Source organism: Methylocystis sp., assembly GCF_051061225.1.
Classification (GTDB): domain Bacteria; phylum Pseudomonadota; class Alphaproteobacteria; order Rhizobiales; family Beijerinckiaceae; genus Methylocystis.
This window is the reverse complement of record NZ_JBPFEB010000022.1, coordinates 1-56401: the sequence shown is the minus strand read 5'-3', so window position 1 is coordinate 56401 and position 56401 is coordinate 1. Positions and strand designations below refer to the sequence as shown.

Sequence of the window (56401 nt, the reverse complement as noted above, 5' to 3'; positions counted from 1 at the left end):
TCATGCATGCAGGGACGAAGGGCGGCGAGGGACTGCTGGCGCTTCTGGGAGCCTTCGGCCGCGGCATGTGGAGAGCCGAAACCGCCGCCCCCTCCGCGGGCGTCTCCGCCGAAGTGGTGGACGAGATGGCAAATGCGCTGCTCACAATGACTGACGCCAACGTCGTCGTGGGGATGACCTGCAAGGTCGCCGGCGACGTTCTTGGCGGAAAGGGCAAGCTGAACTACGTGCTCACCATGGGCTCGGTCGGACAGGCGTGGACGGTGGATGTAACTGTCGAACCGAATTTCAGTTCGTCCAAGGATACGGACATCGGCGCGACAGGACCGCTCAAGGACGTAAAGGCCTATGAAGGCTCCATCGCCATCCATTCCACTTTTCACTCCAGTCCGAGCGGTTCCAAGGGCGCCCATGCGCGCGTCCTTGGACATGCCCGGCTTTGGACCGTTCGAGCTGACGATAATGAAATATCCGCTTATCTGATCACCGATCTCTGGGACAAGAGCGAGCAGGTCCCAGAGACCTCAAAGCGAGCGGCGGCGCTCGCCTTCCGCAAACAGGGCGACGGCTTCATCCCCCAGTCCCTGACGCTGCTTCAGAGGAACGACGACCGTGCGGCCAAACTGTTGTTCAGCGAAATTTTCAACAAGGGCCTGGATCAGCCGAATGGCGCGGCGGACCCGTTCGACCGCTCGGTCGCAGGAACGGAATTCGATAACCTGCTGTCATCCCTCGGCAAGCTCGATCCTCCTCTTTCCAAGGCGGTGCGGGACGGCTTCCGCGTCACGACGCCCGGCGGGAGCGTGCTCACGCCCATGCGCGACTGGGTGATGTTTCGCCGGTCGCGGGCGGTGATAGAGGAGGCGCAGGACGCCGCGCCGGTCCCGCGTCGCGAAGGGTGACCAGCCATGGCCGCTCCCGCTCCGCCTGTTCCCGCAGCCCCGGCTCCCAAGCCGCCGGAGACCAAGGCGCCAGAGAAGAAGGCGATCCAGACGAGCCCTGCGCCAGCGGCGAAATCCGAGGCGAAAGACATCCGGCGCGCCCCGGCGGGCGCAGCCGCTCCCGCAGCGCCAACCCAGAAGCCGGTGATGCGCAAGGCCGCCGGAGACGCCCCCGGTGGAGTGCCGGTGTCCAGCCCCGCCGACCCCGCCGAGCGCGAGGCGACGGCCATGGCGAGCAAGGTGATGCGTTCCGCTGTCCCGGGCGCCGCCGATGGCGGCGAGCTCGCGCCCATGCGGCCGAAGGAATCCCTGAAGCCGCCCGTTTCCCGCGCCGAAGCGGACGCAGGCGGCGGCGTGGTCGCCGATCCGGCGGTCGTCCATGATCTCGGACCCGGCGCGATGCTCGACGCGCCTGCGCGGTCGTTCTTCGAACCCCGTTTCGGCGCCGATCTCTCTCACGTGCGCATCCATACGGGAGACAAGGCGGACAGGGCCGCGAAGGCGGTGCGCGCCCGCGCGTTCACGGTGGGGCGCGACATCGCATTCGCGAGCGGCGAGTACGATCCCGAGTCCCCCGGCGGGCGAGAACTCCTCGCCCATGAACTGGTTCATGTTCTCCAAAACGGCGACGACGTCGCGCGCATGGTGATGCGGGATGGGCCCGCGCTGACAGGTTCGGGAGAGAGCGATTCCATCCGCCTCGACGTCCCGCTGGGCATACCGCGCAACAAGGGGCGCCACGCTCACCTCTACCACGCTCTGGCCGCCTCCCATCACCTGAACCGCCCCAGGAACTACGACCGCGAAGAGATCGGGCCGGATCAGGTGCGAAACTGGAACAATGGCGTCGCCTTCGACGAGGCCGCAGTGCGCCAGGCGGGGAATTTGGGCGGCGCAGGCGATCCGGGCTCCATTGTGCTCCACGTGGCTGGACCCTCGGGCGAAACGTCCCGCCTGTCCGAACTGACCGACGGCAAGCCTCTGATGGACGCGCTGAAGATTCCGCAATGGAACAAGGCTGGGCGGCGGCTGGTGGAAACGGACCGCTATGACGTCGACCACATCGTCGAACTGCAAGTTGGCGGGCAGGACAGTTTCGATAATTACGAACTCTTTCGCGGCGCAAACAACCGCAGCGTCGGGGGCGCCATCCGGGCCTCGGTGGAGCGGACCGTTCTACAGTTCCTGGTCAACAAGGCGGCGGACTCATCCGTTTCGCCCGACTTCAAGACACGCTACCCGCCGACCAGGGCCGGCGCCGACCGGCTCAAGGCGGATAAGGAGGTGCAGTTTCCCGACGTGGAGGACTCCGGGAGGGACAGCCGCAGCGCCAACCGGCAGGAAGCATCCGGCGCCTTCTGGACTCGCGACGAAATTCGCGCGCTGGCGCATGTGCGCAGCCTGCTCATACCGCCGGATTTGACCTCCGACGGCACGGCCACCCAGCTTGCGCTCTATTCGCCCAGCGGACAGCTCAAGATGGGCTCATTGCCGCACGGCGGCGCGCAGAACGGCGCCGCCACCATCCCCATTCATGGAACCAACCAGAAGCTGATCAGCGGCCTCGTCATCGAGAACGCCACGGCCACTTATGGGGACGCCTCGCGGGGACCCGGCGGCTCGATCGAGGCGAAGTGGGATCTCGACTCCAAAGTGTTCAAACCCGGCACGGTTCCGGAAGCGCCCTTCTCCATTCCGCTCACCCCCGTCGCGGGCAAGCAGCACGCCGCCGCCTTCGCATGGCCGCCGACAAAGTTGAACACGGAGGTCAACGCCGCGAGCCCGATCGCGCTCGACGGCGTTTGCGTCGTCAACGGTCGACTCGACGGGCGCGGCCTCATCACGCCGAGCCTGCCGTTTCTCGAAGGAATCCAGCTTCCAGCGCGGCTCGACGGGCGCGGACTGCGCATGTCCTACATGATCGACGCGACCGCGCTCGTTCAAAAGCTGCGACTGCCTCGGGTCAGCGTCAATGACGCCAACCTGACGCTCTTCATCGACGAGGCGGGCGCGGGCGCCGAAGGCTTCGCGAATTTCAGCGTCGAACAGTTGGGCGAAGGAACGCTTTTCGCCAGCATGTCATCCAGCGGCTCGTTCGAACTGTCGGGCGCCTTCGTGTTCGATACGACTTTGTTCGACGAGGCCACGGTCGCCCTGCGCTTCGCCGAGACCGGCTTCACCGCCAACGGCCGCATCGGCGTCTCGCGGCCCAACAAGATCAGAGGCCTGCGCTCCGCCTCCGCCAGTGTCGTCTATGACCAGAGCAAGGGGTTTTCCGTGGAGGGCGTCGCTCAGCCGAATATTCCCGGCGTCCGCTCCGCGACATTGCGCTACGCGAGCGGCCCTGAGGGGCAGACGATCGAAGGCGACGCCGCGCTCGACCCGCTTCCCGGCCTGCAAGGCGGACAGATCGGCATCAAGCTGCGCAAGCAGGACGGCGACTGGAAGCTCGCGGCCTCGGGGCAGGTCACGCCCAACATCCCGGGCGTCACGACGAGTCTGGAGGCGAGCTACGACGACGGCGCCTTCACCATCGGAGGGCGCGTCGGCTTCGAACGGGGGATCCTCAAGGGCGAGATCGACGTCGGCGCCACGAACAAGCCCGTCGATCCCGACGGGCGGGTGCTCGACGGCGCGCCGACGGACGACATCAAGGCTTTCGGCTCCGGCGCGCTCACCGCCCGCATCACCGATCATCTGCAAGGCACGGTCGGCCTCAAGCGCCGCCCGAGCGGACAGATCCTGATCACGGGGCGCATCGGCGTCCCCAGCTCCGTGGAGCTCTTCGGCCGCTACCCCGACCCGCCATGGGAAAAGACGCTTCTAAACCTGCCAACCGTCAACATCCCGATCTTCGGCGGCGGCGTCGGCTCCTTCACCATCGGCATTTCCGCGACGATCGGCGGCGCGTTGACCGCCACGGCCTATGTCGGCCCCGGCACGCTGGAGAACGCCAATATCGGCATCGAGGATTACGACCCGACGAATGAAACCTCCCTGCGCGTCACGGGCCACGCCCTTTTCGCCGTTCCGGCCTATGCTGGCCTGCGGCTGGGCATCGACGCCGGCATTACCGGAGGCGCGGGCGTCATCAGCGTGACCGGCGGCATGAACATCGGCGCGGAGATGGGCGTTCAAGCCCGCGCCGCCGCCGAGGCCGACCTGCTCTGGACCCCCGCCGCCGGCCTCTCGCTTCAGGCGACGCTCATGGCGAGCGCCGAGCCGAAGCTCAGATTCACAGTCGGCGCCTTTGCAAAGGCCGATGTCTCGCTTCTGGTCACGAGCTTCACCATCTACCGAAAGGACTGGCAGCTCGCGAGCTTTGAATATGGCCCGGCGCTCCGCGTGGGGCTTTCGGCGCCGATCGCCTACCGCTCCGGTTCCGGCGTGGACTTCGACTTCAGCGCGATCCAGTTCCAGTTGCCAAGCATCTCGCCGCGCGAATTGATCGGCGGGTTGCTCGACAGCCAGGGGCGGCAGGAAACCCACGAGTCAGGGTGACAAGGAGGCCTTCCCTCGCGAAATCGACGCGCTGACGCAGGCGCTGGCGGAGACACATCCGCCCGCGCGCCTATTTCCTCATCAGGCAGCGTCCGATACGTTCCGCGAACAACGAGCGAGGCGACCCAATGGCTCCCATTCCGCGTTATCGCGCCCAGGCCGGCACAGCCCCCTGGACAAGCTTCCTGTCCGCGGGCTTCCGTCCGTTCTTCCTGTTCGGCGCGCTATGGGCCGCCGTCGCGCTGCCGCTCTCGATCGCCTATTTCGAGATGATGGCCGAGGTGCCGACACGCTTTCCACCGCATATCTGGCACCCGCATGAAATGGTCTTCGGCTTCGGCGGTGCCGTCGTCGCGGGCTTCATGCTGACGGCCATTCCCAACTGGACCGGCCGAATGCCGCTGCAAGGCGCGCCGCTCGCCGGCCTCGTCGCCTTGTGGCTTCTGGGCCGCGTCGCCGTGACGGTGTCGAGCAGCGAGCCGGCGCCGCTCGCGGCGGCCCTCGACCTCGCCTTTCCAGCGGTGTTTTTCTTCGTCGTGCTGCGGGAGATCGTGACCGGGCGGAACTGGCGAAATCTGCCGTTGACGGCCGCTCTCGCCCTTCTCTTTGTCGGCAATCTGATGACTCATCTTGAAGCGATGGATATTGCCGATACGGGCGCGGCCGGCGTGCGAACGGGCGTCGCGACGCTCGTCATGCTCGTGACGCTCATCGGCGGACGCATCACGCCGAGCTTCACACGCAACTGGCTGGTGAAGACTTCGTCCGCCGAGGAGGCGCCCGCGCCTTTCGGCCTGTTCGACCGCTTCGCCCTCGCGGCGACGTTTGTCGCGCTCATCGCCTGGGTTTCGTTTCCGGACTCGAGCGCGACCGCCGTTCTCCAGATCATCGCGGGCGCCGCGCTCCTGCTGCGGCTGATGCGCTGGCGCGGCGCCCGCACACGGGGGGAGCCGATGCTCTTCGTGCTGCATATGGGCTACGGCTGGGTCGCGCTCGGCCTGCTGTTCATGGGCGCGAACAGACTCTTCCCCGTGACCGATTCCACGAGCGCCCTGCATGCGCTGACGGCAGGCGCCATCGGAACCATGACCCTCGCGGTCATGACCCGCGCGACGCGGGGCCATACGGGTCGTCTGCTTAGCGCCGACGGGGGCACGAAGGCGATTTACGTCGCCATAACGCTGGCGGCCATCCTTCGCATCGGCGCCCCCTGGACGGGGGAGTATTACTTCGTCTCCCTCGCGGCAGCCGCCGCGCTCTGGAGCACGGCCTACGGGCTTTTTGTGCTGCTCTATTTCGGGATGCTCACAGGCCCACGGATCAAGGAGTCCTAGGCGAGCCGGCCTTGCGCCGCCGGGAGACGACCCCGGCCGCGCCGAGACCCTTGCAAAAAGAGAATATATCCATCATTCTCGATGAATGGATGATATCGAAGCCATTGCCGCTCTCGCGGCGCTCGCCCAATCCACGCGCCTCGATGTGTTTCGCCTTCTGGTTCAGAGCGAACCGGGCGGAGTCCCTGCGGGGGAGCTGGCGCGGGAACTGGCGGCGCCGCAGAACACCATGTCGACCCATCTGAGCATCTTGTCCCGTTCGGGGCTCGTGAGCGCAGAGAGGCGGGGCCGTTCGATTCTCTACCGGGCGAATCTCGCCCGCCTGCGGGAATTGATGCAGTTTCTCGTCAAGGACTGCTGCGGCGGGCGCCCGGAGGTCTGCGCGCCTTTCTCAGAGGACCCCGCTCCTTCAAACAGCGCGATGGTGGAGTCCACTCCCTGTTGCGGCGCAAGCCCTGAGCCGGTCGTCGAGACCGCTTGTTCTTCTCGAACGGACCCCAACAAATGACCGAACGCGTATACAATGTCCTCTTTCTCTGCACCGGCAACACCGCGCGCTCGATTCTCGCGGAAGGCATTCTCCGCAAGGACGGCGCGGGCCGCTTCAACGCCTTCTCGGCCGGGAGCCAACCCAAGGGCGTTGTGAATCCTTACGCCCTTAAGACGCTTGAGGCCTGCGACTACCCGGCCGAGGGCTTTCGCTCGAAGAGCTGGGACGAATTTGCCGGCCCCGACGCGCCCGTCATGGATTTCGTGTTCACCGTCTGCGACAACGCCGCCGGCGAAGCCTGCCCGGTCTGGCCGGGCCAGCCGATGACCGCCCACTGGGGCATCGAAGACCCCGCCGCTGTCGAAGGCTCGGACATAGAGAAGCAGACGGCTTTCAATCTCGCCTTTCGCTACATGAAGACGCGAATCTCCCTGCTTCTGGCGACGCCGCTCCATCGCCTCGACAAGATGGCGCTGAGCAACCGCCTGCGTGAAATCGGCGACGCCGAAGGCGCCAGCCATGGCCACAAGGCGGAGGCGTGAGAGCGTCCGTCACTCCCAATCGTCGTGACGCCGAAGGGCGTGCCGCAATCTGTTTGAAGGAAGACGTCGCATGAGTGAAGCCACCACCCTCGCGCGCGCATCTCAAAGCCGCCCGGCGCCCGCCATGGGCGTCTTCGAGCGTTATCTCACCCTCTGGGTCGCGCTCTGCATCGTCGCTGGCGTCGTCCTCGGCCAGACGATCCCCGCCGTCTTCCACGCCATTGGCGGCGCGACAGTGGCGGAAGTCAATCTGCCGGTCGCCGTGCTGGTCTGGCTCATGATCATCCCCATGCTGCTCAAGATCGACCTCGCCGCCCTGGCGCAGGTCAAGGAGCATTGGCGGGGGATTGCGGTGACGGTCGGGATCAACTGGCTGGTGAAGCCCTTCTCGATGGCGCTGCTGGGTTGGCTGTTCATTTCTCATCTCTTCCGGCCATATCTTCCCGCCGACCAGATCGACAGCTATATCGCCGGACTCATCCTGCTGGCGGCGGCGCCCTGCACGGCGATGGTCTTCGTCTGGTCGAACCTCGTCGACGGCGAGCCGCATTTCACCCTGTCGCAGGTCGCCCTGAACGACAGCATCATGGTGATCGCCTTCGCGCCCATCGTCGCCTTGCTGCTGGGCCTTTCATCCATCACCGTGCCCTGGAGCACGCTGCTGCTGTCGGTCGTGCTCTACATCGTCGTGCCGGTGACCATCGCGCAACTGTGGCGGCGCGCGCTGCTGGCGCAAGGCGGACAGGACGCCCTGAAAAGGACGCTCGCGCGGCTCGGACCATTGTCGCTTTCCGCCCTGCTGCTGACGCTCGTCATTCTCTTCGGCCTGCAAGGCGCGCAGATCATCGCCCAGCCGCTCGTGATCGCCCTGCTGGCCGTACCGATCCTGATCCAGGTCTATTTCAATGCGGGATTCGCCTATCTGCTCAACCGCGCCCTTGGCGTCGAGTGGTGCGTCGCCGGTCCGTCGGCGCTGATCGGCGCAAGCAACTTCTTCGAGCTGGCCGTGGCGACGGCAATCGCGCTCTTTGGCTTCCAGTCCGGGGCAGCGCTGGCGACGGTTGTCGGCGTCCTCGTCGAAGTGCCGGTCATGCTCTCCGTCGTCCATATCGTCCGGCGCTCGCGCGGCTGGTATGAGGGACACGCCGCCTGATGTTGAACGCCGCGAGGACCCATGGGTGACCTGGAAGAGGCGAAAGCCAAGGCCGCCGCCGCTTACAACGCCGCGGCGGATCATTTCGATCATCCGGTCAGCTCTTTCTGGCATCGCTTCGGGCGACGGACCGTCGAGCGCCTCGGCCTGCGCGAGGGCGAGACCGTTCTCGATGTGTGCTGCGGAAGCGGCGGATCGGCCCTGCCCGCCGCCGAGGCCGTCGGGCCGAACGGAAAAGTCGTTGCGGTCGATCTCGCCGAGCGCCTCATCGCGCTTGGCGAAGCGAAAGCCCGCGCCAAAGGGCTGGGGAACATCGAGTTCAGGGCGGGCGACATGCTGTCGCTTGGTTACCCGGACGCCAGCTTCGACGTGGTCATCTGCGTTTTCGGAATTTTCTTCGTTCCCGACATGGCGGCGGCCACGAAGGAGCTGTGGCGCATGGTGCGCCCCGGAGGGCGGCTCACGCTCACGACATGGGGGCCGAATCTCTTCGAGCCGGGCAACACCGCTTTCTGGGACGCCATCCTTGAAGAACGCCCCGACCTCATGAAGGGGTTCAACCCATGGGAGCGGATATCGACGCCGGACGGCCTGCGCGAAATGCTCCGGGAAGCCGGCGTCTTCGACGCCGAAATCGTCGCGGAAGCGGGAGTCCATCCGCTCGCGTCCTCCGATGACTGGTGGCTGATCGCCATGGGCAGCGGTTATCGCGGCACCCTCGCCCAGCTCGACCCTGCGACCCTGGCTCGCGTCCGCGAGAAGAATTTGGCGGCGCTCGCCGGATGCGGCGCCATCGAGACGAATGTCGTCTACATGGCCGCGACGAAATAGTTGTGCTTGCGGCTCCGCCCCGCAGGGCACGCCGGTTTGCGGGCCAACGAGCCCCTCGAAAAGCGGCTCGATACGAAATTTGTTCAATAGGCCATATGCTTAGCTTGCTGGAGCGCCCTGCGTTGTATACGTATTTATACGTATTCGACTGAATCGCCCCATCGCGTCGCGACGGGGCGCTGCATGGGGATTGCGCCTTGGCTCACTACAAGAAGCATCATGCAATGGCCGCGCGCGAACTTGGCCTGCGAGCGGCGCGGCGGATGGCCCTGCTGAGCGCCACCGTCCATCACGATCAGGTTGACGAGGCCTGTCTGCGGGAAAACGAATTTCTCGGCATCGCCGTCAGCCTGGCTGCGGAAGGCTTCGCCCTCCGGCACGGCGGGACCCGGGGCCGGTTCGAGAGCGCGGTCGGCGAGGCGCTGGACGAGGAAACCGACAGAATTCTGTCCCTCATCACGAGAGGCCCCTCGTCTCCGCAGTGATCCGCGAGGAGGCGGGGCCAATCACCCCTGCCTGAAATGCTTCGCGAGTTTCAGGCCCTGGCCCTGATAATTGGAGACGCCGCCTTCGCCATAGAGGGACCCCGGCGTCTCGGCCATGCGCTCATAGACGAGGCGGCCGATATATTGGCCGTCCTCCAGAACGAAGGGCACCTCGCGGGATCGCACTTCCAGCACGGCGCGCGCGGCGGGGCGGCCGTCGGGACCGCAACCGAAGCCCGGATCGAAGAAGCCGGCGTAATGGACGCGGAACTCGCCGATGGCGGCGTCCATGGGCGCCATTTCAGCCGCGAGATCGGGCGGAATGGCGAGGCGCTCGCGCGAGGCGAGGATGTAGAAGTCGCCCGGATCGAGGATGAGCCGGCCGTCGCGGGCGGGCAGCCTGTCCCAGTAATCGTCCACGCAATAGGCGTCGACGCGGTCGACGTCGATGACGTCCGCATGTTTCTGCGCCCGGTAGCCGACGACGCCGCCAAAGGCCTCCGCGCCGAGCGCCACCCGCAGCACCACCCCGTCCCGCAGATTCAGCGCGCCGTCGACGAGGGGCGAGCGCTGATGCAGCTCCGCCAGCGCGGCGTCCGCGAGCGCATGGCCGCCCTGCCCCGCCTCGGCGGGCCGCGCGCGAAAGCGCAACTGGTTCAGCCGCGAGCCCATCCGCGCCCGCACCGAGAAGCTGCGCGGCGAGACTTCGGCGTAGAGCGGACCGTCATAGCCCGGCGCCACCTCGTCGAAGCGTTCTCCCCGGTCGGCGATGAGCCGCGTGAAGATATCGAGCCGGCCGGTTGAGCTTTTGGGATTGGCGGCGCCGGAGACGTCGGCCGGCAGCGCCAGACCTTCCAGCAGCGGCACGACGTAGACGCAGCCGCGCTCCAGAATCGCGCCCTCGCCCTGAAGCGACATCTCGTCATAGGCGAAGCCCGACAGAATGTCTTTCACGGTCCGGTCCGGGCCGGGCAGGAAACTCGCCCGCACGCGATAGGCTTTCGCGCCGAGGCGCAGATCGAGGCTCGCGGGCTGGATCTGGCCCCTGGCCAGCGGCGCGGCGACGCGGATCGCCCCGGCTTCGGCCATCGCCGCAATCTGCCGGCTGGACAGGACGCCGCCCATGATACCCCACTCCGTCACGTTGAAAGCCGGCTTCCATAGCATGCGGCGCGACTGATCGTCAGCGCCGTGCTGACGTCGCGCTGATCTCGTTAATTGTAATCTTCGTGACACAAGGCTTCAGCTTGACAGTGTAAGCATATCTTATGGGAGTCGGGCGAGTCTGGCCGGACGCGCGGTCGGAGCCCTTTTCGACCGAAGCCGAAGCTCCCAGGAGAAGCCAGGTGTCCGAATTGCCAAGTCTGACCGAAACCATCGCCGGAAGCGCCGGATATGAGGACGCCATCACGACGATCCTCCAGACCGGCGACGCCACCTGGCAGGTGGATTTCGAGGACGTCTCGATCGAACTGGAACTGGACGAGGGTTCGGGCCGTCTGGTTCTGAGCGCCGAACTTGGCGCCCCGCCGCCGGAGCGCCGCCTTGCCGTTTTCGAGGCCCTGCTCAGTTACGCCCTGCTCTGGCGCGACACCGGCTTCGTGCGCGCGGGCCTCGGCGGCGCCGAAGGCGTGCTGGTGCTGATCGCCGACACGGGCGTCGATGGGCTTCACCCCGCCGCGCTCGCCGGAATTCTCGCGAATTTCGCCGAAAAAATCCGCATCTGGCGTGACTTCACTGTCGCCGAAACGGCAATCCCCGCGCCGGGCGCGGTCGATTGGCACGGTCACACGCGCATCTGGGCCTGATCAAAAATACCGCCGAACCAGAACCTACATCCCCAAAAAAGCAGGAGGTCATCGTGAAAGGTCAGTCGCTGACAGTGGGCGCCCGGCCGGGCGCCGTCGAGATACGGACGTTCCTGGCGGGTCTGGACAAGAACGCGAAACTCAAGGCGAAGCCGGATTCGCACGGCAATATGATCCTCTACGCCAGCACGAAACGCTCGAACATCCTCAGCCGGATGACCGGGCGCGCGGCGGAGAAGCGTAACGCCGCGAGGCAGTTGATCGACAGATCCCTGGACGGCATCGAAAGCCGCGCCCATCGTGGCGCGGTCAATGGGGGGATGCGCGCGCCGGCGGAGACCGCCTTTAGCGACATTCGCAACTTTTTCAACCGCTCGTCGAAAACCGCGCTGCGGGTGAAGGCCGCGCGGGTCGGCCTCGAAACCGGCACGGCGGTCGCCGAAGCGGCCTCGGCGCGCGGCAAGGAGAAAGCAGGCGCGCCGCTCGACAAGCTCGGCGATCTGCAGGCGCATTACGCGCGCGCGGCCGAACATCTTCTCAACGGAGACACTGACGCGGCGATCGCGTCCCTCGGCGAGGCGATCGGCGCCGCCGCGCGGGAGCGTTTCACCGACGCCGAGAAGGACGCCTTCGCCTTTTCGGCCAACATCGGGCTGCGGCAGAGGATCGACGCCGCGCTGGAGAAGGCGCTCGGCGACAAGTTCAACGAATTGCTTCCGCCCGGCGCGAAGCGCGACGCCTTTCTGCGACAGACGGCGTCTCTTGCGGCGAGCAAGGTTCTGCAAAATCGCCAGATCGACGACAATACGCTGCTGATTGGCGGCAAGACCTACACAAAGGCGACCGACGAGCGGCATCCCGACGGAAAGATCGGCGTGGGCGGCTTTGCCGACGTCTATCTCTATCAGCGGCAGAAGGATGACGGTTCGGTCGAGAAGATCGCCGTCAAATTCTCGCGCCCCTCGCCGGACGAGGGCGAACTCGACCAGCAATTGGAGGAGTTCGGCCATGAAGTGCTAGTGCACAAGGCTGCCGTCGAAAGCGGCTCCCCCAATATCATCGGCCTCGAAGGCGGACTGCGCACGGCTGACGGCCGCATCGCCATCGCGCTGGAGTTCGCGCCGAACGGCGACCTGTTCGGCATGATCGACAAGCTGAAAGACGCCGTCGCAGCGAACAGGATATCGCCCCAGGCCGCCGCCGCCGTGCGGTTGACGCTGTTGCGGGATATGGCGATTGGCGTCGCCGCTCTGGAGCGGCAGGGCATTCTGAATGGCGACGCCAAACCGCCGAATGTGCTGATCGGCCTCAATGGCGAGGCCAAGATCGCCGATCTCGGAACGGCGCAGGTCGCGTCGAGCTATGTGCTCGAAAATTCCAACCGGGTCGACAACCCCAGATGGCTGGCCCCCGAGGTTCTCGCGGCGCAGGATAGTATCAAGACCATCGAAGGCCTTCAAAACTGGGATCTTCGGAGGCTCGCCAAATCCGCCACGGAGAAGGTTCTCGACGCCGTCGGCATGCCGGCCGGAACACCGCTGATCAAGCTGGAAAAGCGCATGATCTCGCACCTTCTGAGCCCGCTCGTCGACAGCCAGAAGCAGCGCGTGTCGGCCGGGGCCAAGGGCGACGCCTGGGCGTTGGGCATGACCGGCTTCAACCTGCTGTACGGCCAGGAGTCGCCGATCGACTCCGCCTTCAATTCCGACGTCCAGAAGGGCGTTCTCGACTTTGGCCGCAACGCGGACAATCGCGCCATTTCCGGCGCGGGCGGCTTCGCGGCGCCGTCGGGCTTCGGGGCGGAGGACGATCTCATCAACAACCTCCTGCATCCCGATCCGGAGCAGCGCCTCAGCGCTCAGGAGGCGCTCGGCCATCGCGCCTTCGCGGCGCCGGGCGTCGGCTCCCCCCAGGCGCGCGAGTTGATCGTGGCGCTGATGAAGGACGACGCGGAGGGCATGGCCCAGGCCTCCGCCCATTTCAGCCCGCCCACGTCGAACCCGAACCGGAACCGGCCGCTGCCCGCGACTCCGGGCGCGGTCGGCTGACGCGAACGGAACCAAACGACAGGCCCGGCCGGGAGACCCCCGGCCGGGCGCCTCCGGCGAAAACCCGCCGCCGCGCCCTCCGGGCGATTGACAGGCGCGCCCGCATCTTCGATTACTGCCCCGTGGTTATTTGAGCCGGCCGGCTTGCCGCCACGTTAAACCAAGGCGCTAAAAGGCCGGGTCTCCCGAAGGACGCCCGCTTTTTCAGCCCCGCGCGCAGCATTTCCGGCGCTTACGCGCCGCAAGGGAGAGAAGAATGTCCAAAGACGCCCCGCGCAAGCTCAAGCCGGCGACGCAGCTCGTCCACGGCGGCACGATGCGTTCGGCCTTCGGGGAAATGTCCGAGGCGCTTTTCCTCACCCAGAGCTTCGATTACCCGACGATGGAGGCCGCCGAGGCCCGCTTCAAGGGCGACGACCCCGGATTCATCTATTCGCGCTTCTCCAATCCGACCGTCGCCATGTTCGAGCAGCGCATGGTCTTGCTCGAGGGCGCCGAAGCCGCGCGCGCCACGGCGAGCGGCATGGCCGCCGTCACGGCCGCCCTGCTGGCGCAGGTCAGGGCGGGCGATCATGTCGTCGCCGCCCGCGCGCTGTTCGGCTCCTGCCTCTATGTCGTCGAGGACCTCCTGCCCCGCCTCGGCGTCGCCTCGACGCTCGTCGACGGCGCCGACCTGTCGCAGTGGAAGGCCGCCATCCGGCCGGAGACGAAGCTCTTTTTCCTCGAAAGTCCGACCAATCCGGGCCTCGAGGTTTATGACGTGCAGGCCATCGCCGACCTCGCGCATAACGCGGGAGCGCGCCTCGTGGTCGACAATGTCTTCGCCACGCCCTTGCTGCAAAAGCCGATGGCGCTCGGCGCCGACGTCGTCGTCTATTCCGCGACCAAGCACATCGACGGACAGGGGCGTTGTCTGGGCGGAATCATCCTCTCCTCGCAGGCGATCATCGAGGAGAGCATTCATAATTTCCTGCGCCAGACCGGCCCGGCGATGTCGCCCTTCAACGCCTGGGTGATGCTCAAGGGTCTGGAAACCCTGCCGCTGCGCGTCAATCAGCAGACGGCGAGCGCCGCGCGCATCGCGGATTTCCTGGCCGAGCAGGCGGGCGTGACGAAGGTGCTCTACCCGTTCCGCAAGGACCACCCGCAGGCCGAGCTGGCGCGCCGGCAGATGTCGGGCGGCGGCACGCTGGTGAGCTTTGTCCTGGAGAGCAAGGACGCCGCCTTCCGCCTCGCCAACGCGCTTCAGATCGTGCGGATTTCCAACAATCTCGGCGACGCCAAGAGCCTCATCACCCATCCGGCGACGACGACCCATCAGCGGCTCACGCCCGAGGCGCGCGCCACGCTCGGCATCACCGACGGCATGTTGCGCCTGTCGGTCGGTCTCGAAGATGTGGAGGATTTGATCGAGGATCTGGCCGAGGGCCTGGCCGCGGCCCGGTAAAACCCAGCTCCGCGACGGCGCCGTAAGGAGGGAACCGGCGCCGCCACGGAGTTTGCGTCTGCTGCTTGCGCCGCCAGCGGAGGCGCCCGCGCCCGGTTCGACAGCCCGGGCCTGGGCGCCGGCGCATCGCGGTCCGCCACCATCCAGGGGAGGTTCGTCTGGATGGGCGATGCGCCGACTTGGCCGGGCCGCGCCGCGAGGGGGGCGGCGCCGCAGCAGAGCGTCTGACACAGGACGCAGTCCATGCCGCGGTCGTTCGCGGGGCCCGGCCGCCCCTTCTGCGCGTCGGACCGGGGGCCGCCCGACGCGAAGCAGATAAACATCGACGTGAACGCCTCCGGCCGCCCCGCAACCGCGCGCGCCGCCAGCGGCGCCGCGAAGGGCGCCCCCGAGAGCAGCGCGGCGCCAAACAGCAGCAGATGGCCCAGTAGGCCCGCCGCTCTGGCGCGCAGGGAAAGGGAGAGGCCTCGCGTCACGCCTGTCGCAACCCGGTCAGGAAGCGATGCGGGCGAAACGCGCCCGGCGTTCGAGATCGATGAGGCGGATCACGCCGCCGCCGGGCCTGACCGCATCCCTTGCGTTTACGGGGAGCGCCGCGCCATCCGGGGACGTCGCGGCGGAACCCTCGCCTCTCGGCCTCCTGCCGCCCGCCTCCCCGTAAAGGGGCGGTATGGGGGACAGGCCCGACAGCGGGCGAACGTAATATGCTTTCATGTTTTCCAGCGCCGCCTGCGCGAGCGCGCAATCGCGGCCGCTCGGCCGTCTTTTGAAGACCATCGCTTCTCTCCCGATCGTGCATGACGAGGGATGACGCGCGCCGTGGAAGGCGCCCGCAATCCGAGAGTTCTCTCTTTCAGAGGAGCCTCCGCCTGCGCTTCGATGACAGAAACGACGGGCGCGGCGTCAGCGTGGAAAGATCAGGCGACGACAGGCGGCGCGCGAGCCTGACGCGCGGCGTCGCGCGGGCTTGCGCGCAACGTCTGATGCGTGAGCGACCAGCGCACGCATGTCCATTGCGCGGCAGGCGTCGCAGGTGCGGCCAATCGAGCGGCGACCGGCGCAACGCCATCGCAGAACGCCTGGCAGAGCGCGCAGTCGTGGCGATGGTGATGATGGCCGTGGAGCGGCTGGCTGCGTGAGCCATGATCGGGCTGCGCGGCGGTGAGACAGACTTCGCCCGCCGCAAGCGTATCGAGACCATGCGCGGCGGCGACGCCATTCGCGACCGGCGCGAAGACCTGCACGGTCATCGCCAGCACGAAGAGCAGAGCTGTCAGCCACCGCCGGGACATCAACAATACGCCTTCAGTCTGAAATGCGCTCGAGGAGACGCTTGGCGATAAAAGCAAACGTCACGCATCATCGCAACCGATAAGGTCAAAAAGCTTCGACCGTTTTTCGGGAAAGTTTCCCGCCCCGTAAAGCGGCGCGGGAAACCTCGCTCTTTCTCTAGAACTTGAATTTCACGCCGCCCTGGAAGAGGCGCGGATTGCCGGCGTAGATCGACCCTGTCGCGTTTTGCGCCAGCGACGTGTAGCCGTTCTGAACCACCACGCCGCTCACGAGCTGCACCGTATTGCTGATGTTGTTGGCCGAGGCGACCCAATGCCGGTCGAAGATGTTGCGCACCTCGAAATAGGCGGTGAAATGCTTCAGCCAGCCGATGTCCACGTCGCGGTCATAGTGCAGGTTGGTGTTGATCAGGCCATAGCTCGGGATGGTCAGCACATTGCCGTTGTCGATGTAATAGGAGCTTTGATAGTTGTATTCGACGAAGGCGCCGAGGCCCCTGAAGTCGCCGAACGGCACATCATAGGAGAGGCGCGCGGTCGCGTTATGCGGCGCGACGCCGGGGATCTTGTAGCCGGCGCGATCGAAATAGCCCGTCCTGGCCGTTGTGCCGATCTGTTCGACGAATTCCGTGAAGATCTGATTGTTGTAGGTATAGTTCGCCATCACGCGCACGCCGTCGTAGGGGCGCCAGTCCAGCAGCGTCTCGACGCCGCGATGCACGGAGCCGGGCGCGTTGAAGGTGTAGCTGAGCAATCCGGCGCCCGGCGACTGGGTGAGCTGCTCGTTCTGATACCATTCGTAAAAGCCCGTCAGGCTGAAGAGCAGCGTCTCATAGGGCTTCCAGTCCAGCCCCATGTCGATGCCGGTATTGCGCTGCGTCTTCAGGTCGGTGTTGGCGCCGACCTTGCCCTGCTGATTGACGAAAAGCTGGCCCGGATTGGGCGTGCCATAGCCGCTCGACGCGCGGAAATGGGTCAGCAGATCGGGGGTCGCGCGCCATGTCACCGAGGCTTCCGGCCCGAAGTTCCAGTAGGTCTTGTTGACGGGCGTGCCGGTCCAGGACGCGATCTGTCCCGCCTGCCGTCCGGCGGCGAAATAGGTATAGGCGTCCTGAAGCGCGGCGATCTTGGTCATTTCCGCCGAGAGGCCGAGGACCATGGTGACGTCCCTGGAGAGCGCGACCTCCTCACGGCCGCGCCCGCCCAGATTCTGCATCATGGCGTTCTGCAAGGACTGGATCGAGCCCGTCGCCCCGTCGCCGAAGGGGAGCGTATTGTTGGTGTAGCTCGCATAGCGCGTGCGGTTGAAATAGAGGCCGGCGAAATGACGGGCCTCATAGCCCAGAAGCGAGCCGACCTTGGTGACGTCGGTCGAGGCGTTGACCGCCGGCTCGTCCTGAAGCGCCGCCGTGTTGCCCGTCGGCTGCTGGATGTTCTTGTCGTCGTAGATGACCTGCGTCCGCAACTTCGTGCTGGCGTCGAAGTCGTGCTCCCAGCGCAGGCCGAGAATGTCGCGGCGGTCGTCGCGATGCAGGCCGGCCAGCCAGGCGGTCGAGCGCCAGTTGAACTGATTGCGGCCGTTGATCCCGTTGAACGGCACATTGATCGTGCCGCAGTAGTTCTGGAACAGGTTCAGGCCGTCTCCGGATTGCGGCGCGACATAGCAGCCCTGCTGAAACGGGTTGACATAGTATTGATTGAGCGACAGCCGGTTCGACAGGTCGCCGTAGAGCTGGTTGTGGATGAATTTGAAGGTGAGCAGATCGTCCGGCGTCACCTGCCATCTCGCCGTGGCGTTGACCGTCTGCGTGTCGCTCCAGTTGTTCAGCGCAAAGCCACGGCTGCGCACGTCGCTGGCGAAGACGGCGATGTCGACATTGCCGGTCTTCTTGCCGACCGAGGTGAAATTGTTGAGATAGCCGAAGGAGCCGAACTCGACGCCATATTCGACGCCATTGATCTCCTCGCCGGTGCGGGTGCGGAAATTGATCGCGCCGCCATTGGCGAAATTGCCGAACAGCGCCGAGGACGGACCGCGATAGACGTCGACGCCGGCATAGGCGTGCGGGTCCGTGAGATCGGTGCGCGACAGGCCATCGGGCTGGGTGACCGAGAACCCATCCTCGAGCACGACAATATTGCGGACGCCGAAGCCGTTGCGGGCCGAGGAGCCGCGAATGGAGATGACAATGTCGCGCGGCCCGTTGCCCTGCTTGAAGGAGACGCCGGGGCTGTATTGCAGCAGCTCGCGGACGGTCGTGAGCGGCATGTTCTCGAAGTCCTTGCCGCGGACCGTCGTGAAGGTCTGGCCGGTCGGCTGGCGATAGACCGGCATGGCGAGTTTCTGCGGGCTGAAGCCCGGCGCGGCGGCGAGGTCCGGAGAGGGCGAGGTCACGAGAGAGCCGGCGGGCGTTGTCACACGCGTCGCGGACACCCCGCGCGCCGCCGAGGCGCGCGCAGCCCGTGCGGAGCCGCGTGCCGCGCCGACATCGATCGTCGGCAGGGTTTGCTGGGCCAGCGCGGAAGACGCGAAGAGAAGGGCCAGCGCCTGAATTGAGGCGGCGCCGAGGAGGCGGTGACGGACTGACATTGGAAAATCTCTGCGAATGAGGCGCGCGCGTCCGGCCGCGGCGACAATCGTCGCGCACGGGGCTGCGCCGCGAGAACACGGAGCAAGGATCGAAGGGCGCGCGCGGCTAAGCCCGCGTCACGCGTCGATCGGCGAATGAAGAGGAGACGACCCGCTGAAACGGGTTGCTAGAAAAGTCCGCCGTCCGTGGGCGGGCCGCGTGCGAACTGGCTCCGCGAGACTCGCGCGTGAGGAACGCGCGCGTCGCCTGGAGAGAAGCCGACGACATGAAAGGCGCGCGGCGCGACAGGCGCCGGACCGGGATCGGGAACGGAAGCGGTGGCGGGCGCCGCGCAGAGGCAGCAGGCGTCGCAATGCTGATGACGAGTCGACGGGTTGCCGGCCTTGTCGGCCTCTCCGCCAGCGCTCACGCAATGCGCAAGCGCGGCTCCCGTCACGCCCGGGGTCGCATGCGCCGCGCCGAAACCGCCCGCAATGGCCTGTACGACCATCACAAGCGCCAGCAGCAGGGCGCGAAGCGACGACTTACGCATGAGGAGTCCGCATGATCTTTGCGTCAAAGTGATTGCTGAGTTTTGGGCGAATTCCAAGCGCGTCCACGGCGCCCCGCATCAAAAACGGCGCGTGTGCCGTATTTGCCACATGCGCGCGGCGCCTGCGAAAAACGCAGTTCGCAATCGCGGCGCCTCGAGAAAGACATTTCCCTTTCGGGTCCGCCGTTCTAAAATTCATGCTCATGTATATGTCGATCACCAAAGACATACAGGTCACGGCCCTGCCGGATTTCCTGCCGGATCGTTCCGACCCCGACCAGAGCCGCTATTTCTGGTCCTACACGATCGAGATCGCCAATCTCGGTCGCGAGCGCGTGCAGCTCATCTCGCGTCACTGGATCATCATCGACGCCAATGGCCGGCGCGAGGAAGTGCGCGGTCCCGGCGTCGTCGGCGAGCAGCCGGTGCTCGAGCCGGGCGAGACCTTCCGCTACGCCTCCGGCTGCCCGCTCACCACGCCCTCGGGCCTCATGCAGGGCAGCTACCGAATGGTGACGGACGCCGGCGACAGCTTCGACGTCGAGATCCCCGCCTTTTCGCTTGACAGCCCCATGGCCAATCCGACGCTGAACTGATGGACGCCCTCGAACGCGCAATCGACATGACGTCGCGGCTTGTGGCTTTCGACACCGAAAGCTCCAGGTCCAACCTTCCGCTGATCGACTTCGTCGAATCCTATCTGCGCGCGCAGGGCGTGCCTTTCGCCCGTGCGCCCAACGCCGCCGGCGACAAGGCCGCGATCTTCGCGACCATCGGCCCGAATGAGCCGGGCGGCGTCGTTCTCTCGGGCCATACGGACGTGGTGCCGGTCGAGGGACAGGACTGGAGCTCCGACCCTTTTGTGCTGCGGCGTGACGGCGGCCGCCTCTACGGACGGGGCGCGGTGGACATGAAGGGCTTCGGCGCCGTCGCGCTGGCGATGATTCCGGAATTCCGGAAGGCGTCGCTGCGGCGGCCGATCCATCTTCTGCTCAGCTATGACGAAGAAACGACCTGCCTCGGCCCGCTCGACATGATCGCGCGGCTCGGCGTCGATCTGCCCCGGCCCAACGCGGTCATCGTCGGCGAGCCCACCTCCATGCAGGTCGCGGACGCCCACAAGAGCGTCACCTGCCTGGTGACCCGCGTGCGCGGGTTCGAAATTCACTCGGCCAATCTGCATCGCGGCGTCAGCGCGGTGCATGTCGCCTGCCGGCTCGTGACCGAACTGGAGCGCGTCGCGGCGGAGTTGCGGGCGATCGGCGACCCCTCCGGCCGCTTCGACCCGCCCTGTTCCACCGTGCACGTCGGCGTGATCCGGGGCGGCACGGCCCGTAACATCGTCGCAAGAGACTGCATGTTCGAATGGGAGTTTCGCGGCCTGCCGGGCGCCGACCCCATGTTCGCGCGCGACCGGCTCGCGGCCTGTGCCGACGAGATGGGGAAGACCGTCTTCGCAGAGTTCCCCCAGTGCGGGATCGACATCGACACGCTTGTGAAGGTTCCGGGGCTCGCGCCGCAGCCGGGCTCGGCCGCCGAGACGCTGGCGCTGCGTCTCGCGCGCCGCAACAGCACCATCGCCGTGCCCTACGCCACGGAGGCCGGACACTTCCAGCAGGCGGGCGTCCCCACCGTCGTCTGCGGCCCTGGCCGCATCGATCAGGCGCACCAGCCCGACGAATATATCGAGATCTCGGAACTGGCCGCCTGCGTCGATTTCATGCGCGCGCTGGCGCGGGAACTGGAGGCGTAAACGCCGAGTGTCGCCGCTCCCTCTCCCCGCGCGCGGGGAGAGGGTTGGGGTGAGGGGCAAGGCCCCGCCCACGCACCACCCGGTTTAGCGCCGAGGCAAAAGCGACTCAGTCACAAATCCATTTCCAGTTCTGTCGCCACTCGCTCCAGCGCCAGCAGGGACCGACTCCGGAATTCCACCAGCGGCCATGCCACCAATGCGCGCCGGCCGGTCCCTGACCATAGCCGCCGCCCCAGCCCGGACGACGACGCTCGCCGTCCCAACCGCGCCGGTCGTAGTCGCCGCCGCCGCGCCGATCATAGTCGCCGCCACGACGGTCATAGCCGCCGCCACCACGGCGATCATCGGCCCCGCCGCCACGGCGGTCGCCGTTCCAGTCTCCGCCGCCACGGCCGTCACGGTCATAGCCTCCGCGATCGGAATAGCCCCCGCCCCCGCCATATCCTCCGACCCAGCCGCCCTGCTGCGCGGCCGCCGGATGGACGGCGGCGGCGATCAGCGCGGCCGCCAGCGTCACTTTGCAATACACAGACATCGTCCGACCCTTTCCTGGCTCCTCTCCCTTGCGCAGTTCTAGCTCAAAGCGCACGCCTCCGCGAGCGTCTCAGCAGGACCATATCCACTGGCCATACCATCTGCGCCAGCAGGGGCCGGTCTGGCCGCCGGGCCAGGCGTAGGACCGCCAGAACACCACCGCGCCGCCGCCGGAAGAAAAGCGGGGAGCGTCCGGCGTGAAGCCGCCCTCCCGGCTCTCGCGCGGAGCGGGCCGCACGTCGAGATCGGCGCCTGTGGCCGGAACCGAGGCCAGCAGCGCGGCGGCGAGGGCCGCGCCGGTCATCTGCCTGAACATGAAGCTCTCCCTGAAAACACGCCGTGAAAGGCGCGCGACGCCCTTGTTATGGCGCGGCAGGCTTTCGCGGCGCCGTTCGCGCGCCTGCCTATTTTTCCAAAAGTCGGCTGCGCCCGCGCGGCTGGCAAGACGCAAGCGGCGGCGCGGCCCAAATCGGCGCCTGGAGCCGCGGGCGATTACCGCCAACTGGCATTGCTTTCGTAAGTCGACCGGCTATAGTCCGCGCCCATTCCGAGCCCGCTCGACGCCAAGGCGCGTCGCGCCGAGAAACAGAGACGCTTCGATGAACCTGATCACGGACGCCATGGCGCAAACCGCCGAGCAGCCGCCGGCTGCGACCCCGGCCGAGACCGCGCCCGCCCCTGCCCCTGCGCCGACCGCGCCGGCCCCGAGCGCGCCACAGCCGCAGGCGACCCAGACCGGAACCGCCGCCAGCGGCGGCGCGCCGGACGCCGCCTCCCAGCCGCCGTCGCTGCCGGATCTCTTCGCGCAGCTCGTCCCCGTCTTCGTGGTGATGGGCATCGTCTATATCCTCGTCATCCGCCCGCGCGCGCGCCGCGAGAAGGCGGAGATCGAGGCGCTTCGCAACGTCCGCCGCGGCGATGTCGTCGCCACCACCGGCGGCGTCATCGGCAAGGTCACCAAGGCGATCAACGACGCCGAAGTCGAGCTGGAGATCGCCCCCAACACCCGCATCCACCTGCTGCGCACGGCCATCGCCGAAGTGCGCTCGAAGGGCGAGCCGGTGAAGGACACGCCGGTCGCGCCGGCGAAGCCCGCCAATGAATCCAAGGCTCCGGCGAAAGCCGCGAAGCCGACCTCCGGCGCGAAATCCTGAAAACGGCCTTCCGCGAGCGCCTGATCCTCTGACCGAATAGCGACACGATGCTGCGATTCTCGACCTGGAAATTCCTTGCCATCGTGGCGATGACCCTCGCCGCCGTCCTTGTGGTGGCGCCGAGCACGTTGTCGCCGTCGACTTATCAGGCGCTCGCCTCGCGGCTGCCGTCCTGGCTCATGCCGCCGACGATCGTGCTCGGCCTCGATCTCCAGGGCGGTTCGCATGTGATGCTGGAGGTGGATCAGGCGGACCTCGTCGCCACGCAGGTGAAAAACCTGCGTGACGACGTGCGCCGCATTCTCCGCGAGGAGAAGGTGGCGATGACGGGCGGCATCGGCGCGACGGCGCGCGGCGTGCAGCTGCGCGTCCCCGACGCGGCCGACCGCGAGAAAATCCTGCCCAAGCTGCGCCTGCTGCGGAACGGCTTCAGCGCCAATATCGGCGGCCAGCAGCCGCTGGAAGTCGAGGCGACGCCCGAGGGGGTGATCCGCGTCACCGTCACCGACGCTGGCGTTCGCGACAAGTCGCGCAAGGCCGTCGAACAGTCGATCGAAGTCATCCGCCGCCGCGTCGACGCGCTCGGCACGCGCGAACCCTCCATTCAGCGCCAGGGCGACGACCGCGTGCTGGTGCAGGTGCCCGGCCTTCAGGACCCGCAGACCCTCAAGGAAATTCTCGGCCAGACGGCGAAACTCGAATTCCGCCTCGTCGCGGAGCCGGGCCAGAACCCGGCGGAGACCGAGGAGCTGGAGCAGGTCGACGAACAGGGCAAGCTTCCCATCGAGAAGCAGGTCATGGTGCAGGGCGAGGACCTGACCGACGCCCAGCCCGGATTCGACCAGCAGCGCAGCGGCGAGCCGGTCGTGAACTTCCGCTTCAACATCCGCGGCGCGCAGAAATTCGGCGACGTGACCTCGAAGAACGTCGGCCGCCTCTTCGCCATCGTGCTCGACAACAAAGTGATCTCGGCGCCGCGCATCCTCACGCCGATCACCGGCGGCTCCGGCCAGATTTCCGGCCACTTCACGGTGGAGCAGGCCAATAATCTCGCGATCCTGCTGCGCGCGGGCGCCCTGCCCGCCAAGCTCAACATCGTCGAGGAGCGCACCGTCGGCCCCGGCCTCGGCCAGGACTCGATCGACGCCGGCAAGCGCGCGGCTTATGTCGGCGCGGGCCTCGTGGTGATCTACATGCTCGTCACCTACGGCGTTTTCGGCGTCTTCGCCAATCTCGCGCTGTTCGTGCACATCGCCTTCATCTTCGCGGGCCTCGTGCTGCTCGGCTCGACGCTGACGCTGCCGGGCATCGCCGGCATCGTTCTGACGATCGGCATGGCGGTGGACTCCAACGTGCTGATCTACGAGCGCATTCGTGAAGAGAATCACGCCGGCCGCTCGATCCTCGCGTCGCTCGACGCGGGCTTCAACCGCGCCTTCGCGACCATCGTCGACTCCAACGTCACCATGTTCGTCGCCGCGGCGATCCTCTACTTCCTGGGCACCGGCCCGGTGCGCGGCTTCGCCGTGTCGCTGGCGCTGGGCATTCTGACCACCATCGTCACCGCCGTGACCATGACCCGCATGATGATCGCGGTCTGGTATCACTACGCGCGTCCGACCAAGCTGCCGATCTAAGAGGCGAACCGACCGATGAAACTCCTGCGCCTCGCTCCGGAGAACACCAAATTCCCCTTCATGCGCTTCCGGCGCGTGAGCTATCCCTTCTCGGCCGTGCTGTCGCTGATCGCCGTCGCGCTCTTCATCTTCAAGGGCATGAATTTCGGCATCGACTTCGCGGGCGGCACGGTCATCGAGCTGCGCGCCAAGGGCGGCACGGCTGAGGTGGGGACGCTGCGCTCGCTGGGCGAGAGCCTCAAGCTCGGCGACATCGAGGTGCAGGCCTTCGGCAACGCCGCCGACGCCACCCTGCGCTTCGGTCTCCAGCCGGGCGGCGACAAGGCGCAGCAGGCTGCCGTGGAGCGCGTTCGCGGCGCCGTCGGCCAGGACTATGACCTGCGCCGCGTCGAGGTCGTCGGCCCACGCGTCTCGAACGAGCTGGTGCAATCCGGCACGCTCGGCGTCGTGCTCTCGATCCTCGCCGTGCTGACCTATCTGTGGTTCCGCTTCGAGTGGCAATTCGCCATCGGCGCGGTCATCGCGACGATGCACGACCTTCTGCTCACGGTCGGCTTCTTCTCGATCACCCAGCTCGAGTTCAACACGACCTCCATCGCGGCGATTCTGACCATCGTCGGCTATTCGCTCAACGAAACGGTCGTCGTGCTCGATCGTATTCGCGAGAATATGCGCAAATACAAGAAGATGAGCACGCCGCAGATGATCGACATGTCGATCAACGCGGTGCTGCCGCGCACGATCATGACTGCGACGACGGTGATGCTGGCGCTCGTCGCGCTCGTCGCCTTCGGCGGCCAGGTCATCCGCTCCTTCTCGCTGGCGATGATCTGGGGCATTTTCGTCGCCACCTATTCGTCGATCTTCATCTGCTCGCCGATGCTGATCTATCTCGGCCTGCGCAATGAGGACGTCGACCGCAAGGTCGAGACGCAGCCGGAGGCCGAGGCGGAAGCCGACTATTCCCCGGAGCCCGAAGCCTTCGCCTCCATGTATGACGATGTGGGCGACACGCCGGTTCCGGCGACGCCGGCGGCGAAGCGCCCGGCCCAGAAACCGGCGGGCCGCTCGAAATCAAGCGCCCGCCGCCGCCCGAAGTAAGAGACAGGCGCCTCACATGACCGCGCCCCAAGGCGCCGCGTCCCAAGGCTATGTGCCGGGCCGCCACAGGATCGACGATTACGGCAATGGCGGCTTCCGCTTCGCCGACATGTCGCATCGCGGCTCGATCATGGCCATGCCGACCGGCGTGCGCGCCATCGCCCCGGCCGCCTGGAACGAGATCCAGGCGGCGACGATCGAGCAGGCGCTCGCCGAGTCGGGCGAGCTGGACTTATTTATCGTCGGAACCGGCAAGGACCTCATGCCGCTCGCCAGCGCCCTGCGCGCAAGGCTGCGCGACGCCGGCGTCGGTTGCGAGACCATGTCGACCGGCGCCGCTGTCCGCACCTACAACATGCTCGTCGACGAAGGCCGGCGCGTCGCCGCCCTGCTGATCGCGATCTGATGGACCGGCCGACCGCCGCCGCCGAGGCGCATTACGCGCATTGCGAGGCGCTGATCCGGGAACGCGACCGCGACCTCTGGCTCGCTTGCCTCTTCGCGCCCCAGCCCGCCCGCAGGCACCTCCACGCCATTTACGCCTATGCGCTCGAAACCTCGGATGTGCGCGCCAAGGTCTCTCAGCCGCTGCTGGGCGAGATGCGTCTGCGCTGGTGGACCGACGCGCTGACCGGCGAGGCGTCCGAGGGAACTCGCGCCCATCCGGTGGCCGACGCGCTCCTCGACACGATCGCGCGCTTCGACCTCCCGCGCGACGAACTGGTCGCCCTGGCGGACGCCCATGTCGCCGATCTCTACGACGACCAGACACCCGACATGGCGACGCTGGCGGACTATTGCCGCATGACCAGCGCCGCGCCCATGCGCTGGGCGGCGCGCATTTTCGGCGCCGGCCCCTCCCCCGCTTTCGACGCGGCGGGTCTCGCGCTCGGCCTCACCCGCGTCCTGCGCATGCCCGCCGGCGCCTTCGTCCCGGCGGAGCTGCTGGCGCGCCACGGCGCCGACGTCCATGTGAACAGCCCGGCCCTGCGCGCGGCCCTCGCCGAACTGCGCGACTCGGCGCTGAGCCATTACGAAGCGGCGCGCGACGCGGCGGCGGCGCTCGAAGCGGGCCGCGAAGCCCTGTTGCCCGCCGCGACCGTTCCCGTCTATCTGGCGCGTATGGGGGCCAGGGATTACGATCCCCTGCGAGGGCTCGGCGATCCTTCGCCATTGCGCCGGCAATGGCGGCTCTGGCGCGCGGCGCGCGGCGTGGGGCTGTAAACCAGCGCGCGAGAGGGGAAGAGACGCGATGAGAGCCGACGTCTACGACGAAGACAGCCGCCGCCTCCGCGTCGGCACGCTGATCTTTCTGCGCTGGATCGCCATCGTCGGCCAGAGCATCGCCTGTCTGTTCGTCTATTTCGCGCTGGATTTCGATTTTCCGGTCGGCCTCTGCTTCGTCTTCATCGTCGCGTCGGCGACGCTGAATTTCGGCCTGCGCTACGGCACCTCGGGCACCTTCCGCCTGAGCGACCTCGAAGCCGTCGTGCTGCTCTGCTACGACCTCGTGCAGTTGAGCTTCCTGCTCTATCTGACCGGCGGCGTGACCAATCCCTTCGTCATGCTGCTGCTGGCTCCGGTCACCATTTCGGCCGTCTCCCTGCCGCGCAATCTGACGCTGTTCCTGGGCATCGTCATGCTCTCGGCGGCGACCTTCCTGTGCATGGAATATGAGCCGCTCCCCTGGTACGAAAACGAAGCGTTGAAGTTTCCGCTGCTCTATCGCGCCAGCATCTGGGCGTCGCTGGCGCTCTCCGCGGCCTTCATCGCAATCTATGCGGCGCGCGTCTCGGACGAGGGGCGCCTTCTGGCCACGGCGCTCGCCGCGACGGAGCTGGTGCTGGAGCGCGAACAGCATCTCTCCCAGCTCGACGGACTCGCGGCCGCCGCCGCTCACGAACTGGGCACGCCGCTCGCCACGATTACGCTCATCATCCGGGAGCTTCAGAAAGGCGCGGAGACATCCGCTGCGGAGGGTCTCAAGGACGATCTCGATCTTCTCGCCCAGGAAACGGCGCGCTGCCGTGAAATCCTCGGCAAGCTTGCCTCGATGGGCGCCGATCAGGGGACGATGATGAACGTCCTTTCGCTCGACACGCTGATCGAGGAGGTGGTGGAGCCGCAGCGGGAATTCGGCGTGAAGGTCGAAATCTCCAAGCGCGGCGTCAACAACGCGTCGCCGCCCGCGCTGGCGCGCAATCCGGGCCTTCTCTACGGGCTGGGCAATCTCGTCGAAAACGCCATCGACTTCGCCGAATCGCGCGTGCGCATCGACGCGTGGTGGACGCGCGATCTGGTCACCATCTTGATCGAGGACGACGGCCCGGGCTTCTCGTCCGCCATTCTCGACAGGCTGGGAGACCCCTATCTGCGCGGCCGGCCCACCGAGCGGCGCACGAAGAACGACAGCCAGTCCGGCCTCGGTCTTGGCCTCTTCATCGCCAAGACGCTCCTCGAACGCTCCGGCGCCACGGTCGAAACCTACAATGTCTCGCCGCCGCGCACGGGCGCCGTGGTCAAGGTGACCTGGGCGCGCTCAGCATTGGAAATTCCTGCCGCCAAGCTCATGTCGTCAGACTCATAAGCGCCTCGACGCGCCGAAGGGCTTGGGTTAATTTTGACAAAAATCACGCGAGGGAGCGCAGGGGAATGAACGCCGACGACAACGTGGACATCGAGGGCGTGGATGACTCCGACGCCCTTGTCCCGGCCATGCCGGAGGACCGCTCCCTTCTGATCCTCGATGACGACAAGCCCTTTCTGCATCGTCTGGCCCGGGCGATGGAGGCGCGCGGCTTCCTCGTCACGCAATGCGAGACGGTGGCGGAGGGACTCGCCGCGCTCGAAGACACGCCCCCGGCCTTCGCGATTATCGACATGCGGCTGGGCGACGGCAATGGGCTCGACGTCATCCAGAAGCTGAAGGAAGCCCGCCCGGACGCGCGCGGCATCATTCTCACCGGCTACGGCAACATCGCCACCGCCGTGACCGCGGTGAAGCTCGGCGCCTTCGACTATCTCGCCAAGCCCGCCGACGCCGACGAAATCTACCATGCGCTGATGGCCACGACCATCGACAAGCCGGACGCGCAGGAAAATCCCATGTCGGCGGACCGCGTGCGCTGGGAGCACATCCAGCGCGTCTTCGAGTCCTGCGACCGCAACGTGTCGGAGACCGCGCGCCGCCTCAACATGCATCGGCGCACGCTCCAGCGCATTCTCGCCAAGCGCGCGCCCCGCTAAACTGGAGCGTCCTCGCCAAAGGCGAGGGCACAATAGCGCTCGGCCGCCAGAGCCCCGAAGCGGATCAGCATCGCGCGCCGGCTGGCGGGGGCAAGCCGTAGAATCGGCGCCTCCCGGGCGAGCATGCCGCCATGCGCGTCCGCGACAATGAGACCCGCGTCCTCGGGGAAGATTGCGGCGTCCAGCTCGGTTGACGCCGCGAAATAGAAGCGGTCGCAATAGTCGCGGTAGTCCGTCCATTTCCGGTCCGCCTGAAAATCGGCCCGCGAGGATTTGACCTCGACGATGCGCAGCGCGCCGTCGGGGGCGAGCGCGACCAGGTCGGCGCGCCGGCCATTCGGCAGCGGCAATTCCCCCAGCACGGCGAAGCCACAGGCGCGCAGGAAGCGGCGCGCGCCGCGCGTGACGCGCGCCGTCTCCTCCGGCCGCGATGTCTCGCGCATGCGCAAATCGGTTTGCATGGATCCGCGTCACCCCGTCGCCAAGGACTTGGCAGGCGTGATAATCTCCCCGCAATTCCCGAGCGGCGCAAGCCGCGCCGCCAAGCCGCCCTGCCTCATGAAGACATTTTTCGCCGCTCTCCTCTTCGCTCTCGCCTGCGGGTCCGCCGCGGCCGCGGAACGCGTCGTCAACATCTACAACTGGAGCGATTACATCGACCCAGGGGTGCTGGAGGATTTCACACGCGAGACTGGAATCAAGGTCGTCTACGACACCTATGACTCCAATGAAATGCTCGAGTCGCATCTTCTCGCGGGCGCGACCGGCTATGACATTGTCGTGCCCTCGGCGACGTTTCTGGAGCGCCAGATCAAGGCGGGCGTGCTGCAACCGATCGACCGCGCGAAACTCGCCAACGCCGGCAATATCTGGAGCGAGATCGACGGCCGCCTGTCGCGCTATGATCCCGGCAGCGCCCATGCCGTGAATTACATGTGGTACACCACGGGCGTCGCCTATAATGTCGCGAAGATCAAGCAGCGCCTCGGCAAGGCCATCACGAGCTGGGATCAGGTGCTCAAGCCCGAATCCCTGAAGAAACTCGCGGACTGCGGCGTCTATGTGCTCGACAGCCCCGAGGATGTTTTCGCGATCACGCTCAATTATCTCAAGCTCGATCCCAACTCCAAGCGCGAAGCGGACCTCAGGCGCGCGGCCGATCACCTCTCCGGCCTGCGCCGCTACATCAAGAAATTCCACTCGTCCGAATATATCAACGCGCTCGCCAATGGCGACATCTGCCTCGCCATCGGCTGGGCGGGCGACAGTTTGCAGGCGCGCAATCGCGCGCGGGAAGCCGGCGCCGACGTGGACATCGCTTATGTCATTCCAGCCGAAGGCGCGCTGATGTCGATGGACAATTTCGCCATGCCGGTGGACGCCCCGCATGTGAAGGAAGCCTATCAGTTCATCGATTACATGCTGCGGCCGGACGTCGCCGCGCGCAACACCAGGGCGACGAACTTCGCAAATGGCGTCGCGCCGTCGCGTCCGCTGATCGACAAATCCATCGCCGATGATCCGGCGGTGTATCCGCCGGAAGCGACGATGCGCCGCCTGTTCACCGTGACGACGCCCAGTCAGCCCGAACAGAAGTTCATCACGCGTCTCTGGACGACGGTGAAGACCGGGAAGTAACGGGGGGTTCTGGACAAGCCCTCATTAAAAGCGCTGCTCGCGAGCGTCCCCTCTCCCGCCAAAGCCCGTCGAAAGACGGGCGTCCTTACGGGCGCCCTCTGGCGCGGGAGAGACAGGGAGGGCGCTCCCCAGCGCCGGTTTACTGCTCGTTGAGGATTCGCTTCAGCAGCTCGATGACTTCGGCGAGGCTCTTGTCCTTGGAAACCAGCTCTTCGATCTTGCGCACGGCGTGCAACACAGTGGTGTGATCGCGGCCGCCGAAGCGGCGGCCGATTTCCGGCAGCGAGCGCAAGGTCAGCGTCTTCGACAGATACATGGCGATCTGGCGCGGCCGCACGACATTGGCCGTGCGGCGCGAGGACAGAATATCCGCGCGGGAGATATTGTAATGTGACGCGACGAGCTTCTGAATGTCGTCGATCTTGACGCGCTTGGGCTCCTGCGTGCGCACCAGATCGCGGATCGCCGTTTCGGCGGTCTCCACGGTCAGCGGCGCGCCATTCAGCGTCACATGCGCCAGCAGGCGATTCACCGCGCCTTCGAGATCGCGGCCATTGGTGAGGATGGTGCGCGCGACATAGGAGATCACCTCCTCCGGCACATGGAAGCCCGGATGGGTCTCCTGCGACGCCGCGATGCGCGCGTTCAGAATCTTGACGCGCAGCGCTTCGTCCAGCGGTCCGATGTCGACGCACAGGCCGCCCTTGAATCGCGACAGCACGCGCTCGTCGAGCGTTTCCAGCTCCGCCGGCGGGCGATCCGCCGCGACGACGACCTGCCGGCCCGCGTCGATCAGCGCGTTGATCGTGTGACAGAACTCCTGCTGGATCGACTTGCCCTGCAGGAACTGCACGTCGTCGATGATCAGCATGTCGATATCGCGCAGACGCTCCTTGAAGGCGATCGACGTCTGCGTGGTGAGCGACGACACGAAGCCGCTCATGAAACGTTCGGCCGTGAGATAGACGGCGCGGCGGCGATTGTCATTGGTGGCGTGCGCCAGCGCCTGCAACAGATGCGTCTTGCCAAGCCCGACAGCCGCATGCGCGTAAAGCGGATTGAACAGGGGCATGTCGCCCGGACGCGCTTCCGCCACGCGGCAGGCGGCGGCATAGGCAAGCTGATTGGACGGACCGACGAGGAAGGTCGAGAAAGACAGTCGACGATCGAGCGGCGAACCAATGAGCGCGTCGGCGTCCGTGCGCGCGGCGGCGCGCGGCGCGCGCCTGGTTGGCGCAGGAGAGTTGATCGGTTCGGCGGAGGCCGTCAGACCGGCCGGCTGCGCTTTCTCCCCGCCGTTTCGCGACGGCGCGGCGTCGTCGCGCTCCGCGACGGCGTCACGATGTTTCGGCTTGCGCGCATTCGAACGCACGTCGATGACGACCCGCTCGACTTTCTCGAATTCATTCGCGGCGCGCGTCTTGATGCGCGAGGCGTAATGCGACTGAACCCAGCTCTTCAGAAATTTTGTCGGCACCGACAGATGCAACGTTCCGCGCGCGACGGCGTCGAGTTCGAGGCGCGTGAACCATGAATTGTACACTGCGTCGCCAAGCTCAGCCCGCAGACGCTCTCGCACGCGTTCCCAGCGCTTCTGATCATCCGCAGAAATGGCGTCGACGATTGTTTCTCGATCGGACATCGAACTTTCCAAAAATTTGCGCAAGGCGCCAGCGCTCCGCGCCGCGCACGAAGGCCACGCATAAGAAGACTGATACGCTCGGTGCGGCGAATGCGCCGCGATCAAGAAATCATCTAGCGCGGTGGCCCCACCGCAAATTCCACGCCGCTGGCGACTGCTCTGGCGTCCCTGAGAGCGACGCCGGGGACGGAAACACAAAAACGCCGCGCGATGCAGTCGCGCCCGTTACGCAGCACGCCAATTACATTGGTTCGCCGCAGTTCCGTCATGTCAAAGCCCCCAGTTTCCGGGATCGAAGCGAACCCGGATCTTCACTTTTTACGCAAGCAGGATGAGACGACTCTCGCCCTGCATACTCACTTTTTGAATTTCACGCCGGACGGGAAGGAAGCTGATCAGAGACCCGGAGCTCTGGCTTTTCGAGGCAGGAAAATCGACATGTGTCGCTTCCCTTTGAATGCGCTCAGCCGAAAGCTGCTGTATGGGCCGGCGATCACTTTCGTCCGACAGAAAGACCCTACACCGCGTTGCCGCTTTCCCGCAACGACGACAACACCCTCGTGACGCTGTTCCGCCGCCACTGTGGCGCCGTCGTACGCCGCATGCGCGCCAATGCCTTTCTAAATTTATGATTCATTGCATTTACCATGTCGGCGCTCGCACCCGACTCGCGGCCTGCTCAAGCTTGGCCAAAGACCCGTAAAGGGATGTCAAGGGGGGCGCCTGGGGGGCGTTTTCGACAGCTTATTTACAAGAGCTTGAATCATGACCCGTTTGGCTGTTCGCGCCTTTCGGGGCCGAAAAATTTTGCGGCGTGTGTCTGCGTTGCGTCATCGGGACATGGACAAAAGAAAAGCCCGGCGAGACCGGGCTTTGTCGAGATTCCAGCGATGAGAAATCAGGCAGGCTGCGCGCAGATCGCGCAGGCCGGCAGCTTACTTGCCGCCGAGCGCCTTGACCCGCGCGGTGAGGCGCGAAACCTTCCGCGAGGCCGTGTTCTTGTGAACGACGCCCTTCTGCGCGGCGCGCATCATCTCCGGAACGGCGCTCTGCAGAGCGGCGGCGGCCGCCGAGGCGTCGCCCGACGCGATCGCTTCCTCGACCTTGCGGACGTAGGTGCGCATGCGGCTGCGACGCGCGCGGTTCACCGCGGTGCGGCGCTCGATCTTGCGGACGGCTTTTTTGGCCGAGGCGGTATTCGCCATTCTGTCAGTCCTCGAATCTGTGGGGCGGCTGTTGGCCAGCCAGAAACCGTTGCGGCCGCGAATTCGCGGCCACGTGGGGCGCCTTATAAGCGGGGGGCGCCCTTTCGTCAATGGCGGCGGCGCTCCCTGCCCCAATTGCTGGGAGAACGCGAGGGGCGCCGCGCCGCCGCGACCCATCCCGGTTTCACGCCGAGAGGGAATCGCCTGCGTCAGCGGTGGCGGAACGCCGCCTTGCGCTTCTCGACGAAGGCGCTCATCCCTTCCTTCTGGTCCTCGGTGGCGAAGAGGGAATAGAAGAGACGGCGTTCGTAGCGCACGCCTTCGGTCAGCGTCGTCTCGAAGGCGGCGTTGACCGCCTCCTTGGCCATGAGCGCCGCCGGAAGGGACATGGCCGCGATGGCCGCGCCCGCCTTCAGCGCCTCGGCGACGAGGTCGGCCGCCGGCACGACCCTGGCGACAAGCCCCGAGCGCTCGGCCTCCTCCGCCCCCATCATGCGGCCCGTGAGCACCAGATCCATGGCCTTGGCCTTGCCGACGGCGCGCGTCAGCCGCTGCGTGCCCCCGGCGCCGGGAATCACCCCCAGCCTGATTTCGGGCTGGCCGAACTGGGCCGTATCCGCCGCGATGATGAAATCGCACATCATGGCGATCTCGCAGCCCCCGCCCAGCGCAAAGCCCGCCACGGCGGCGATGAGCGGCTTGCGGGCGCGCGCGAGCGTGTCCCAGCGGCCGATGAAGTCGCTCAGAAAGGCGTCGGCGAAGCTCTTGCCGGCCATTTCCTTGATGTCGGCGCCGGCGGCGAACGCCTTCTCCGAGCCGGTGAGGACGACGCAGCCGATTCCCTCGTCCGCCTCGAAGCCGGCGAGCGCGCAATCGAGTTCCGAGATCAGCTTGGCGTTCAGCGCATTGAGCGCCTGCGGCCGGTTGAGCCGCACGAGGGCCACCCGGCCGTGCGTCTCGATTTCGATTGTCTCATAGCTCATGCGGCCTCCTCTCGCGCCAGACGGCGCCTAAATCTCGAAATCGCTCGTGGGCTGTTTCTCGCCAAAGCCCTGCGCCACGGCGCGGGCGTAGAGGTCTTCGAGCGTGATGTCGTCCAGTCGCGCGAGCGCCGCCTCTTCCGTCTCGTAGATGAGCGGCTCCAGCACGGCGGCGAGCAGCGCGGGCGCCGGCTCGGATTCCTCCTCGGCGCGCAGCGCGACGCGCACGATTTCGCCGACGCAAAGACGGCGCCGCTCGCGCGCGAGCTCATAGCCGCCGGCGGGTCCGCGCACGCTCTTCAGAACGCCCGCGCGCACCAGCGCCTGAAGCAGCGTTTCGAGACGCCGCGGCGGAAGGTCGTGGCGCGCCGCGAGCTCCTTCGATGAAACGGGGCGTCCGCGCGCATGCAGCGCGACGTCGAGCGTCGCCATCAGCGCGAATTTGGCGGGCCGCGGCAGAAGCTTCATTCGCGGCCGTCCCCATGCAGGCCAGTCGAGCCGAAGCCGCCCTCCCCCCGCTCTGTCTCGTCGAGCTCGTCGACCTCGACGAGCCGCGCCCGGACGACCGCAGCGACGACGAGCTGGGCGATGCGCATGCCGCGCGTGATTTCAAACGGCTGGCCGCCAAGATTGACAAGCAGCGCCTTCACCTCGCCGCGATAATCGCTGTCGATGGTGCCGGGCGCGTTGAGCACGGTCACGCCATGCTGGACCGCGAGGCCCGAGCGCGGGCGCACCTGCGCTTCATAGCCTTGTGGCAGCGCGATCTGTATCCCCGTGGGCACGAGATCGCGGGCGCCGGGCTCGAGAACGAGTTTCTGGCCGGCGGGCAGCGCCGCGTAGAGATCGAGACCGGCGGCGCCTGGGCTGGCGTAGGCCGGCGCAGGCAGACCCTCGCCATTGGTCAGGCGGCGGATGGAGATTTTCATTCGACAGCCTCGCTGCTCGCAAGAAGTTCCGCAAGGCGCGCGACGAGCCGCGAGGCGACCGCCTCCTTGCTCATGCGCGGCCAGCTTTCGACGCTGGCCCGCGAGACGAGATGCGCTTCATTGGCGTCGCCGCCGAAGACTCCCGAGCCTTCGGACACGTCATTGGCGACGATGAGGTCGCACCCCTTGCGGGTGAGTTTGTCCCTGGCATGGGCGATGACCTGCTGCGTCTCGGCGGCGAAACCGACGACGAGGCGCGGCCGCTCTTGCGCGCGCGCGACGCTCGCAAGGATGTCCGGGTTCTCGACGAGCGCAAAGGTCGGCGCGACGGCCCCCTGCTCCTTCTTGATCTTCTGCGCCGCCGCCTCCACCCGCCAGTCCGCCACCGCCGCCGCGCCGATGAACACATCCGCCGGCAGGGCGCGGCCGACCGCCGCGAACATGTCGCGCGCGCTGTCCACATGGATCACGTCGCAGCCGGCCGGATCGGGCAGGTTCACCGGGCCGGACACCAGGGTCACGCGCGCGCCCGCCGCCGCAGCCGCAGCAGCGATGGCGTGGCCCTGCTTGCCGGACGAGCGGTTGGCGATGTAGCGCACCGGGTCGATCGCCTCATGCGTCGGCCCGGAGGTGACGATCACATGCCTGCCGGTCAACGGACCGGGCGCGCCCATGGAGGCCGGGAGAGGCAGGCGCGTGTCGCCCTGAAGCGCGGCCTCGATCGCCGCGACGATCTCCAGCGGCTCGCTCATGCGGCCGGGGCCGTATTCGCCACAGGCCATGTCGCCGTCATTCGGTCCGACGAACAGCGCGCCGTCCCGGTTCAACGTCGCCACATTGCGCTGCGTCGCCGGCGCGACCCACATGCGCAGGTTCATGGCGGGCGCGAAGAGCGCGCGCTTGTCCGTCGCCAGGAGAAGCGTGGTGGCGAGATCGTCGCAAAGCCCCTGCGCCGCACGGGCCAGCAGATGGGCCGTCGCCGGGGCGGCGACGATCAGATCGGCCTCGCGAGAGAGCTGGATGTGGCCCATCTCCTGCTCGTCCGTGGCGGAGAACAGGTCGTCGTAAACTTTTTCATTGGCGAGGCTGGCGAAGGCGAGCGGCGTGACGAATTCCTTCGCGGCGGCGGTCATGACGACCCGCACCCGCGCCCCGCGCTCGCGCAGGCGCCGGACGAGGTCGAGCGACTTATAGGCCGCGATCCCGCCGCCCACGATGAGCAAAATGCTCTTGCTTTCAAGGCTTTTCGTCACTTTTGAACTCACCGGGACGCCTTCCCCTCCCTCAACGGGCGCGGAGAATACAGACTTTGAGCGCAAGGCCAAAGCGGCCACGGGGCAAAGGGATCGAGCTTGCGGAATTGGACCTTTGCATCCGGGGCGATTAATCTCGGGGGACGCCACCCGGCGACTCGCGAGCCGTCCAGCTTCCCATGACCTGCGTGAAAGAGCCCAGAAAGAGCAGCCGCGCCCTTGCGCTTGGAATGGCGATGATCGCCCTCGCGCCCGCTGCCGCAGGCCAGGCGCGCGACCGGGAGCGCGCGCCCTCGGTCATCGTCGGCGCCGAGGCGACGGCACCGGCGCCGGACCCCAAGCCCGCCAGCCCCGGCCGCACCTTCGTGCCGCTGCATTCCACGCTGATCGGCCAGGGCGGCGTCACCCATCTGAACTTCTCGGGCGCGCTCTCGATCCACAACGCCTCCGCCACGCAGGTGCTGGCGGTGGAAAAAATCGACTATCGCAGCGGCGCGGGCCAGGTGGTCGAAAGCTATCTCAGCGAGCCGGTCTATCTAAAGCCCTATGCGTCCATGCAGGTTGTCATCGCACAGGACGACGTGCGCGCGGGCGTCGGCGCCAGCTTCACCGTGGACTGGGCGACCCCGCCCGGCGCCGATGAGCCATTGGTCGAGGCGGTCATGGCCTCCTTCGTCGGCACCCGCAGCTACAGCTTCCTCTCGCCGGGACGGCGCGTGTCGCGGCCACAATGACGCGTTGATGCGGCAAGGCCCCCTCCCCGTCCCTCCCCCGCAAGCGGGAGAGGGGACGCTCACGATCAGCGTTGCTGATACAGGCCGCAATCTGCCCCCTCTCCCGCGAAGCGGGGGAGGGATGGGGAGGCGGCTGTGACCCCGCCCGCGCCGCTGCTGCGCCGCCTCATCCTCTCCGACTTCCGCTCCTACGCGGAGGCGCGCTGCGACGTCGACGCGCGGCTGGTCGTGCTCGTGGGCGAGAATGGCGCGGGCAAGACCAATGTGCTCGAAGCGCTGTCGCTTTACTCGCCGGGCCGCGGCCTGCGTCGCGCCGAGCTCGCCGATTGCGCGCGACGGGACGGCCCCGGCGGCTTCGCGGTCTCCGTGGAGCTCACCTTCGCGGATACGACGGCGCAGCTCGGTCATGGGCTGACGCCTGACGGCGAACGGCGGTTTCGCATCGATCGCGCGCCCGTGGGATCGGCGCGCGCCTTCTCCGATCATCTGCGCGTCCTATGGCTCACGCCTGCCATGGATGGACTTTTCAATGGGCCCGCGGGCGAGCGCCGGCGCTTTCTCGATCGCCTCGCGCTCGGCGTCGACGCCGATCACGGCGCGCGCGTCAACAAGCTCGAACGCGCCTTGCGGAACCGCAATCGTCTGCTCGAGGAGGCCGCCCCGGACCGGCGCTGGCTCGACGCGGCCGAGCAGGAAATCGCGGCGCTCGGCGTCGCGGTCGCGGCGGCGCGGCGCGAGACCGTCTCGCGGCTGAGCGCGCAGATCGTGGCTGGCGACAGCGCCTTCCCCTGGGCGGAGGTCGCCATTGACGGCGAGATCGAGAGCTGGCTCGCGGAGGGGCCGGCGCTCGTCGTCGAGGAGCGCTTCCGGGAGACGCTCGCGCAGACGCGCCGGCGCGACGCCGCCGCCGGCCGCACGCTCACCGGCCCGCAGACCAGCGACCTCGCCGTGCGTCACGGCCCGAAGAATGAAGCCGCGCGCGATTGCTCAACGGGAGAGCAGAAGGCGCTCCTGATGGGCCTGACCCTCGCGCACGCCCGCCTTGTCGGCGCGATGGCCGGCAAGGCGCCGTTGCTTCTGCTCGACGAAGTCGCGGCGCATTTCGATCCGAAGCGGCGCGAGGCCCTGTTCGCCGAGCTGGAGACGCTCGGCGGGCAGGTCTGGATGACGGGCGCCGACCCCCTGCTCTTTGCGTCGCTGACGTCCCGCGCCGCCCTGTTGCAGGTGACGCCCGGCCGCATCGAGCGTCTCTGACGAGTCCGCGGCGCCTATGAGCGCGCCAGTTCGTCATCGAGCGCGGAAGCGCGGGCATCGAGCCGGTCGCGGATCACGTCGATGCGGCACGGCCCCCGCCATGGCGCCGCCAGAACGCGCAGACGTTCGCGGATCTCGGCGCGGGCGCCGTTGTACAGAACGGGCGCGCACGTCTGAGGATTGGCCTCGGGCGCGCCGTAGAGACGCAGATAATCGGCGAAATTGTTGAAGGTCTCGCTGACGTCGAGGAGGCTTTCGCAGGCGACGCCCTCGGCGAAAATCACGTCGTGCGTTTCGAGCTTGATATGGAAATATTCGAGCTCGTCGACTCCCTCCGCCGCATCGGAGACGATGGTCTTTCCGTTCACGAGCTGTCTTGCCCGAACCAGCATGCCATCGAAAAGCAGCGCATGCCCGCCGGTCACCCAGAGATCGCGATGCGGGACGCCCTCCGCGATGGCGCCGCGGCCGATGCGAACGGGCCGCACGTCCTCGACCCACGCCTTCTCGGGATTGCTGCGCCGATAGCGATGATGTCCGATCCACTGGATCGGCCGAACGCCGCCGAATGCGGTCGGCAGCAGATCGCCGATCGAAAGGTCTTCGACGTTCCGCTCGCCGTCGACCGTGAGGATCCGCGTGCCCTTCAGAAAGCAGTTGGAAGTGCTGGGCGTCGTGCCGCAGTTCGGGTTGTGCCCAGGAACTTCGAAGCTTCCAAAGTCACAGCCGGGGACGTACGCCGCGGCCCTTTCAACACGCGCCAGCGTCGCGGAAGCGCCGAGAGCGCCAATCGCCAGTGCGTTGCGGCCGGCGATCGCCAGGAAGCGTCGTCTGTCCTGGGCGGCTTCTTCCGCCAATCCTGTCCGAGCATCGATCTTGGGGTTCACAGGCTTCGTCCTTTCTCAGAATGGAAAACAGAATCGCGCCCGCACGCCGTCGTTCTCAGAGCTGCGAGCAGCCTGAGGCAAAGGCGCACATCGTGGGGTTCGGCCTTGCTTCCGCAGAAATGCAGCGATGCCGCCGCGCCTGCCGCTCCGATCGGATGGAGCGGCCAAGTAGTCAATACTTGTAACAAGTATTCACTACTTGTAATTATTTCTGTTTCGTAAGGTTCCCTTCGGTTTCTAAGTAAAAACGCTTAGGTTTTATTACGTACTCAGAGTGATTTCTGTCAAGGCCGTCGTTCGAAGGAGGCGCGCCGCGTGGCGGCGCGGCGGGTGGCGGGATGCGCTTTTCACGCAAGTCGCAATGGGTGTTCCCTGCGCGCGACGGCGTGCGCGCTTCGGCCGGACGCTCGACCATCGACGCCGTCGCGTGCTACCGCTGCGTCGAAAGACTGGAGCCGCGCATGGACTGGTATTGGTATGCGATCATCCTCGGCGTTGCGGCGCCATGGATCATTCTCGGGGCGAGCCTGCGCAACACGTTCCGCGAGGGCGGCGCCGTGACGGGCGTTTCCGTCTGGGGCGGAATGTCCCTGTTCACGACGCTCATCGCGCTGCTGATCGGTTGGATCATCCACAAAATCGTGGGCTGATCCGCCCTACGGCTGCAACATCACCTTGATGCAGCCGTCCCGGTGATTTCGAAACGTCTTGTAGAGATCGGGGCCGTCATCGAGCGTGCCCCGATGGGTCACGACGAAGGAAGGGTCGATGTCGCCGCGCTCGATGCGCTCAAGCAGTTTCGGCATGTAGCGCTGCACCGGCGTCTGCGCCATGCGGAGCGTGAGGCCGCGATTGACCGCCGAGCCGATCGGGAATTTGTCGATGAAGCCGCCATAGACGCCAACGATCGAGACGGTTCCGAAATTGCGGCAGCAATGGATCGCCTGGCGCAGCACATGCGGCTGATCGGTCGCGAGAAACGCCGCGACCTTCACGCGATCGACCATCGAGTCGATGCTCGCGGTCGGATCGGGCTCCGTGCCCACGGCGTCGATGCAGGCGTCGGCGCCGCGCCCTTTGGTCATGCTTTGGATCGCGTCGTAAACGTCAACCTTGTGAAAATCGAGCGTTTCGGCGCCCGCCTTTTGCGCAAGCTCCAGCCGCTCCGCAACCGTGTCGATGGCGATGACGCGCTCCGCGCCGAGCATGAAGGCGCTGCGGATCGCGAACTGTCCCACGGGACCGCATCCCCAGATGGCGATGACGTCGCCGGGTTTGATGTCGCAGAATTCGGCCGCCATGTAGCCGGTCGGGAAGATATCCGACAGGAACAGCGCCTGATCGTCGCTCAGCGCATCGGGAACCTTGATCGGTCCGGTGTCCGCGAAGGGCACGCGCAGATATTCCGCCTGCCCCCCGCGATAGCCGCCGAGAAGATGCGAATAGCCGAAGAGACCGGCGGGCGAATGCCCCCAAAGCGTCTCGGCCTTTTCATGATCGGGATTGGTGCGGTCGCAGGCGGAGAAGAAGCCGTGCTGACAAAACCAGCATTCGCCGCAGGAGATGGTGAAGGGCACGACGACGCGGTCGCCGACCTTGAGGTTCCTGACGGACGAGCCGACCTCCATGACTTCGCCCATGGTCTCGTGGCCGAGCACGTCGCCGCTGTGCATTTGCGGGATCACGCCGTCGTAGATGTGAATGTCCGAGCCGCAGATGGCGCAGGCCGTGACCTTGATCACGGCGTCGCGGGGGTCTTCGATCGTGGGATCGGGAACGCTTTCGCAGCGAATGTCGCCTCTGCCGTGATAGGTAAGCGCCTTCATGTGACGTTGCTCCCGCTTCGGCCGCACGCCCCCGCCGGGGAACTTGCGGGGTCGCCCATGGTTCCAGCGGCGTTCTTGGCGCGAGCGTCAGCGAAGGGCTCGAACCGTATTGCCTCCGTCACGCGCGCGCCGCACACTCCCGCCGCGCGACTCCCATTCGGACCCTCCCATGACCCGCCTTGCCGCACTCGCCTGCCTGCTTCTCGCCGCCGCAACGCCAGCCGCCGCCGCGGATCGATCCGTGACGGCGACGCTGCTCGTGTTCAGCGACATCTATGAAATGGGCGAACAGAACGGGCGCGGCGGATTTGCGCGCGTCGCGGGCGTGCTGGCGGCCGAGCGCGCGAAGACGAAGAACACCCTCGTGGCATTGGCGGGCGACACGCTCTCGCCGTCGCTCATGTCGAGCCTCGACAAGGGCGCCCATATCGTCGACCTCCTCAATCGAACCAGGATCGACGTCTTCACGCCGGGCAATCACGAATTCGATTTTGGCGAGGACGTGTTTCGCGCCCGCATGTCCGAACTTGAGGCGACCCGCCTCGCCGCCAATCTGCGCGACGGCGCCGGCAAGCTGCTCCCCGGCTTCGCCGACAGCCGCATCTTCGACATGGACGGCGTGAAGATCGGCGTCTTCGGCCTGACCGAAGAGGAGTCGGCGAAACGCTCCAACACCGGATCGCTGCGCGTCTCGCCGGCGCTGGACGCGGCGCGTGCGCAGGCGCAGCAATTGCGCGCCTCCGGCGCCGATCTCGTCGTGGCCATCACCCATTCCGACTGGAAGGACGACATGCGGCTCGCCAGAACGGGCCAGATCGACGTGATCCTCTCCGGCCACGACCACAATCTCTTCGTCTTCTACGACGGACATACGGCGGTCGCGGAGACCCAGGCCGACGGCGCCCAGATCGTGGCCGTCGATCTGTCGATTGCCCTGTCCGGCGACGCCGCCCGCAAGGTCTCGTGGACGCCCCGGTTTCGCATCATCGACACGGCCGACGCCACGCCTGATCCGGCCGTCGCGGCGCGCGTGGCCGACATTCGGGCCGGCATGGACAAGAGCCTGGATGAACCGATCGGTCTCACCGAGACCGAGCTGGACGCCCGCAAGGCCAGCGTGCGCGGGCGCGAGACGGCCATCGGCGATTTCATTGCCGACGCCATGCGGGCGCAGACAGGGGCGGATGTCGCGATTCTGAACGGCGGGGCCATTCGCGGCGACATGGTGGTCGACGCGGGCGCCACGATCTCGCGCAAGACCGTGCTCGCCGCCCTGCCCTTCGCCAATCGGCTGGTGACGCTGGAATTGTCGGGCGCGGACCTGCGCGCGGCGCTGGAAAGCGCCTTCGCAAAGCTGGACAGGGACGCGGGCCGTTTCGCGCAGCTCTCCGGCGCGCGGCTGGTCTTGCGCCGGGACGCCGTGCCGGGATCGCGCCTCGTTTCAGTCGAGATTGGCGGCGCCCCGCTCGACGACGCGCGCGTCTACAAGGTCGCGACCAACGACTATCTCGCTGGCGGAAAAGACGGATACGACGCGCTGTTGCGCGGGACGCCGCTCGTCAGCGGCGACGCGGCGCCCCTGCTCTCGGCGGTGGTGGTCGACGCGATCCGCCAGGCCGGCAGGATCGCGCCGAAGACCGACCGGCGGATCACGATCAATTAGCGACGCTGGCGCGCGCAAGCCGTTCACGGAGCTCGAAATCCGCGCGCCGCAAATTCGCCAGCGCCGGGGCCAGCCAGAGCGCGCGGGTCTCGTCGAGCCGGTAGAGCCCCGCGCCCCCGCGCAGGAAGGAGCCGAGCATTCGGGTGCGTCCCTCGTAGAAATCCGTCTCGGGAATCCAGCCGAATTCGTAGCGAATGTCTCCGAGATTCTTTTCGAAGACCGGCCAGGCCGCCGCGAGCGACGAGAGATCGAGGTCCAGGAAGAGATCGAGGTCGCGGGAGAAGCCCGGATAGTGTTCCGTCGTCGCCTTCGCCTTCATATGGTCGGCGGTCGCCATGATGATGTCACGGACCGCCGCCTGCTCCATCGGGTCGAACCGCGAATGGCGCTCGAACAGCGCGGCGCTTTCGCGCACATTGACGGGGTCCAGCCTCGGCCGGCCGTCGGGGCCGCGCGTGAGATAGACGGCGTCGTGCCAGAAGGCCGCCGCCGCGATGAGATCGGGCCGCGTGGCGAGAGACGCGAGCCTGTCCAGTTTCGTCAATATGTCAACGATATGGCCCCAGGCGTGATAGGCGCGCTGCGGCTCGCGATAGGCCGCGTCCAGGGTCGCGAACGCGCTGGGGTCGTGGCGGCTCGCGAGCTGCGACCAGTATTTATCGAGGACCGGCTCCATCATCGGCGCACCATGGGCGAAACGCGCCGGACGCGGGCTGAGAAGTGGGCGCGACGGGTAAAGTCTACTTGCTGGTGAGATTCCATACCGGGGACCAGTCTCCTTGCGCGCCTTCCCGGGCGAGGCCCGAATATCTTTTCTCCAGGGCTTTATAGAGCCCTGGCCATAGACCGGAAAGCGTCTGTGACAACGCTGCCGCGCGCTCCGCAGCCGAGGCAAAGCGCGCCGACAGATACTCCTCCAGCATCTCCTCATGCGCTGTGCGCCAGCGCACATACGCGGCGTCGCCTGCGAATTTGGCGTCTCCCGCCAAAGCGTAGACGTGCGTGGGTTCGCTTCGGCCGACGACCACGATCTGCCCGAGATCGAGCCAGGCCATCTCCGGCGCCTCGTGCCGAACCGCGCCGGCGGCGATGATGTCCGTCCCGAACGCCTTGCTGGCGCCTTCCAGTCGCGACGCGAGATTCACATTGTCGCCGAGGATGGAGTAATCGAAGCGGCGCGCCGAGCCCATGTTGCCGACGCTGCAGGGGCCGAAGTTCAGACCGCAGCCCATGCGCGCCTCGACATAGGCGCGCCCGGCGGCCTGCGCGGCGCGCGCCCGCGTCGCGTTGAAACCCTCGAGCGCGGCGCGCATCGCCAGCGCGGCGCTGAGCGCCTTGCGCGGGTGGTTGGCGATGTCGAGGGGCGCGTTCCAGAAGGCGAGAATCGCATCGCCCATGTATTTATCTACAGTGCCGTCGCGTTCCAGGATGGCGTCCGTCATCGGCGTCAGATAGTCATTCATGAACTGCGTGAGTTCGCGCGCGCTCATGCCTTCCGACAGGCCGGAAAAATTGCGAAGGTCGGAGAACAGCACGGTCAGATCGCGCGTCTCGCCGCCCAGCACCAGAAGCTCCGGATTTTCAGCGAGCCGGTCGACCACGGCGGGCGCCACGAATTTGCCGAAGGCGTTGCGCACATGGCGCCGCGCCCAGTTTTCCGATCGCCAGAGCGTCACGGTCCCGACGATATAGGAGCCGATGACGACGAGGCTCGGATAGGCCGGATCGAACAGCAGCCCGTGCTTCTCGAAGAAGTAATAGGAGCCGCCGAACAGCAGCGCCACCGCGAGCGGCGCGTACAGCATGGAGACGCTGAGCGGCGCGAGAAAGAGCAGCGGCATGGTCAGGAAGAAGGCGATGGCCGCGATGGTCGTTTCAAGTCCGGCGCCCCAGTCCGGGCGCGACAGCAGGGCGCCGCTGGTGAGACTTTCGACGATCTGCGCATGAACGTCGACGCCGGGGACGATCGGCTCCAGCGGCGTCGCGCGCACGTCGCCGAGACCCACGGCGAGCGCGCCGACGAAAATGATGCGGCCCTCGATCTCGCTGCGCGGAACCTTCCCTTCGAGAACCGCTTTGGCCGAAAGATCACGGCGCTGATCCGCGAAGGCGTAGCGCGGCCGGATGTCCGCCTCCGGCCCCGTCGCGATCTGGAACGAGCCCACTTTCACGGCGTTGACGCCCGTCTGGGCGCCATAGGCGGTCTCGCCGCTCGCATTGGAGGACCGCACCACGAAGCTCGGCTCGCCCTGCGCGACGCGAAGGGCTTCGAGCGCCAGCGACGGAGCGATCGTGTCGCCAGCGCGCATGAGCAGCGGCACGCGGCGCACCACGAGATCGCGGTCCGGAAGCCAGTTGGTCGCGCCGACGCCATGCGCCTTGTCGATCAGGGTCGCAAGGGGCAGAACGGCGGCGGGGAAAGCGTAAAGGAAGGGCGCGGGGTCGTCGCCCGCCGCCACGACGCCCGCCTTCGACGGAAAGGACTTCTGCCCTTGCGTCGAGAGCGTCGCGCCGATCACCACCGGCCCCCGCCCGATCGCTTCGGCAAAGGTGGCGTCGCTATCCGGCGCCTTCGAAACGAGACGCGCGACCTCGGCGCGCAGCTTCGCGTCCGGCAGCGTCTCGACCAGCTTTCTAACGCTGGCGCGATCCGGCTCGGAAAAGATGAAATCGAAGGCGATCGCCGACGCGCCGAGATCGACGAGGCGATCCACCAGCGCCGCCACGCGCGTGCGCGGCCAGGGCCATTGGCCATAGGCTTCGAGGCTCTCTTCATCGACGCCCACAACCCGCACCGGGGCCTCCGGATCATAGGCCCGCGGCGAAAAGCGCTGGAAATGGTCGAAGACCATATTGCGCAGATCGTCCAGCGTGCGCGGCTGGAGCACGCCCCAGGGGAGAGTCAGCAGACCCGCGATCAGGGTGGCGATCACGAAAACCTGTTTGCGCGAAAACATGCGGAATTCCGTTGGCAGGCGCCTAAATCGTCGTCCTGCCAAGCTAATTCAGGCCCGGCCTTTCAACAAGGCGGGCGCGCTATCTGAGGTTGCAATTCACGCAGTCGCTCCCGCCGCCGTCGCCTCCGCCCTCGCCCGGCGGACGTGCGTCCACCGGCGGCGAGGGCTGCGGCGCGGGCTGATTTTCGACATTGGCGCGGCTCTGCACCAGCGCATTGCCGGCCCAGACCGGCGCCAGCGCCTCGAGTCCCGGCGGGAGGTCGACGCTCGCCGGCGCATGATCCCCCAGCGCCACGGCGGCGTCCTCATTGCTCGGAAGATGACGCGCGCCGCCCCGCTGCCGCCCATGGCTGGCCATCTCGGCGGTGATGTCGGCAATGGTCTGGCCGGAGACGCGGAAGGGCTCCGAAACGCCATCCGCATTGGCGCAAACGCCGAACCCCGGGCGGTTGAGGATCTGCGACGTTCCATGTGCGCCATCGACCCGGACGATTCCCACCTGATGCACGACAAGGGTCCCGCAGTCCCCGCCGATCCGCATCAGCACCGAGCCGCCGCGCACGCCGATCGCCGCCGTCGGCGTGCGGAGGACGGCGCCCGACTGATGGCTGACATTGCCGCCAACGAACCGCATGACGCCTTTCGCGAAGCGCACGCCCTGGCTGCCGCCTCCGCCCTGATAGGCGAAATCGTCGATGACCACCGAACTGTTGCGGCCGACGGTCATGGTCGATGAATCATTGAACACGATCTGCGCATTGCCCTCGTTCGCGGTGTCGATGCGCTCGCCCTTCTCGACGCCGAGGCCGACCGCAAGCGCGCGCCGCGACGCCTGGGGCGGCGTGCCGAAAGCGGCCGCATTGGCGGCGCCGACATTGCCGACACGTTCCGCCGCCGCTGGCGACGGGAGAAACAGGAGGCAGGCCAGCGCCGGAGCGATGAATTTGGTCATGACGCGGCTCCTGTCAGAATTTGGCGGTGGGGCCGAAGGAGACGGACACATTCTGGGTCCGGAAATTCGGCAGGTTGGAGTCGTTGCGCGAGAACTCCAGATTGCCGGCGAAGCCGAACATCGGAGTCACCGGCGCGTCGAGCATGATCCCGTAGGTCCAGGCCGCGTCCCGTCGCGCCACGAAGGGCGAGACGATCGGATTGGGCGCGTCGAAGGCAAGATGCGTGAATCGCGCATAGGGCGCGATGGTCCAGCGGCGGCCGAAGATCGGATGCAGCGGATCGACTTCGACCCGCAGCATCGCCTGCGCGTCGAACTGATCCGAACTTTGCACGGCGTTGAAGGCGCTGGCGCGCGTATAGCCGAAGCGCCCTTCGAGGCGCAGATTGTCCAACAGCGAATAGGCTCCGCTGACATAGCCGGTCACGGCGTCGCCGGTGGCGAGCGTCGACAGCGTCGCGAAAGGCGAGACGCCGAAAAAAGGCCCGCGCGCGGGATCGACCCACAGGCTGCGCCATTCGGCGCCCGGTTCGAGCCAGAAATCGGGCGTCAGCTCCGCCCGCACGCTCGCGCCCGCGCCCCCGGTGTTGAGATAGTTGCTGGACCCGAGCATGGTGACGGCGCCCGTCACATAGGGCCGCACGGAGAGATTGGCGAAGACGCTCTGGGGCACGAAGAAGCGCGGACCCACGGAACCGGAAAACAGCGCGACGCTGTATTGCGGGAGGTTGAATTGCTGCGTGGCGTAAGCGGTCACGCGCGTTTCGAGCTGGTCGCCGCGCTGATTGCCGAATTCGTAATCATGGGCCGCGTTCACGAGCTGGAACGTGTTGACGTCGCCCTGCCGCGCGCCGCCCGACAGCAATCCCAATCCGCCAAACTGAAAGAGCGTGTTGGCCGGGAAGAAATTGGCGTTGGACTGCGCGCGCACGCCCGTTTGCAAGCGTACGGACAGGCGGTTGGGCTGCGCGCGCTTCTCGACGTCGGGGAGCTGCGCGTCGATCTGCGCGATCTGCACGGCGTCGAGCGCGCCGCTGGCGCGCGCCGCGCGCAAGTGCTGCGCCGAAAGCTCCCAATTGCCGAGACGCGCGTAAAGGAAGCCCAGCTCCTTGCGCGCCCGCGACAGATTGGGATTGAACATCAACAGCCGCTCCAGCGCGCCGACGCCGCCCTCGTAATCACGAAGCTCCGTGGCGATCACGACGAAGCGATAGGTCGCCTCGTCGTCTTCCGGATTGGCCTGGATATGCGCCGCGAGGCGGTCGCGCTCCGCGCGCAAATCCTGCGCGGCCGCAGGCGCGCAAAGCGACGACGCGACGCAGGCGGTCGCGAGAAAGCGTGTCAGAATTTGTCGGAAGGAAAACAAGACAACGCTCCATAAGCTCGACATGAAAAATCTGTTGCGCACTCGCCCGCGAAGGGCAAGCTGCGCGGAGCGGCGGCATTCGGTCAGCCATCACCGCATATCTTTAGCCAGCAAGGAAATCTTGACCCAGGGACCGTGCGCCGGCTCGATTTCGACATCAGAAAAAATCCCTGCTGTCGCTTTCGGGCGACAGTCGCCCGGCGAGAGGAATGATCACCGCGTCGCATCGAGCCGGCTCCACCGCGCACAACGGCCGCGGCGCGTTGACAAAGGGACCGCGCGGGCCGGCGGCGATCGTCCGCCGCGCGCGCCGGGGCCGAGCGCCCGCGCGCAAAGCGCTTCCCGTGTTCCCGTTCAAGGACGGCGGCGCGCCTTCCAGCGCCAGAAACCGCCGCAGCACCAGCAAAAGGTCCGCCGCCTCTCCCGCTGCTCCGCGCAGGAGCGCCGCGCGCAGATCGGCGACGATCCGCGCGCGGGCCATGGCGGGCGAGCGCCGGGCGCGGCGGTAGTTCGCGAGAATGCGCGCATGTCTGCCGCCCGGCGCGACGCCGAGCAGGACCTCATGCGCGGCCAGTCCGGCCAGTTTCTGACAGAGCTCGATCGGAGCCAATTCCGCGCTCATCGCGACCCCCTGAAATGTCCTGGCCCGCAAAGTGAAGCGAGCCATGACTTTTTAGGGCGCCGTCACGGGCCTGTTGGTGCGCTGGCGCACATGGCCGATCGGGCGCGTCCGGGGGGTCAGGCCGTCTCGTTCATCGCGTCGCGGACGCGCCGGTCCAGAACGGCGGGGCGCAGCAGGACCAGCCCGCCACGAATTTTCTCGGCGAGCCCTTCATCCATCATGGCGCCAAGCTCGCGGCTGACCTGTTCGCGCCGGCAGCCGATGCGCGCGGCGAGGTCGTGCTGGAAGGGCGGCGGCGAGATGATGGCCTGCCCGTCATGCCCCTTGCGTGGCGACGACAGGCGCAGCAGCTCGGCGTAGAGCCGATGCCGCAGATCGAGCACGGAACGCTCGAACAGCCGGACGTTCAGCTCGCGCACGCGCGCGGTCAGCAGGCGCAGCAGGCGCTCGCAGATTTCGGGCGCATGCAGGACGATCTCGCGGAACGCGCCCGGAGGCACCACCAAAATCTCCGCATTGGTCAGCGCGGTGACGTTCGCGGACCGGGGCGCGCCGTCGATGGCGGCCATTTCGCCGAAAAACTTGCCGGGGCCGAAGTCGCCCAGGATCATTTCCTTGCCCGCGGCGGTGCGCACGAGCACCCGCACGTCGCCGCTGACGATGAAAAAGACGTCGTTGGAGGGGTCGTCGAAGTCGAGCACCAGCTCGCCCTCGGCGTAGCGTCTGCGGACGCACTGGCGGCCGAGGGTCTCGGCGCGCGCCGGATCGAAGCCGGCGAAAAAAGGAATGCCGTCGAAAACGGACAAGGAAAAGCTCCCGAAAGTTCAGGGATGACCGGGACATAGTGCCGGCAAAGCCGGCGCGCGTCGAGAGGCTGTTTTAGCCGCGGCGCTCAATATCGCGGCGCTGGCGCAAAGTCGTCCGGCGCGCGACACTCCCCGCATGGACCTCCGCCTCGCCACCTTCAATCTGGAAAATCTGGAGTGGTCTCCCACTCGCGCGGCCAGCTTCGCGGCGCGACGCGCCGTCCTGCTGCCGCTGCTGGCGGCGCTCGACGCCGATGTTCTGTGCCTGCAGGAGGTCGGCGCGCAAAAGCCGCACAAGCACGCGCCGCGCGACTATCTGGCGCTCGATCATCTCTTCGCGGAAACGCCCTACGCCGGTTTCGCCCGCGCGGCGAGCGTGCGGCCGGGCGGGCGGGCGCCGGCGGATGTGCACAATCTCGTCACTCTCAGCCGCTGGCCGATTCGCGCGTCGCGCCAGCTCCACCATGATTTCGTCGAGCGCTGGTCATGGCGGCCGCCGCGGGACGGCGGCGTCGCGCCGGAGCCGATCACGATCGAATGGGACCGCCCGCTGCTCTACGCGGCGATCGAACCTCCGTCCGGCCCCCTGCTGCATGTGCTCAACCTGCATCTGCGCGCGCCCCGGCCGGCGCCCGTCGCCACCGCGCGCGGCGAGGGATCGAGCAAATCGCAGGTCGAGGGCCAGTTCGTCGCCGCGCAGAAACGCGAAGGTCAGGCTCTTGAGGCCCGGCTCTTCATCGAGACGCTTTTCGACGCTGAGCCGGACGCCCGCATCGCCGTCTGCGGCGATTTCAACGCCGACGAATACGATGTGCCGACGCGGCTTCTGCGCGGCGGCGACAACGAATTGCAGCAAGGCCCGCGCGCGCTTGCACCGCTGGAGGACGCGGTCGATCCCGCGCGCCGCTATACGATCATCCATGCCGGCCGGCCGAGGCTCATCGACCATATTCTGGCGTCGAAGGCCGTGTCAGGCACCGTCCGGGACACCCGCATCCTGAACGAAGGGCTTGAAGACGAAGTCGTCGCGCAGGACCCCGTTCTGGGATCGCTGCACGCGCCGATCGTGTCGACGATCGCGCTGTGATCCCGACCGCGAAGGCGGTTGTGACGGCTGGCGTTTGCAACGTTGCGATTCAGCAACAAAGCGTAATTATCTGTTTCACGTCGCACGGCCATACTTCAGCTTTGCCGTTTGCTGACCTAGGCTCCCTCCCGTTTCGAGTCGAACAACCGGGAGAGAACTGGCGCCATGAAACAACGACTGATGGGAACCCTGCTGCTTGGCGCCCTGGCGCAGAGTCCGGCGCTGGCCGCGCCGCCACTCCCGATCGGGACGCCCTCGCCGTGGAGCGGCTTCTACGCCGGCCTCAGCCTCGGCGGCGTGACGGCGACCGCGACAACCGTCCCGACCAATGGGTTTTCGGTCTACGACTGGGCGGCCGGCGCCCTGTCGATGCCCTATGGCTTCACCGCCCCCTATCGCGCGGGCAACGCCGGCGGCGGCCAGGCCGGCGTGATTGGCGGGTTGCAGTTCGGTTACGCCTTCGCGGTCACGCCCAGCGTCCTTATCGGCGTCGAGACCGATTTTCAGGGAACGAGCCTTCAGGGCTCCGGCTCGTCGTACAGCCTCGCGGGCGCCGTCGACAAGGAGAAGATCACCCATCTCCAGAATGGCCTCGTCAACGCCTCCAGCGGCATCGGGTGGATCGGGACGGCGCGCGGACGCATCGGCTATCTCATTCAACCGTCGCTTCTCGTGTTCGCGACTGGCGGCTTCGCCTATGGCGACACATGGGCGGCGGTCAATTCCTACGGCTACCATTGGCATCCCGCCCATGAGGCGGGCCATCCCGAAAACCCGGTGACGCCCACCTCCGACCGCATCAGCCGGATCGGCGTCGGCTGGACAGCAGGCGGCGGAGCGGAATGGATGTTCATCCAGAACTGGAGCGCGAAGGCGGAGGCGCTCTATTACGATCTCGGCTCGCAAACCGTCTCGGGCCAATACAGCCCGCTCATCAACCCGGCCGCGCCGGGCTCCGTCGCCATCATCAACGCCGCATCGACGCGCTTCGACTATCAGGGCGTGATCGCCCGGCTCGGCGTCAACTATCACTTCGCCTGGTGACAGTCGAAACGACGTGACAGGCGAAACACGGCGGCGCGCGCTTACAACCGCGCGCCGTCCATGCCGATGCGATGCATGAGATAGCACAGGCAGTCGAGCTTCACCGCGCGCGGGTCAACTGTCAGCATGGCGGGAATGGCGGGACGCATCAGCGTGATCTCGCCGCCGTCATAGGCGAAATAGTCGTCCGGCGGCGCGTCGTGCCCGTCGCCGGGAAGAATGTCGAGCGTCATGCCCGCGCGCGCGACGCCGAAGGAGGCCCCCGGCGTCAGTTCGCTGAAGTTCAGACGGTCGATGTCGGGGCGGAACATGAAATCCGCCGGCGATCCGTCGAAGGAGAAGGTCGCTTCCGCGGGCGGCTTCACGATCGCGCAGGTGCGCAGTAGATCGACGTCATGCGGCGCGGGCGGATGATCGGGCAGGTCCGCGATGGCGAGCGCGGCTTCGACGAGTTCGATGGCGTGCTGCGTCGCCGAGCCCTCCCCCGCCTTGCCGCACTCCACCGTGATCGACGGGCAGAGAGTGGCGAAGGCCGCCGCGAGGGTGCCGACGGGCCGCTGGAAATGAACGACAATGCGCGAAAAGAGGCGGGCGAGCGCGATGTCCTTCGCATCGAGCTTCCTCACGCAGCTATAATGCGGATTGAACCCGGTGTTGTTGTGGATGTCTATGCTGGCGAAGAGGTCGCGCGTGGCCGCATGGTCGTAAACCCAGCGCGCCATGTCGGCCAGGGGATCGTCCGGATGAAGCGTGCCGGGCCAGACGCGGTTGAAGTCGTGTTGGCCGGGCAGCGTGCGCAGATTGGCTGCGGCGGCGCGGACGTTTCCAATGAACAGCAGCAGCGAGCGGTTGAGGCCCCGCGCCGCATGCCGCCGCAGCACCGCCTGCACCGCCTCCAGCCCGCTGTATTCATTGCCGTGCAGCAGCGTCGAGACGAAAAGCGGACGCGGATCGCGCCCCGGCAGATCGAAGAGGGTCGGACCGGGCAGTATGTCCAGAAGCCTGTCGGCGGGGCAATCGAGGAAAGCGTCGGGCAGGCGATCCATCACGGCGCAGGGCGCGTCGGTCACAGTCATCATCAAAGGTCCCATTCATGGACGGGCGCGCCGCTGCGCTGCCCTTCGCAATAGGCGGCCATCATGGCGTAAAGATCGCCATCGCAGGCGGCAAGCGCCTTGCGCTGCCAGACCGCGCCGGTCTGGCGGGAGCGCACGCGCGCCTCGATCACATCGAGATAGCCGCGCGGATCGGCGACGCCGAGCTCGGCGAGGCCCTGCCGCGCCGTCGGAATGAGCCGCTCCAGCAGCAGCCTGTCCGCGCCGATCTCGCCCGCGCCCGGCCATGTCAGCACGGCGTCGAGCCCATGGCGGGCCGCCGTGTAGAAATTGCGCCGCGCCGCCTCGAAAGAGAGCCCGCCCGTTCCATTGGCGCCCCCGAGCGCCAGCGCGCGGGCGAGCCCCAGATAGAGCGCGGCATTCGCCATCATGTCGACGAAGGTCGGTCCGGCGGGCAGGATTCGGTGCTCGACGCGCAGATGCGGCGCGCCATCGTCGTCAAAACCGATGAGGGGGCGGTTCCAGCGCCAGATCACGCCATTGTGCAGGCGCAGGTGGCGCAGCGCCTCCGGCCCGTCCTCGAAGGCGATGGGCAGGAGCGCGTCGTACTCTCTGGCGTTTTCCTCGAAGATTTCGAGCAGGCTGCGATTTGCGAAGCCCGACCCCATGCAGACGCGCGCCGGGCCGGGCACATCCACCGCCTGCTCGAACAGCGGAATGCGCGTCTCTTCCCAGAGCGCCTTGCCGAACAGATAGGGCGCATTGCCGCTCGCCGCGAGAATGGGCGCCGAGGCGGCGATGGAGGCGTTGTAATAGAGATGGGCGAGATCGGCCGGGCTCTTGAGATGCACCTGAAACGACGTCGTCGCCGCCTCCAGCATGACGTCCCGATGCTCGGACACGAGATGCTCACGCCCCAATATGTCCACGCGCAACGGCCGGCCGCCGCGCATCCGCAGCACCTCCCTGTTCAGCGCGTAATAGCGGTTGAGCGGCGACATGTTGTCGAGGGTGAGATCCTCGTCGCGGATCGTCGGCAGCGTACCGATCAGAACCAGATTGGCGTCGAGCCGGTGCGCCGCGTCGTTGCAATGCGCCCAGACCTGCGCCAGCGCGTCCTGGGCGCGGCCAAGCGCATCGCCCTCGAGCGGCAGCGGGTCGCAGTTGAGTTCGAGATTGAAGCGCGAGAGTTCCGGAACGACGAGCGGGTTGTTCAGCGCTTCCAGAAGCTGCTGGTTGATCGAGGCGGGGAAGTAATTGTGATCGACGATCCAGGTTTCGATTTCGAAACCGAGCATGTGGCCGGCGCGCGAAAACCTGTCGGCGGCGAACAGCTCGCGCGCGATGGCGGTTTCCTGCGCCAGCCGCTCCGCGAAACGCGCCTTGTCCTCGCCGGTGAAGCCAACGGCCCTGATTTCCTCGCCCATGGCGCCCCTGCTCTGTCGTCCCCCGTTTTATTACGTAGGAGCTGAGCAGGAAAGGCGGCGCGACGAAGGGTCGCGAACCCCCTCCCGAACCCTGCTTTGCGCGAGGGGCGCCCTCTCCCGGAAGCGAGGCGGGACAGGGAGGGGGATGACGGGTTAAACAGGCTAACCCCACCCGGAGGCCGACCTTGTCCAGCATCGCCTATGTGAATGGCGTCTTCACGCCGCTCGAAGACGCCCGCGTCTCTATTCTCGATCGCGGCTTTCTCTTTGCGGACGGCGTCTATGAGGTCGCCGCCGTGATCGACGGACGGCTGGTCGACAATCCGGCGCATCTGGCGCGGCTCGAACGATCGCTGAAGGAACTACAGCTCGAAAGCCCCGTCTCGATGGCGGCGATCGTCGAGATCGAAGGGGCGCTGGTCGCGCGCAACGGCGTGCGCGAGGGGCTGGTCTACCTCCAGATCACCCGCGGCGTCGCCGACCGGGATTTCTCCTTCCCGAAAAACGTCACGCCGACCCTCGTCGCCTTCGCGCAGAAGACGACCATCCTCGCCGCGCCCGCCGCCGAGACCGGCGTGAAAGTGGCGACGGTTCCCGATTTGCGCTGGGCGCGGCGGGACATCAAGAGCATCGCCCTGCTCGCCCAGGTGCTCGCGAAACAGGCCGCCACCGAAGCGGGCTGTCAGGAAGCATGGATGGTGGACGCCGACGGCTTCGTCACCGAAGGCTCGTCTTCCACGGCCTTCATCATCACGAAGGCCGGCGCGATCGTGACCCGCCCCAATTCCGAAGCGATCCTCCCCGGCTGCACTCGCCGGGCGGTGATGGCGCTCGCGGCGGAACAGGGCCTCACCGTGGAGGAGCGCCCCTTCGGCGTGGCGGAGGCGCAGGAGGCCGCGGAAGCCTTTCTGACCAGCGCCTCCAATCTGGTGCTGCCCATCGTCGAGATCGACGGCCGCCCGATCGGCGCCGGCCGTCCCGGCGAACGCGCCAAGCGGCTGCGCGCGCTGTATCTCGAATTCGCGCGGGCGACCGCCGGGTGATCAGCCCCTCGCCAGCGATCCGGCGCAGGCCCATGGTCGACCCCTCGCAAGGCGCGGGGACAGGCATGCGTTCGGCCCGCCTGTCTCGCTTGCGCCGGAACACCGGCGGCAAGCGCGCGTTCTCCTCCCGAGTGAAGTTCACAACGGAGGTCAACATGGGCAGCCTGCTGCACTATGCGATCGTGTTTCTCGTCGTGGCGATCATCGCGGCCTTCTTCGGTTTTGGCGGCGTCGCCGGCACGGCCATGGAAGGCGCGCGCATACTGTTCTGGGTCGCGCTCGTGCTGTTCGTCATCTCTGCGGTTGCGGGTTTCCTCCGCAGGGCGTGACGGCGCGTTGGCGCGCTTTTCTCTCTTGGTGCTCCCAACTGGACCGGCGTTGGCCGGTCCTCTTTTTATGGGATGTCCTTGAGCGCGGCGAGCCAGGCCTCGGGCGAGGAGTCGCTCGGCGCGCGCCAGTCGCCGCGCGGCGACAGCGAACCGCCCGAACTCACCTTGGGGCCGTTGGGAAGCGCCGAGCGCTTGAACTGGCTCGTCGCGAAGAAGCGGCGCAGGAACACCGTGAGCCAGTGCTTGATCTCCGGGAGCTCATAGGCGACGCGGTCGCCCTCGGCGATGACGGAGGGCCAGGTGCCCACGCCGGCGTCGCGCCAGGCTTGCCAGGACAGAAAGGCCGTCTTCGCCGGGCTGAAGCCGTAGCGCGTCGTGTAATACAGGTTGAAATCCTGCAAGGCGTAGGGGCCGACGAAAGCCTCCGTGCGCTGCGTCTCTTCTCCCGGAATGAGTTCGGGCGAAATCTCGGTCGCAAGGATATCCACCAGCACCGAGACCGTCTCGGGACCGAAACGCGCATCGCGGGCGCACCAGCGGATGAGATGCTGGATCAGCGTCTTCGGCACAGAGGCGTTGACGTTGTAATGCGCCATCTGATCGCCGACGCCATAGGTGCACCAGCCGAGCGCAAGTTCAGACAGATCGCCCGTGCCGATCACGATGGCGTCGTGGAGATTGGCGAGGCGGAACAGGAGCGAGGTGCGCGCGCCCGCCTGCACATTCTCGTAGGTCGCGTCATAAACCGCTTCGCCGCGCGCGGCCGGATGGCCGATGTCCTCCAGCATCTGCCGGCAGGCGGCGGAAACGTCGATCTCCTGCGCGGACACGCCCAGCGCGCGCATCAATCGCCAGGCGTTGTTTTTCGTGCGGTCGGTCGTTGCGAAAGCGGGCAGCGTATAGGCGAGGATATTTTCACGTGGCAGGCCGAGCCGCTCCATCGCGGTGACCGCGACCAGCAGCGCCTGCGTCGAGTCGAGGCCGCCGGAGACGCCGATCGACGGGGCGGGGCGCCCGGCGTGGGCGCGTGCGTGGAGGCCTCCGCCGCGGCCGCCGCCTCCGCGGCCTCCGCGCGGGCGCGCTCGGCGGATCTGGCCTGGACGGCGGCCTCCTCCTGCTGCTCCTCCTGCTTTCGGGACCGCGCCGGTACCCCCCTCAAGGTCGGCCTCGAGGCGGCGCCCGGCCGCGGCCCTGGCCGCGAGGCGGGGTAACTGTCCTCGGCGATCGCCTCGCGACAGTCGCTGGTCCAGCCGAACCCGGCGATCATCGACGCGGCGAACAA

General features: G+C 66.8%; 55 protein-coding genes and 1 riboswitch (1 of these 56 cut by a window edge). Of the genes, 30 read left to right on the top strand and 25 right to left on the bottom strand.

The window, feature by feature from the left end:
- The 8 genes from ACR652_RS05165 to ACR652_RS05130 form a co-directional block, all read left to right on the top strand.
- Positions 1-902, top strand: partial view of a hypothetical protein gene (locus ACR652_RS05165; protein ID WP_434505453.1) — the 3' end only. Its footprint begins 1510 nt before the window's first position; the window shows 902 of its 2412 coding nt (coding positions 1511-2412); the start codon falls outside the window, past its left edge; its stop codon occupies positions 900-902.
- A 6-nt stretch (positions 903-908) separates the two neighbouring features.
- Entirely contained in the window at positions 909-4442 is a 3534-nt protein-coding gene (locus ACR652_RS05160; RefSeq protein ID WP_434505452.1) for an eCIS core domain-containing protein, read from the top strand.
- 128 nt (positions 4443-4570) lie between these two features.
- A complete protein-coding gene (locus tag ACR652_RS05155; protein ID WP_434505451.1) occupies positions 4571-5776 on the top strand; it encodes an NnrS family protein in 1206 nt (401 codons plus the stop codon).
- An 85-nt stretch (positions 5777-5861) separates the two neighbouring features.
- The gene (locus tag ACR652_RS05150; protein WP_434505450.1) at positions 5862-6284 is read left to right on the top strand and encodes an ArsR/SmtB family transcription factor; all 423 of its coding nucleotides are present in this window, start codon (positions 5862-5864) and stop codon (positions 6282-6284) included.
- A complete protein-coding gene (locus ACR652_RS05145) occupies positions 6281-6808 on the top strand; it encodes an arsenate reductase ArsC (protein ID WP_434505449.1) in 528 nt (175 codons plus the stop codon). The genes ACR652_RS05150 and ACR652_RS05145 overlap by 4 nt, the downstream gene beginning before the upstream one ends.
- 124 nt (positions 6809-6932) lie before the next feature.
- Positions 6933-7961, top strand: coding sequence for an ACR3 family arsenite efflux transporter (gene arsB / locus ACR652_RS05140; protein ID WP_434505497.1), 1029 nt, complete (start codon positions 6933-6935; stop codon positions 7959-7961).
- Positions 7962-7982: 21 nt separating this feature from the next.
- Positions 7983-8792: a class I SAM-dependent methyltransferase gene (locus ACR652_RS05135; RefSeq protein WP_434505448.1), complete on the top strand. Its 810-nt coding sequence runs from the start codon at positions 7983-7985 to the stop codon at positions 8790-8792.
- Between the two features lie 224 nt (positions 8793-9016).
- Complete coding sequence (locus ACR652_RS05130; RefSeq protein WP_434505447.1) at positions 9017-9277, top strand: hypothetical protein; 261 nt, start codon at positions 9017-9019, stop codon at positions 9275-9277.
- 21 nt (positions 9278-9298) lie between these two features.
- On the opposite strand, the gene ACR652_RS05125 is transcribed toward ACR652_RS05130, so the two are convergent.
- Complete coding sequence (locus ACR652_RS05125; RefSeq protein ID WP_434505446.1) at positions 9299-10402, bottom strand: 2'-deoxycytidine 5'-triphosphate deaminase; 1104 nt, start codon at positions 10400-10402, stop codon at positions 9299-9301.
- Positions 10403-10623: 221 nt separating this feature from the next.
- Here ACR652_RS05125 and ACR652_RS05120 point away from each other — a divergent pair, with 221 nt between their 5' ends.
- From ACR652_RS05120 to ACR652_RS05110, 3 genes are all read left to right on the top strand, one after another.
- On the top strand, positions 10624-11085 hold the full coding sequence (locus tag ACR652_RS05120) for a type III secretion system chaperone (RefSeq protein ID WP_434505445.1): 462 nt from the start codon (positions 10624-10626) through the stop codon (positions 11083-11085).
- A gap of 53 nt (positions 11086-11138) precedes the next feature.
- A complete protein-coding gene (locus ACR652_RS05115) occupies positions 11139-13133 on the top strand; it encodes a protein kinase domain-containing protein (protein ID WP_434505444.1) in 1995 nt (664 codons plus the stop codon).
- A gap of 112 nt (positions 13134-13245) precedes the next feature.
- Positions 13246-13325: riboswitch (SAM riboswitch) on the top strand.
- Positions 13326-13389: 64 nt separating this feature from the next.
- Positions 13390-14580, top strand: coding sequence for an O-succinylhomoserine sulfhydrylase (locus tag ACR652_RS05110; protein ID WP_434505443.1), 1191 nt, complete (start codon positions 13390-13392; stop codon positions 14578-14580).
- 492 nt (positions 14581-15072) lie between these two features.
- On the opposite strand, the gene ACR652_RS05105 is transcribed toward ACR652_RS05110, so the two are convergent.
- The 4 genes from ACR652_RS05105 to ACR652_RS05090 all read right to left on the bottom strand — a co-directional run bounded on the left by ACR652_RS05105 (position 15073) and on the right by ACR652_RS05090 (position 18995).
- Positions 15073-15357, bottom strand: coding sequence for a hypothetical protein (locus ACR652_RS05105; protein WP_434505442.1), 285 nt, complete (start codon positions 15355-15357; stop codon positions 15073-15075).
- 140 nt (positions 15358-15497) lie between these two features.
- A complete protein-coding gene (locus ACR652_RS05100; RefSeq protein ID WP_434505441.1) occupies positions 15498-15872 on the bottom strand; it encodes a DUF2946 family protein in 375 nt (124 codons plus the stop codon).
- A 157-nt stretch (positions 15873-16029) separates the two neighbouring features.
- Positions 16030-18462: a TonB-dependent receptor family protein gene (locus tag ACR652_RS05095; RefSeq protein WP_434505440.1), complete on the bottom strand. Its 2433-nt coding sequence runs from the start codon at positions 18460-18462 to the stop codon at positions 16030-16032.
- A 167-nt stretch (positions 18463-18629) separates the two neighbouring features.
- A complete protein-coding gene (locus ACR652_RS05090; RefSeq protein ID WP_434505439.1) occupies positions 18630-18995 on the bottom strand; it encodes a DUF2946 family protein in 366 nt (121 codons plus the stop codon).
- A gap of 203 nt (positions 18996-19198) precedes the next feature.
- On the opposite strand from ACR652_RS05090, the gene apaG reads away from it, so the two are divergent.
- Together apaG and argE are read left to right on the top strand one after the other, a co-directional pair.
- Positions 19199-19591 carry a Co2+/Mg2+ efflux protein ApaG gene (gene apaG, locus ACR652_RS05085; RefSeq protein WP_434505438.1) on the top strand — a complete coding sequence of 131 codons (393 nt, stop codon included), beginning with the start codon at positions 19199-19201 and terminating at the stop codon, positions 19589-19591.
- Positions 19591-20748, top strand: coding sequence for an acetylornithine deacetylase (argE, locus tag ACR652_RS05080; protein WP_434505437.1), 1158 nt, complete (start codon positions 19591-19593; stop codon positions 20746-20748). Before apaG ends, argE begins: the two co-directional genes overlap by 1 nt.
- A gap of 106 nt (positions 20749-20854) precedes the next feature.
- Here the strand turns inward: argE and ACR652_RS05075 are convergent, their stop codons facing one another.
- Both ACR652_RS05075 and ACR652_RS05070 read right to left on the bottom strand, forming a co-directional pair.
- Complete coding sequence (locus tag ACR652_RS05075) at positions 20855-21283, bottom strand: hypothetical protein (protein WP_434505436.1); 429 nt, start codon at positions 21281-21283, stop codon at positions 20855-20857.
- Between the two features lie 69 nt (positions 21284-21352).
- Complete coding sequence (locus tag ACR652_RS05070) at positions 21353-21598, bottom strand: hypothetical protein (protein WP_434505435.1); 246 nt, start codon at positions 21596-21598, stop codon at positions 21353-21355.
- A 283-nt stretch (positions 21599-21881) separates the two neighbouring features.
- Here ACR652_RS05070 and yajC point away from each other — a divergent pair, with 283 nt between their 5' ends.
- The 7 genes from yajC to ACR652_RS05035 all read left to right on the top strand — a co-directional run bounded on the left by yajC (position 21882) and on the right by ACR652_RS05035 (position 28420).
- Positions 21882-22436, top strand: a complete 555-nt coding sequence (gene yajC / locus ACR652_RS05065) for a preprotein translocase subunit YajC (protein ID WP_434505434.1) — start codon at positions 21882-21884, stop codon at positions 22434-22436.
- Between the two features lie 47 nt (positions 22437-22483).
- Positions 22484-24073: a protein translocase subunit SecD gene (secD, locus tag ACR652_RS05060; protein ID WP_434505433.1), complete on the top strand. Its 1590-nt coding sequence runs from the start codon at positions 22484-22486 to the stop codon at positions 24071-24073.
- A 15-nt stretch (positions 24074-24088) separates the two neighbouring features.
- Positions 24089-25174 (top strand): protein translocase subunit SecF, encoded by a 1086-nt coding sequence (secF, locus tag ACR652_RS05055; protein WP_434505432.1) that lies wholly within the window; start codon positions 24089-24091, stop codon positions 25172-25174.
- A gap of 16 nt (positions 25175-25190) precedes the next feature.
- On the top strand, positions 25191-25580 hold the full coding sequence (locus tag ACR652_RS05050; RefSeq protein WP_434505431.1) for an Mth938-like domain-containing protein: 390 nt from the start codon (positions 25191-25193) through the stop codon (positions 25578-25580).
- Positions 25580-26398, top strand: coding sequence for a phytoene/squalene synthase family protein (locus ACR652_RS05045; protein ID WP_434505430.1), 819 nt, complete (start codon positions 25580-25582; stop codon positions 26396-26398). Before ACR652_RS05050 ends, ACR652_RS05045 begins: the two co-directional genes overlap by 1 nt.
- A 28-nt stretch (positions 26399-26426) precedes the next feature.
- Entirely contained in the window at positions 26427-27761 is a 1335-nt protein-coding gene (locus tag ACR652_RS05040; protein ID WP_434505429.1) for an ActS/PrrB/RegB family redox-sensitive histidine kinase, read from the top strand.
- Between the two features lie 128 nt (positions 27762-27889).
- The gene (locus ACR652_RS05035; RefSeq protein WP_434505496.1) at positions 27890-28420 is read left to right on the top strand and encodes an ActR/PrrA/RegA family redox response regulator transcription factor; all 531 of its coding nucleotides are present in this window, start codon (positions 27890-27892) and stop codon (positions 28418-28420) included.
- Here the strand turns inward: ACR652_RS05035 and ACR652_RS05030 are convergent.
- Positions 28417-28863, bottom strand: coding sequence for an MmcB family DNA repair protein (locus ACR652_RS05030; RefSeq protein ID WP_434505428.1), 447 nt, complete (start codon positions 28861-28863; stop codon positions 28417-28419). The genes ACR652_RS05035 and ACR652_RS05030 overlap by 4 nt on opposite strands.
- 115 nt (positions 28864-28978) lie before the next feature.
- Between ACR652_RS05030 and ACR652_RS05025 the strand changes: the two genes are divergently transcribed.
- On the top strand, positions 28979-30058 hold the full coding sequence (locus ACR652_RS05025; RefSeq protein WP_434505495.1) for a polyamine ABC transporter substrate-binding protein: 1080 nt from the start codon (positions 28979-28981) through the stop codon (positions 30056-30058).
- Positions 30059-30197: 139 nt separating this feature from the next.
- On the opposite strand, the gene dnaA is transcribed toward ACR652_RS05025, so the two are convergent.
- Positions 30198-31700: a chromosomal replication initiator protein DnaA gene (gene dnaA, locus ACR652_RS05020; protein WP_434505427.1), complete on the bottom strand. Its 1503-nt coding sequence runs from the start codon at positions 31698-31700 to the stop codon at positions 30198-30200.
- 440 nt (positions 31701-32140) lie between these two features.
- Between dnaA and ACR652_RS05015 the strand changes: the two genes are divergently transcribed.
- Complete coding sequence (locus tag ACR652_RS05015; protein ID WP_434505426.1) at positions 32141-32332, top strand: hypothetical protein; 192 nt, start codon at positions 32141-32143, stop codon at positions 32330-32332.
- Positions 32333-32635: 303 nt separating this feature from the next.
- Here the strand turns inward: ACR652_RS05015 and rpsT are convergent, their stop codons facing one another.
- From rpsT to coaBC, 5 genes are all read right to left on the bottom strand, one after another.
- Positions 32636-32905 (bottom strand): 30S ribosomal protein S20, encoded by a 270-nt coding sequence (rpsT, locus tag ACR652_RS05010; RefSeq protein WP_434505425.1) that lies wholly within the window; start codon positions 32903-32905, stop codon positions 32636-32638.
- A 209-nt stretch (positions 32906-33114) separates the two neighbouring features.
- Positions 33115-33888 carry an enoyl-CoA hydratase gene (locus ACR652_RS05005; protein ID WP_434505424.1) on the bottom strand — a complete coding sequence of 258 codons (774 nt, stop codon included), beginning with the start codon at positions 33886-33888 and terminating at the stop codon, positions 33115-33117.
- A 27-nt stretch (positions 33889-33915) separates the two neighbouring features.
- On the bottom strand, positions 33916-34353 hold the full coding sequence (locus tag ACR652_RS05000; RefSeq protein ID WP_434505423.1) for an RrF2 family transcriptional regulator: 438 nt from the start codon (positions 34351-34353) through the stop codon (positions 33916-33918).
- Positions 34350-34814, bottom strand: a complete 465-nt coding sequence (gene dut / locus ACR652_RS04995) for a dUTP diphosphatase (protein WP_434505422.1) — start codon at positions 34812-34814, stop codon at positions 34350-34352. Before dut ends, ACR652_RS05000 begins: the two co-directional genes overlap by 4 nt.
- The gene (coaBC, locus tag ACR652_RS04990; RefSeq protein WP_434505421.1) at positions 34811-36067 is read right to left on the bottom strand and encodes a bifunctional phosphopantothenoylcysteine decarboxylase/phosphopantothenate--cysteine ligase CoaBC; all 1257 of its coding nucleotides are present in this window, start codon (positions 36065-36067) and stop codon (positions 34811-34813) included. Before coaBC ends, dut begins: the two co-directional genes overlap by 4 nt.
- Before the next feature lie 179 nt (positions 36068-36246).
- Between coaBC and ACR652_RS04985 the strand changes: the two genes are divergently transcribed.
- Positions 36247-36801 carry a DUF3124 domain-containing protein gene (locus tag ACR652_RS04985; RefSeq protein WP_434505420.1) on the top strand — a complete coding sequence of 185 codons (555 nt, stop codon included), beginning with the start codon at positions 36247-36249 and terminating at the stop codon, positions 36799-36801.
- Between the two features lie 135 nt (positions 36802-36936).
- Positions 36937-38055, top strand: coding sequence for a DNA replication/repair protein RecF (recF, locus tag ACR652_RS04980; RefSeq protein ID WP_434505419.1), 1119 nt, complete (start codon positions 36937-36939; stop codon positions 38053-38055).
- 14 nt (positions 38056-38069) lie between these two features.
- Here the strand turns inward: recF and ACR652_RS04975 are convergent, their stop codons facing one another.
- Complete coding sequence (locus ACR652_RS04975; protein ID WP_434505418.1) at positions 38070-38942, bottom strand: Hint domain-containing protein; 873 nt, start codon at positions 38940-38942, stop codon at positions 38070-38072.
- 338 nt (positions 38943-39280) lie between these two features.
- Between ACR652_RS04975 and ACR652_RS04970 the strand changes: the two genes are divergently transcribed.
- Entirely contained in the window at positions 39281-39592 is a 312-nt protein-coding gene (locus tag ACR652_RS04970) for a hypothetical protein (protein ID WP_434505417.1), read from the top strand.
- A gap of 6 nt (positions 39593-39598) precedes the next feature.
- Here the strand turns inward: ACR652_RS04970 and ACR652_RS04965 are convergent, their stop codons facing one another.
- Positions 39599-40768 carry a zinc-dependent alcohol dehydrogenase gene (locus ACR652_RS04965; RefSeq protein ID WP_434505416.1) on the bottom strand — a complete coding sequence of 390 codons (1170 nt, stop codon included), beginning with the start codon at positions 40766-40768 and terminating at the stop codon, positions 39599-39601.
- A gap of 169 nt (positions 40769-40937) precedes the next feature.
- Here ACR652_RS04965 and ACR652_RS04960 point away from each other — a divergent pair, with 169 nt between their 5' ends.
- The gene (locus ACR652_RS04960; protein WP_434505415.1) at positions 40938-42431 is read left to right on the top strand and encodes a bifunctional metallophosphatase/5'-nucleotidase; all 1494 of its coding nucleotides are present in this window, start codon (positions 40938-40940) and stop codon (positions 42429-42431) included.
- Here ACR652_RS04960 and ACR652_RS04955 read toward each other — a convergent pair.
- From ACR652_RS04955 to ACR652_RS04930, 6 genes are all read right to left on the bottom strand, one after another.
- Positions 42424-43110 (bottom strand): HD domain-containing protein, encoded by a 687-nt coding sequence (locus ACR652_RS04955; RefSeq protein WP_434505414.1) that lies wholly within the window; start codon positions 43108-43110, stop codon positions 42424-42426. The two genes, ACR652_RS04960 and ACR652_RS04955, sit on opposite strands and share 8 nt — an antisense overlap.
- Before the next feature lie 61 nt (positions 43111-43171).
- Positions 43172-45388: a CHASE2 domain-containing protein gene (locus ACR652_RS04950; protein ID WP_434505413.1), complete on the bottom strand. Its 2217-nt coding sequence runs from the start codon at positions 45386-45388 to the stop codon at positions 43172-43174.
- A gap of 79 nt (positions 45389-45467) precedes the next feature.
- The gene (locus ACR652_RS04945) at positions 45468-46340 is read right to left on the bottom strand and encodes a FecR family protein (protein WP_434505412.1); all 873 of its coding nucleotides are present in this window, start codon (positions 46338-46340) and stop codon (positions 45468-45470) included.
- 13 nt (positions 46341-46353) lie between these two features.
- Positions 46354-47706 (bottom strand): tetratricopeptide repeat protein, encoded by a 1353-nt coding sequence (locus ACR652_RS04940; protein ID WP_434505411.1) that lies wholly within the window; start codon positions 47704-47706, stop codon positions 46354-46356.
- A gap of 157 nt (positions 47707-47863) precedes the next feature.
- A complete protein-coding gene (locus ACR652_RS04935) occupies positions 47864-48328 on the bottom strand; it encodes a hypothetical protein (RefSeq protein WP_434505410.1) in 465 nt (154 codons plus the stop codon).
- A gap of 116 nt (positions 48329-48444) precedes the next feature.
- Positions 48445-49134, bottom strand: a complete 690-nt coding sequence (locus tag ACR652_RS04930) for a Crp/Fnr family transcriptional regulator (RefSeq protein ID WP_434505409.1) — start codon at positions 49132-49134, stop codon at positions 48445-48447.
- A gap of 136 nt (positions 49135-49270) precedes the next feature.
- Here ACR652_RS04930 and ACR652_RS04925 point away from each other — a divergent pair, with 136 nt between their 5' ends.
- Together ACR652_RS04925 and ACR652_RS04920 are read left to right on the top strand one after the other, a co-directional pair.
- A complete protein-coding gene (locus ACR652_RS04925; RefSeq protein ID WP_434505408.1) occupies positions 49271-50221 on the top strand; it encodes an endonuclease/exonuclease/phosphatase family protein in 951 nt (316 codons plus the stop codon).
- Positions 50222-50386: 165 nt separating this feature from the next.
- Positions 50387-51265, top strand: coding sequence for an outer membrane protein (locus ACR652_RS04920; protein WP_434505407.1), 879 nt, complete (start codon positions 50387-50389; stop codon positions 51263-51265).
- A gap of 41 nt (positions 51266-51306) precedes the next feature.
- Here ACR652_RS04920 and ACR652_RS04915 read toward each other — a convergent pair whose 3' ends face one another.
- Both ACR652_RS04915 and ACR652_RS04910 read right to left on the bottom strand, forming a co-directional pair.
- A complete protein-coding gene (locus ACR652_RS04915; protein WP_434505406.1) occupies positions 51307-52344 on the bottom strand; it encodes a M14 family metallopeptidase in 1038 nt (345 codons plus the stop codon).
- On the bottom strand, positions 52344-53747 hold the full coding sequence (locus ACR652_RS04910) for a hypothetical protein (protein WP_434505405.1): 1404 nt from the start codon (positions 53745-53747) through the stop codon (positions 52344-52346). Before ACR652_RS04910 ends, ACR652_RS04915 begins: the two co-directional genes overlap by 1 nt.
- A gap of 185 nt (positions 53748-53932) precedes the next feature.
- On the opposite strand from ACR652_RS04910, the gene ACR652_RS04905 reads away from it, so the two are divergent.
- Together ACR652_RS04905 and ACR652_RS04900 are read left to right on the top strand one after the other, a co-directional pair.
- The gene (locus ACR652_RS04905; RefSeq protein WP_434505404.1) at positions 53933-54790 is read left to right on the top strand and encodes a D-amino-acid transaminase; all 858 of its coding nucleotides are present in this window, start codon (positions 53933-53935) and stop codon (positions 54788-54790) included.
- A gap of 155 nt (positions 54791-54945) precedes the next feature.
- Positions 54946-55119 carry a DUF1328 domain-containing protein gene (locus tag ACR652_RS04900; RefSeq protein ID WP_434505494.1) on the top strand — a complete coding sequence of 58 codons (174 nt, stop codon included), beginning with the start codon at positions 54946-54948 and terminating at the stop codon, positions 55117-55119.
- A gap of 65 nt (positions 55120-55184) precedes the next feature.
- Here the strand turns inward: ACR652_RS04900 and ACR652_RS04895 are convergent.
- On the bottom strand, positions 55185-56401 hold a 1217-nt coding region (locus ACR652_RS04895; RefSeq protein WP_434505403.1), incomplete at its 5' end, for an NAD(+) synthase.

Coding starts and splice junctions, on each gene's coding strand:
- ACR652_RS05160 (WP_434505452.1), top strand. CDS start 909: ATGGCCGCTCCCGCTCCGCCTGTTCCCGCAGCCCCGGCTCCCAAGCCG.
- ACR652_RS05155 (WP_434505451.1), top strand. CDS start 4,571: ATGGCTCCCATTCCGCGTTATCGCGCCCAGGCCGGCACAGCCCCCTGG.
- ACR652_RS05150 (WP_434505450.1), top strand. CDS start 5,862: ATGGATGATATCGAAGCCATTGCCGCTCTCGCGGCGCTCGCCCAATCC.
- ACR652_RS05145 (WP_434505449.1), top strand. CDS start 6,281: ATGACCGAACGCGTATACAATGTCCTCTTTCTCTGCACCGGCAACACC.
- arsB (WP_434505497.1), top strand. CDS start 6,933: ATGGGCGTCTTCGAGCGTTATCTCACCCTCTGGGTCGCGCTCTGCATC.
- ACR652_RS05135 (WP_434505448.1), top strand. CDS start 7,983: ATGGGTGACCTGGAAGAGGCGAAAGCCAAGGCCGCCGCCGCTTACAAC.
- ACR652_RS05130 (WP_434505447.1), top strand. CDS start 9,017: ATGGCCGCGCGCGAACTTGGCCTGCGAGCGGCGCGGCGGATGGCCCTG.
- ACR652_RS05125 (WP_434505446.1), bottom strand. CDS start 10,402: ATGGGCGGCGTCCTGTCCAGCCGGCAGATTGCGGCGATGGCCGAAGCC.
- ACR652_RS05110 (WP_434505443.1), top strand. CDS start 13,390: ATGTCCAAAGACGCCCCGCGCAAGCTCAAGCCGGCGACGCAGCTCGTC.
- ACR652_RS05105 (WP_434505442.1), bottom strand. CDS start 15,357: ATGGTCTTCAAAAGACGGCCGAGCGGCCGCGATTGCGCGCTCGCGCAG.
- ACR652_RS05100 (WP_434505441.1), bottom strand. CDS start 15,872: ATGTCCCGGCGGTGGCTGACAGCTCTGCTCTTCGTGCTGGCGATGACC.
- ACR652_RS05095 (WP_434505440.1), bottom strand. CDS start 18,462: ATGTCAGTCCGTCACCGCCTCCTCGGCGCCGCCTCAATTCAGGCGCTG.
- ACR652_RS05090 (WP_434505439.1), bottom strand. CDS start 18,995: ATGCGTAAGTCGTCGCTTCGCGCCCTGCTGCTGGCGCTTGTGATGGTC.
- apaG (WP_434505438.1), top strand. CDS start 19,199: ATGTATATGTCGATCACCAAAGACATACAGGTCACGGCCCTGCCGGAT.
- argE (WP_434505437.1), top strand. CDS start 19,591: ATGGACGCCCTCGAACGCGCAATCGACATGACGTCGCGGCTTGTGGCT.
- ACR652_RS05075 (WP_434505436.1), bottom strand. CDS start 21,283: ATGTCTGTGTATTGCAAAGTGACGCTGGCGGCCGCGCTGATCGCCGCC.
- ACR652_RS05070 (WP_434505435.1), bottom strand. CDS start 21,598: ATGTTCAGGCAGATGACCGGCGCGGCCCTCGCCGCCGCGCTGCTGGCC.
- yajC (WP_434505434.1), top strand. CDS start 21,882: ATGAACCTGATCACGGACGCCATGGCGCAAACCGCCGAGCAGCCGCCG.
- secD (WP_434505433.1), top strand. CDS start 22,484: ATGCTGCGATTCTCGACCTGGAAATTCCTTGCCATCGTGGCGATGACC.
- secF (WP_434505432.1), top strand. CDS start 24,089: ATGAAACTCCTGCGCCTCGCTCCGGAGAACACCAAATTCCCCTTCATG.
- ACR652_RS05050 (WP_434505431.1), top strand. CDS start 25,191: ATGACCGCGCCCCAAGGCGCCGCGTCCCAAGGCTATGTGCCGGGCCGC.
- ACR652_RS05045 (WP_434505430.1), top strand. CDS start 25,580: ATGGACCGGCCGACCGCCGCCGCCGAGGCGCATTACGCGCATTGCGAG.
- ACR652_RS05040 (WP_434505429.1), top strand. CDS start 26,427: ATGAGAGCCGACGTCTACGACGAAGACAGCCGCCGCCTCCGCGTCGGC.
- ACR652_RS05035 (WP_434505496.1), top strand. CDS start 27,890: ATGCCGGAGGACCGCTCCCTTCTGATCCTCGATGACGACAAGCCCTTT.
- ACR652_RS05030 (WP_434505428.1), bottom strand. CDS start 28,863: ATGCGCGAGACATCGCGGCCGGAGGAGACGGCGCGCGTCACGCGCGGC.
- ACR652_RS05025 (WP_434505495.1), top strand. CDS start 28,979: ATGAAGACATTTTTCGCCGCTCTCCTCTTCGCTCTCGCCTGCGGGTCC.
- dnaA (WP_434505427.1), bottom strand. CDS start 31,700: ATGTCCGATCGAGAAACAATCGTCGACGCCATTTCTGCGGATGATCAG.
- rpsT (WP_434505425.1), bottom strand. CDS start 32,905: ATGGCGAATACCGCCTCGGCCAAAAAAGCCGTCCGCAAGATCGAGCGC.
- ACR652_RS05005 (WP_434505424.1), bottom strand. CDS start 33,888: ATGAGCTATGAGACAATCGAAATCGAGACGCACGGCCGGGTGGCCCTC.
- ACR652_RS05000 (WP_434505423.1), bottom strand. CDS start 34,353: ATGAAGCTTCTGCCGCGGCCCGCCAAATTCGCGCTGATGGCGACGCTC.
- dut (WP_434505422.1), bottom strand. CDS start 34,814: ATGAAAATCTCCATCCGCCGCCTGACCAATGGCGAGGGTCTGCCTGCG.
- ACR652_RS04985 (WP_434505420.1), top strand. CDS start 36,247: ATGACCTGCGTGAAAGAGCCCAGAAAGAGCAGCCGCGCCCTTGCGCTT.
- ACR652_RS04970 (WP_434505417.1), top strand. CDS start 39,281: ATGCGCTTTTCACGCAAGTCGCAATGGGTGTTCCCTGCGCGCGACGGC.
- ACR652_RS04965 (WP_434505416.1), bottom strand. CDS start 40,768: ATGAAGGCGCTTACCTATCACGGCAGAGGCGACATTCGCTGCGAAAGC.
- ACR652_RS04960 (WP_434505415.1), top strand. CDS start 40,938: ATGACCCGCCTTGCCGCACTCGCCTGCCTGCTTCTCGCCGCCGCAACG.
- ACR652_RS04955 (WP_434505414.1), bottom strand. CDS start 43,110: ATGATGGAGCCGGTCCTCGATAAATACTGGTCGCAGCTCGCGAGCCGC.
- ACR652_RS04950 (WP_434505413.1), bottom strand. CDS start 45,388: ATGTTTTCGCGCAAACAGGTTTTCGTGATCGCCACCCTGATCGCGGGT.
- ACR652_RS04945 (WP_434505412.1), bottom strand. CDS start 46,340: ATGACCAAATTCATCGCTCCGGCGCTGGCCTGCCTCCTGTTTCTCCCG.
- ACR652_RS04935 (WP_434505410.1), bottom strand. CDS start 48,328: ATGAGCGCGGAATTGGCTCCGATCGAGCTCTGTCAGAAACTGGCCGGA.
- ACR652_RS04925 (WP_434505408.1), top strand. CDS start 49,271: ATGGACCTCCGCCTCGCCACCTTCAATCTGGAAAATCTGGAGTGGTCT.
- ACR652_RS04920 (WP_434505407.1), top strand. CDS start 50,387: ATGAAACAACGACTGATGGGAACCCTGCTGCTTGGCGCCCTGGCGCAG.
- ACR652_RS04915 (WP_434505406.1), bottom strand. CDS start 52,344: ATGATGACTGTGACCGACGCGCCCTGCGCCGTGATGGATCGCCTGCCC.
- ACR652_RS04910 (WP_434505405.1), bottom strand. CDS start 53,747: ATGGGCGAGGAAATCAGGGCCGTTGGCTTCACCGGCGAGGACAAGGCG.
- ACR652_RS04900 (WP_434505494.1), top strand. CDS start 54,946: ATGGGCAGCCTGCTGCACTATGCGATCGTGTTTCTCGTCGTGGCGATC.